Below are 57,671 nucleotides of genomic sequence, written 5' to 3'. Positions count from 1 at the left end.
CGAGCAGAGGTCAACGTTTGACCGAGATACTGGAATGCGCCCGCGATAGGCATCAGAATCTCAAAGCTCGCCATGGTTGCAAACGCAAACAGCGCAATCCAAGGATCAGGAGCACGACCACCTACGCCGTCTGCAGCAAACCAAAGCATCACAACCAGTGTAATGCCGTTCACCAGCATAAGCAGGCCTGAAGCCATGCCCGTTAAATTCGCGTTCACAAATTGGTTAGACAGCAACTGCTTCTGCTTCTCTAGAATGAGATTACGATAACGTTCTTCTGCTCCAAAGATACTCAGTTCACTGTAGCCTTGAAGCCAGTCCAGTGTCGCCACTCGCAATTGCGCTTTATGATGAGTGAGATTCTCGCCATTATTTTTACCCAGTTTATAGAACAGCACTGGCCATACAAACAACATGACGGTAAGAATCGAGCCAAGCAGTAGGGCGAGATGCCAATCAAAGAACGCCAGGACAGCCGTTAAACTCAATATGCCAAAAATACCAATCACGACAGGGCTGATAAGTCGAAGGTATACGTGATCCATCGCATCTACGTCCGCTACTAAGCGGTTGAGCAGATCGGCATCACGCATCGTAGAAACACGACCCGGAATCAGTGGTGCAAGTTTCTTAAAGAAGAAGATACGTAGATCGGTAAGCAGCTTGAACGTTGCATTGTGGCTAACGACACGTTCTCCCCATCGACCTGCGGTTCGAGCCATTGCAGCGCCGCGTACCCCGGCACCTGGTAACATGTAGTTGAAGGTCTCACGAGCAACCGTCAAGCCTGCCACCGCTGCGGCTGAAATAAACCAACCTGATAGCGTTAATAAGCCAATAGACGCCGCTAAGGTCAGAAATGCCAGTAGCATACCTAGCGAAAGACCAAACCAGTGTTTTTTATAGAGTTTTAGATAAGGGAGTAAATCACGCATCTAAGTTCCCCTTGTCTGTTTCACGTTGTGCGAGGTTCGCTTCCAACATGTCTTTAAATAAGCCATCTTCTGTCGACAGTGTGGCGTAATCACCACGTTGAACAATCTGGCCGTCCTGCATAACAAGAATTTGCGATACGTTTTGTAAAGGCGCAAGTTGGTGAGTAATCATCAAATTCGTTGTGGCATGCGCATACTTGTTAATGCCTTCCATCACGAGTTTTTCACTGCGAGCATCTAAGCTTGCGGTTGGTTCATCTAATAACCAAAAACGACCATTTTGTAGCATGGCGCGAGCCAGTGCTAAACGCTGCGCTTGGCCGACAGATAAACCACCAGAACGATCAGATATCGGATAATCCAACCCATGCATTTCAACAAATTCAGCAGCGTGAGAGTCATTCAACACAGAATGTACGTCTGCATCCTGAATATTGTGCTTACCTAGTGTGATGTTATCTCGAATGCTACCGTGTAATAGCATCGGGTTTTGACCAATCCAGCTTACTGCCTCTCGCCATGTGGCTAGATCCAGTTGCGACAATTCACAACCATTAATCTTCAAGCTACCTTGATAAGGCATGAAACCGAGGATGGTGTTTACCAAACTTGTTTTACCTGCACCACTTGGTCCAACCAAAGCGGTACTTTTGTTGGCTTCAAGAGAGAAGGATAGGGGACCTGCGAGCTGCTTACCTTCCGGACTAAAAATGGTTAACTGGTCCGCTTCAATATGGATAGGGCTGTTTTTATCTAACGCTTGGGTACCATCTTTGATTTGATCGACTTCTAAATCCAGAAACTCGACAATGCTTTCTGCTGCGCCAACCGCTTGCTGTTTCGCATGATAGAACGTGCCCAAATCACGTAATGGCTGATAAAACTCTGGAGCAAGAATCAGAATGAACAAACCAGCAAAGAGCGTAACACCTGTGCCGTAGTAGCCGAAGTCCAGCTCCCCGATATAACTAAAGCCAAAGTAGACAGCGGTAATTGCGATAGAAATGGAAGTGAAAAACTCTAACACCGCAGAAGACAGAAACGCGATTTTCAGAACGTCCATGGTACGAGTACGAAAGACTTCTGAAGCACCCTTTAGCGTCTCAGTTTCAGATTTTGTTCTATCGAATAAGCGAATGGTTGTCATTGCTTGCAAGCGGTCATAAAAGTGACCCGACAAACGCTGCATCGCTTTAAAGTTTTTACGGTTTGCTTCTGCGGCTTTCATCCCAACCAGTGCCATGAAAATAGGCACCAGTGGTGCAGTGACCAGGAAGATCAAGCCTGCTGCCCAGTTTACTGGGAATACGACAACCAAAATGATGAAAGGCACTAGTACCGATAATGACATTTGAGGCAAGTAGCGTGAGAAGAAATCTTGCATATCTTCTACCTGCTCTAAGATGAGCGTTGCCCAACTGCCAGCAGGTTTGCCTTTGATGTAAGCTGGCCCAAGTTTATGAACTTTATCTAAAATGAGTTGGCGAATATAAACTCGAATTTGCTCCCCGCAACGGTAACCGGCAAGCTCTCGACCCCAGGTACAAGCAGCTCGACCGATAACCGTGCCACCGAGCCCAACAAAATGCCAAATGAGGTCGGCTTTGTCGACTTGGTCAATGATTAACTGGTGCAGAATGGAGGCGAGCAGGGCTGCTTGAGCCAATAAAAACACGCTTGAAAGTACGCCTAGGCCTATCGCAATCATAAGCCAGCGCTTGGCTAACTTACTTTGTTGCTTCAGCCACTTATTCAAGCTGCTTTGCTTTTTCTTATCCATCGTGAAGGCTTAATGATAATTGTTTTAATGAGGCGGTAGTATACAAAAGAAAACCCAGCGGGAATACCGCTGGGCTTTAAGGATATGACACAAATGTGAAAAGTTATTTGTCACCAAGTGAGTCTAAGAAACGTTCAGCATCTAATGCAGCCATACAACCTGTACCTGCAGAGGTGATCGCTTGACGGTAGTTGTGGTCCATTACGTCGCCAGCTGCAAATACACCTTCGATACTAGTTTGTGTTGCGTTGCCTTCAAGACCTGATTGAACGATGATGTAGCCATCTTTCATGTCTACTTGGCCTTCAAAGATTTGTGTGTTTGGCTGGTGGCCAATTGCGATGAATGCACCCATTACATCGATATCTTCTGTCGCACCGCTGTTCACGTCTTTAATGCGGACGCCCGTTACGCCCATATCGTCTCCCAGTACTTCATCGAGAGTGCGATCGGTATGAAGAACGATATTACCGCTTTCAACTTTATCCATCAGACGTTTCACAAGGATCTTCTCTGCGCGGAATGAATCGCGGCGGTGGATCAGGTGAACTTCTGACGCAATGTTAGATAGGTATAGCGCTTCTTCAACAGCCGTGTTACCACCGCCCACAACTGCAACTTTCTGATTACGGTAGAAGAAACCGTCACAGGTTGCACAAGCAGAAACGCCGCGACCTTTAAATGCTTCTTCAGACTCAAGGCCAAGGTATTTTGCTGATGCGCCGGTAGATATGATTAAGGCATCACAAGTGTACTCACCTGAGTCGCCTTTTAAACGAAATGGGCGTTGTGATAGCTCTACTTCATTGATGTGATCAAATACGATTTCAGTTTCGAAACGCTCGGCGTGTTCTTTCATGCGATCCATCAATGCTGGACCTGTCAGTCCCTCAGCATCGCCTGGCCAGTTTTCAACTTCAGTTGTGGTGGTTAGCTGACCACCTTGTTGCATTCCCGTCACAAGCACAGGGTTTAAGTTTGCACGCGCTGCGTAGACGGCAGCTGTGTATCCTGCAGGACCAGAACCAAGAATTAATAATTTACAGTGTTTTACGTCGCTCATTATGGCTCCAAAAAGGGCGTAACATTTCCCTCGATTGTATGGAAATTCTTAGTGCTTTAAAAGCATAAACAACGATTGTGATCGAATAATTGGTTATAGATTAGAACCCACTAAATATTGATAGAGAACGTTGACTTCTAGCATAAAATTCTATTCGTAGTAGAGAAGTCTAGTTTCAAATATTGTCAAAGCGTAAAACTGAAACATGACTCTGTTTTTGTGTTTTAATTTGGTTTGTTATGTCGTTTTCGTCGTTTTGTTGAAGCTATCAACGTTAAAAGCTGGTAATTGCAGAATATTTGCGTAACCTAGTGTGTAAATTAAATGTTAATTAATGTGCCTCATTAAAGGAGCAAATGATGTTACATTCACGTGAGAATACTCTACATTTAACACAGCTCAGCATGGCAGCAATTGAGCAGCTTTCCCCATCGTTTGAAGAACTGCCTCGTACCGAACATGCAGATGGTCAGTATCGACTACGACGTTATTCTGTGGTTGGTTTTGATAACGGCAAAGTCATCGACTTAAATAAAAATAGCTTTGTTCAATCCTCTGATATCAACCGATTTCAAGGTGATGTTGTAAGACAATTCGAGCCAATTGAGAAGGATATTCTTACCAGCGATGGCTTTCGAGAAATGTGTGAATTGTTTGTCAATGCGAATCATCTGCCAAACGGTCAAGAAATAGAAATTCACCAAATCCGTATCAGGGCACTGGAAGAAGAAACCCAAGTAGCACCTGAAGGTGTGCACCAAGACGGTTTTGATCACATTGCAATGGTTGGTGTGGGACGCCATAACATCATCGGTGGCGACATCATGCTTTACAGCAGCCATAACCAAGCCCCATTTTTCCGTAAAGTGCTAGAAACCGGAGAGGTCGCAATCTTGGCTGATAGCAAGCTGTGGCATAACGCGTGCCCAATCCGCTCTGTTATTGATGACGAAGCGGGCCATATGGATGTATTTGTACTCACTGCTACGGATAAGCGTAATGAACTTCAATCTTAATCAGATCAGAGCGCAATTTCCGGCGTTGGCTCAATACCACAACGACAAGCCTGTGACGTTTTTTGATGGTCCAGGTGGCTCACAAGTGCCTCAATCAGTACTAGACAGCATGGTAGGGTATTTAGGTCGTTTCAACGCTAACTTAGGTGGACATTATTTTTCTAGCCAAGTGACCGTTGACGTAATGCAAAATGCGCGTGAGTCGGCTCAGGCTCTACTTAATGCCCCTTCATCTGGCAATATTGTCTTCGGTGCCAATATGACCTCACTAAGCTTTCAGCTTAGTCGCGCGATTAGTCGAGATTGGCAAGCAGGAGATGAGATCATTGTTTCCGCTTTGGATCACTATTCAAATGTATCCAGCTGGCAGCAAGCGGCAGAAGATAAAGGCGTTACGGTTCATCAAGTTCGTATCAACGAAGAAGATTGTACGCTGGATATGGAGCATTTAAGCCGCCTTCTTTCTGATAAAACGCGCCTTGTCGCTGTGACTTATGCATCGAACACGACGGGCTCTATTGTGGATGTACAGCATGTAGTCAGCATGGCGCACAATGTTGGGGCACAAGTTTATGTGGATGCCGTCCATTATGCGCCTCATCATTTGGTTGATGTTCAAGCGTTAGGTTGTGACTTTTTAGCTTGCTCAGCTTACAAGTTTTTCGGACCGCACGTTGGTATTGCTTACATAGCCGATCAGTGGCTCCACAGTATTCGCCCATACAAAGTCGAGCCTGCCACTAATATAGGTCCAGGTCGATTTGAAACAGGAACGCAAAGTTTTGAAGGTCTTGCTGGTGTCGTTTCTGCGGTTGAGTATCTGGCTCAATTTGGTGAAGTCGGTTTACCTCTTCGCCAACGGTTGGAGCAAAGCTACCAACTGTATGAACAACATGAGCAGCGCTTGAGTGAGCGTTTCTTACAGCGTTTGAATGCATTAGATGGTGTCAATCTATTCGGTATCGCAAAGGAAGATAGCCAACTCCGCACGCCAACTTTTGCGCTAACGTTTGACCGATATTCTCCAGAGTTCATCGCGAAAACACTGGGTGAACATAACATTTGTGTATGGAATGGTCACTTTTATGCGTTGGGCTTAGTTCGTCAACTTGGTTTAGAAGAATCGGGTGGTGTAGTGCGAATTGGTTGTATGCATTACAACACAATAGAAGAAGTCGATATGTTATTCGATGTGCTAGAAAGCATCCTTGACGCATAACTAACGATTTCTTCCTAATAGAAAAACAAAAGCTCGAGTCAAACTCGAGCTTTTTTCATTTTTATTTGAATCAACGCGTTCTGCAAGCGATTACTCACTAACTTCAACTTCATAGGAAGTGAATTTTCTTACATTAATAACGCCAGTATCAAAGATGAGGTATTGACCTTTAATGCCTTGCAAAGTGCCAGTAACAACCGGGTTTTTATCGAAGTTATGCGAAGTGATCTTCGTTGGGTGCTGTTGTACCGGGTAGCTAAGGTCGGTAATGCTTTCGTTTAATACTTCAATGGCATCTTCGCCGAATTGCTGTTTTATCTCGGCAATTTTCTCTTCGACTAAAGGCAATAGCTCAGCAAAACGGTCCTGCAATGCCATAGGTTCACCGTCACCTTTTAGCAGTGTGCGCCAATTGGTCTTGTCTGCGATATGTTTCGCCAGTTCAACTTCAATTAAACCGGAGATATGGCGAGTTTTTACTTTAAAAATTGGCAAGCCCTGAGTCGCGCCTTGGTCAATCCAACGAGTCGGGATTTGAGTATGACGAGTAATACCAACTTTTAAGCTGGATGTGTTGGACAGGTAGACAAAGTGATCCACCATGCAATTCTCTTCACCCCATTGTGGTTCGCGACAAGTCCCTTGATCGTAGTGGCAGGTCTCTGGCTTCATGATACACATGTCGCAGCTTGCTAGCTTTTTCATGCATACAAAACAGTGGCCTTGCGAATAACTCTTTTTCGTTTTCTTTCCACATGAGCAACAAAAAATATTGCCAGTGTGAGTCAGTGTGAGCGTTTTACCCAGAAACGGAGTTAAGTCGATTTCTTCCTCACCGACAGGAAGACGGTAGTTGACGGCACCGTCCAGAGAAGCACGCATTTTGTTTAGCGTGCCAGTTGCAATTAATGACATGACATTACTCATTATTGTGTTTTTGCACAGTATATACTGAAGTGGAGAAGAGATGCAGGGTTGACAGGAGCTTTAAAGTAAATGTCTTGCACTAAATTATTATGCATCGTGTTTTATTTTCTAAAAATTATGGCTGTGAAATGCTTCGCAAATAGAAGTTGAGCTGCACTTTTTAGAAATTTTAAAACGTGATAACGGTTCAAAATCCGTTACTATGTGTCGAAACTAAGAATTGAATGAGAAAGTGATTTTATTTCTTGATAAATCACCTTGATTTCATTTTTTGAAATTATTGAACCTCACGTATTGCATATAATCTCAGCAGGTCACTTGCCCATGAAGTGGATCCATAACTTTATCTTTGCTCTTTCTATTTGCACTATCAGTTTGGTTGCCCTTTATAGTGTGCTTGGCGATACGCGAAAGCTGACCATTACACCTGAGCATTTCAATATCTATGCAACTAAAGATGCCAGTGAAGGAGGTGTGAGTGAGGCTGATATCACATACGATCGGCAAAGCCTAGTTCTTAGCTGTGAACTAAAGCAGAGCTCGTATGCTTGGCCTTACTGCGGAATCTCGGTTTATACCGATTCAGCAACGCCAACACAGGGTATTGACCTTTCCAACTACCATACGATTCGATTGAAGGTGCGATATGAAGAGGCAGGAATAGGGGCTAACACTAGCCACGACCTACGTTTGTATCTTCGCAATTATAATTCTGAGTATTCCAAGCCGGACGACGAGTACACCATTAAATATAATGGTATGCAGTTTTCTCCATCGGGTTCGAGCGATATTGTCGAAATTCCGATTAAAAATCTTCAGGTGATGACCTGGTGGTTAGTAGATAACGGAGTCGCGATTGAACACTCTGCACCTGAATTTTCAAACATCACACGTATTGATATTGCAACTGGGTCTGGTGCGGCACTTGGTAAACATAGAATTGTAATTGATAAAATTGAGTTTGAAGGCGCTTACCTTGCGCAAGAAACATTGTTGTATGCATTATTATTCTCTTGGATGGCGCTTGGACTGGCGTTTTCACTGCATGAGTTACGAAAAAATAGAGTGGCTTATGAAAAAGCGCAAAAGCGTCACCGTCATTTGGAAAAGGTGAATGATACTTTGCGAGCTCAAAACTACGAGTTTGCAGAGTTAGCGCATCGAGATGCTTTGACGGGCGCGATGAACCGATATGCTGTGCAACACTGGCTGGAACAACAATCTCGTCAGGTTCGCTGGGGGCATAACACCTTCAGTATTCTCTATTTGGACTTGGATAAGTTTAAAAAGGTGAACGACAAATTTGGGCACCAAATGGGGGATGACATATTGCGCGAATTTGTCATGGTGGTAGCGACTTCTATTTACTCAGACGATCGACTCGTTCGTTGGGGCGGCGAAGAGTTTGTCGTATTTTGCCCTGATACCAATATTGAACAAGCGTTAGAGAAGGCAGAAATGATTCGCAAAAATGTGGAGGATCATTTGTGGGTGCACGGTGAATCATTAACTTGCAGTATTGGCATTGCCCAAATGCAGAATGAACGCGTCTCAGAAACCATGGCGAGAGCTGACGAAGTGTTGTATCAGGCGAAGCGCAATGGTCGCAACCGAGTGGAAGCTCATTATGGTTTACTTGCTTGCGAAAAGAAGCAAGCCTGATAGCCGTTCACTGAAAGGAAAGAAAAAAGGTGGCCAACTGGCCACCAAGAGGGAAACTGCTGAACACCACTTAGGGGGGAAGTTTGGGTTATCGATACGATTACCGTGAGCAGCAGTGTAGTGCTAATCGAACTTGCTATTTTTACCAGAACAACCAAGCGAAAAGCGTTAGTGCAGCAATACAGGCAATGTTTAATACGAAACCAATTCGCATCATTTCTTTTTGCTTGATATGACCCGTACCGAACACAATCGCGTTTGGAGGTGTTGCAACAGGTAACATAAATGCACAAGATGCAGCGACGGCAATCAGTGCAGAGAGAATAACCGGAGACATGCCTAAGGCTTCTGCAATGGTCGCAAATACAGGGACAAGTAGCGCAGCACTGGCGGTGTTACTCGCAAACTCAGTCAAGAAGACAACAAAAGCAACCACTGCAAGAATCGTTAAGAGAATACCGGCTTGCTCAAGGAAGCCTGACAAGCTATGAGCCAAAAATACGCTTGTTCCGGTTGCTTTTAGGACGTTACTCAGACAGATACCACCACCAAATAGGATTAACACACCCCAGTCGGTTGTTTTCTCAATATCTTTCCACTCGACGGCGCGAGAAGCACCAAGTAGAAGGATGGCGCCAATGGCTACAAGAGTATCGAACTTCGCGAAGCCACCCAGCATAGCGTTAATAGGCTTACTGAATATCCACAAAGTTACGGTCAGTAAGAAAATCGCCAACGTAATCATTTTGCCGTTTGTCCATTCGACTGGTTGATGGTCAAGGTCAAACTTGTGGCTAAGGTCAGGCTTAGTCATCGTGTACAATACGAGGATAGCGATTGGCATTAATACTAGGGAAATAGGTACACCAAACTTCATCCATTCAGTGAAGCTTAGGCCAACTTCAGCGGCTGCAATTGCGTTTGGTGGGCTACCAACCAGTGTTGCAATACCACCAATTGAAGCACTGTAAGCGATGCCGAGTAGAACAAACAAAAAGGTGTTGTGGTTTTTCTTGGCGTCTAGCTTTGTCATCACACCCAGCACAAGCGGTAACATCATCGCAGCGGTGGCGGTGTTTGAAATCCACATTGACAGGCCAGCACTCACACCAAATAGCATGAATACAGCGACAGACATTTTTCCTCTTGCCAGCAATAGTACTTTATCTGCAATAGCTTGATCTAACTTTTGTTTATGCAGAGCCGCAGCTAGTGCAAAACCACCCAAAAATAGAAAAATGATGGAGTTGGAAAAGTTATTCAGTGCGGCTTGAGTGTTGAACACACCCAAAAATACCGCAAGTAGTGGTATGAGCAGCGCGGTAATGCTGACGTGAATCGCTTCGGTTAGCCACAAAATAGCAACAAAAACTAAGATGCTCAGGCCGGTTACTACTTGTGGTTCAAAGGGTAAGGTATTAAACAAGATAATGAACAATAGGATATTCGCGTTCAAAATCATGCTGTTGCGGGTGAAGAACCAATTCTTCAATGTCACAGCGAGTGCGGTCATGGGTAGTGCTCCTTTTGCATTGCCTTTTGTCGGTTTTTTTATGGCAAAGTAACTGACTTGTAGTTATTTATTGATGAAATGTTACTTTGAATGCGAAAAAGAGTTTTGCCTGAATCGTAGAGCAAATTAGAAAGTGTGATGTTGAGAATTGGAAATGGGTAGAAAACTACCCATTTGTTTTGTAGAAATGTTACTAGGCTTGTGAGCCACGTTATTCCTCTATTCGACGGGGACTTGAAGAGGCTCGTTAGCTGTTTTATTTGGCTCTTTTACTGCGACGATAGGTTCTTGAGGGCCAAGGAACTTAGGCTGCGTATTGATAATATACAGGTCTAAAAACGCTTTCACACGGGCTAGCAGTTCTCGAACACGCATCGATGTTTTTTGCTTGTTGGCCGTCGGCCCTGCTACCGCGAGACACTGCGCATCAATGCTGTAAGCATCAGCGATGAACAGTGCGCGTTCACAGTGAAAGCGCTGAGTCACAATCAGAAATCGCTCCGAAGCAAAAATTTTTTTTGCTCGTACAATCGAATCTAAGGTACGAAAGCCAGCATAATCAAGGTGAATCACTTCTTCAGGCACGCCTGCTTTAAGTAAATCGCGTTTCATTGTCCACGGTTCGTTGTATGAACGGTGGGCGTTATCACCACTCAATAAAAACTGTTTTACTTTGCCTTGGTTGTAAAGCTCAATCGCCGCATTAATGCGATGAGTGTAGTAAGTGTTGAGGATCTTTCCGATGTATTTACTGGTACCAAGAACTACGGCAACCTCATGTTGAGGGATTTGCTCGTATTCAGTGAAAATGCTCTCTTTGGCTTGTAAAACCACCCACCGGTCGATGGCAATAACAGAAACAAGCAGACTAAGTGCAGAGATCGACAAAATCAAAGCAAATCGCTTCCAGGAAAATTTCAGCTTCCACTTTGATCTTATGCGAGAAAACAACAAAACGTTTTATATCCTTAACTAAAAATGTAGTTCTCATCATATCTGATAGAAACAAAAAGAGAGAAGCCCATTTATGCCAAAATCTGGTTAGGATGATAAAAAAATAAAAGCCCCTACATGGTAGGGGCTAATTATTAAACGAATTGTCTCAAGCTTAGAACGCAGTGCGTTTGTAGCGGCGGTAAACAGGTTGCCAGAACGACTGTTCAATCGCCACGTTCAATGCTTCATCAGTAATTTCTAATGCGACACCTTGTTCAATTGCCTTTTTACCAACGGCAAATGCGATTTTTTTCGATACTAAGTGGATTTCTTCCAGTGGTGGAAGTAGTGCACCACGACCGTTGATTGCTAGAGGAGAACATGTTGCGAGCGCGCGGCTTGATTCCATTAGCATCTCGTCGGTGACACGTTTTGCATTGACAGCAAGTACACCAAGGCCAATGCCTGGGAAGATGTAGCTGTTGTTACATTGTGCGATAGGGTAAGTGCGACCTTCATGAACCACTGGCTCAAATGGGCTACCTGTTGCAACCAGTGCTTCACCATTTGTCCAACGAATGATGTCGTTCGGTGTCGCTTCCACGCGGCTTGTTGGGTTCGACAGTGGGAAGACAATCGGACGCTTACAGTGTTTATGCATTTCTTCGATGACTTCTTGGCTAAATAGGCCAGGAGCACCAGAAACACCAATTAGTACCGTTGGCTTGGCGTTACGCATAACATCGAGTAGTGAGAAGCCATTTCCTTCATTTTCCCACTCTTTCGTATTGGTATGCTTTTGCACCAAGCGTTGTTGGAAATCAAGAAGGTTAGGCATGCCTTCTTGTAACAGACCCCAACGGTCAACCATGTAAACTTGTGAGCGAGCTTGCTCGTCAGAAATTCCTTCCGATACCATTTGTGCGATGATCGCTTCTGCGATACCACAACCAGCAGACCCTGCGCCTAGGAAGGTAATACGTTGTTTAGAAAGCTGAGTTCCTGCTGCTTTACAAGCTGCAAGTAGAGAGCCAACAGTAACAGCAGCAGTACCCTGAATATCATCATTGAAGCAACACACGCGGTCTTTGTAACGCTCAAGAAGAGGCATCGCATTTTTCTGAGCAAAGTCTTCGAACTGGATCAAAGCATCAGGCCAACGGCGCTGTACCGCTTGGATAAACTCTTCTACAAATGCATCGTATTCTGCACCCGTAATACGAGGATGACGCCAACCCATGTACATCGGATCAGCTAAGCGTTGCGGGTTATTGGTACCCACATCAAGCACGATTGGTAGCGTGTAAGCAGGGCTGATACCACCACACGCAGTATATAGTGACAGTTTACCGATAGGAATACCCATGCCGCCGATACCTTGGTCACCCAAGCCAAGGATACGTTCGCCATCTGTCACAACAATCACTTTAACGTTGTGGTTTGCTGCGTTGTTCAGCAAGTCGTCAATACGGTCACGGTTCGGGTATGAAATGAACAGACCGCGACCACGACGGTAAATGTTAGAGAAGTTTTCACATGCTGCGCCAACAGTCGGCGTGTAGATGATTGGCATCATCTCAGAAATGTGATTTTGCACTAGGCGGTAATACAATGTTTCGTTGGTGTCTTGGATATTACGCAGATAAATGTGTTTATCCATATCGCTTTCGAAACTTTTGTATTGCTGGTAGGCACGTTCCACCTGCTCTTGGATAGTTTCGGTCGACTCTGGAAGCAGACCTTCTAAGTTGAATGAACTACGTTCTTCAGCAGAGAATGCACTGCCTTTGTTCAAAAGAGGGGTTGCTAAAAGAGCCGGACCCGCATATGGAATATATAGTGGGCGTTTATCGTTGTTCATTGGGTGCCTTATGTAGGGTTGAAGGATGCGCACCAAATTTTAACGGGTTCACTATTTAGTTGTAAACATGCGTTGATGCACATCAATGTAATGTCGCAAAAAAATTCAGATACCGACGAAAATATCGGCAATATTGGTTGTTTAGAGATACCTAAAGCAGGATTTTTTTACTTGGGTATAATGTTTTGCATCATCAAATCAAATCCAATTTCTATGTTTCAACTACCTATCGACAGCCTGCAAGCTGAGTTTGACCATCATGTAAGCCTTAACCATCTTGTGGTGGAAGCCGAAACCGGGTCGGGTAAATCTACCCGCTTGCCCATGTGGGCGGCAAAACACGGACGCGTTCTGGTTATTGAACCACGTCGAATTGCTTGTACCTCGCTGGCTGAATTTCTTGCGGAGCAATCTGGAGAGCCAATAGGTCGCAAAGTCGGTTACGCGATCAAGCTTCATGCCTACTTTGATGAAAAAACCGAAGTTGTATTTGTGACTCCGGGGGTTGCACTGCGTTGGTTTTCGGAAAACAAGCTAGCAGACTTTGATGTCGTGATAGTGGACGAATTTCACGAGCGACGCTGGGATATTGATCTATTAACCGCCATTTTGAAGCAAGAAAATCAACATCGATTGATCGTCACTTCCGCTACCTTAGAAGGCGAAAAGCTAGCGCGTTACCTGGATGCTAAGCGTCTGCGTTCGGAAGGACGTTGCTTTCCAGTCACGGTGACACATCGTTCCACAGACAGCCGCTATTTACCGAACAAAAAGGGATGTGAACAGGAAGTTGTCGGAGCGGTAAAAGAAGCACTGGAAGATGAAGATGGCGATATTCTTGTTTTTCTCCCAGGACGTAAAGAGATCGCCCAATGCGCGCAGATGCTACAAAGCAGCAGTGATGTCATGGTGGTTAAACTTCATGCCTCGGTCAGTGATGAAGAACGACATCGTGCGCTGACGGTACAAAAGCAACGGAAAGTCGTATTGGCAACCAACGTCGCGGAAACCTCTCTGACCATTCCTAATATCCGTGTGGTAATCGATAGTGGTTTAGAGCGCAGAACTGTACAACGAAATGGACGTACAGCACTGACATTAACCAACATTTCTAAGGCCAGTGCCGCGCAGCGAATGGGGCGAGCAGGTCGCGTTACCGAAGGGGCTTGTATTCGTCTATATGGTGAGCACGCGCCTTTAGAGTTGGTGACACCTCCAGAATTACACAGAGAAGAGCTCGTCGAGCCCATGCTGGCAGCGGCTTGTTGTGGGTACCGTCTCTCAACACTCGATTTTCTCGACTCAATTCCCCCAAAGTCGCTAGAGGCATCTCATTCGACGTTGTTATCTATGGAAGCGATTGATGAGGATGGCAATGTCACGCAGCATGGGAGAAAAGTATATCCACTACCCATTGATGCACTGTTTGCCGATCTCGTTACCAGAATTCAAGCGAAGCCAGAGAAGGAAGCAATGATTGATTTGGCTGCCGCCTTATCTGTGCCTGCGCAGCTCTATCAGCGACAAAGTGGTGAAGTTGCTGAGCTTCTATCTCAAGAGGAGCCATACGGGTGTGATGCCTCTTTGCTTATCCGTTTGGTTCGGGGGGAGCGACTTCCGGGCATTGTCATTGATGCCAGCGCACTCGAAGAGGCGCAAGGTTTAGCGAAACAAATGCGAGAAGTATTTGAATTACCGGAACTTGACGTTGCCTCTCGATATAAACGTGAAGCGCTCTTTTTCTCCATCGCCTCATTGCACCCTGAGCTTGTGTTTGTCCGACGAGCTCGTCGAAGAGATGCTCTAGGAAATGGCGTAGTCGAGATGCTGGTTGGGCGTAACAGCCGCTTTCCTGATAAAGAAGAAGCGGCCATCGTGCTAGATAGCCATAGCGTGCCAGGACGAGGCGTTAAGCAAACACTAAACCTCGCATCGGTTATGATGCCTATCCCGCTGACGTTATTACGCGAACTTGAATTTGGGGAGTGGCGACAAGGTGAGACGAATTATGAAGAAGAGACGCCAAGAGCAACAATGCATTTGGTCTACGCCGGGCGAACAGTCTGTTCTGAACACCAAGCGTTACAAGGTGATGTTGCTGTTCAGTCTATTGTCGAAATGATAGAAGACGAGACACTGTTACCAGGTTTTGCTTCTCAAAGAAAACAACAAATCCAACACTGGAAACTCTACAACGCATTGGGCCTTAATGTCGAAGGAGAAGAGGTTAACGACTTGGCCTCCTTGACATTTTCTAGCTGGTTAAAGGATCAGTTGGAAACATTAGGCGTTGAAAATGTCGATGATATGGCGTTATTTGAACCGGAAGACTTAACATTTAACGGTGTTCCAGAATGGGAATACGACGATTTCACGGAGCAGTACCCTTTAGAACTTTCGCTGCCAGAACTCCAACTGGATGTTGAGTATTACGCGTCTCGCAAGCTGGTACAGGTCGTTTATCGAGAGGGAAACCGTAAGGGAGACCCGAAGCGTTGGGAGCTGCCACGCTGGGCTGGTTGGAAGATACAGTATAAAAAGGCCAGTCGAGTGATTGATGTGAAGTAGGTCGGCGGATGACGTTGTGACAAGAATTGATATTTTCTTGGTGAATCTATAATTATTTCATATTGATAGCGTTACTTGTGTGTTGTTTTTAGTTTCTTAATTGAAATATTAATCAATTGAATGCTTATATATGGCGAAGCTGTACATCAGTTGTTACAAAGCTGGTTTTAATATTTCCTTTTGTATGTAAATTAGGGCATAAAAGACGAATGTTTTATATCCCATTGCTATATCAAAACAGTTGAACGATATTTGGTATATCTCATTTTCGAGTGTCGGGGGCATAGAATGGATCAACAAGGAAAGACGTGCATTGAATTCGACTACACTAGCTTTTTAGGAGCGACAGGTAGTAAGAAATGGACCTTTTTAGAGGCATTTGCCACCATCGCGCCTATTTTCGGTTTGATGTGGAAACAGAACATTGCGGAATTGAGCAAGCCTGAAGATCGGTTGTGGGATGCCGCATTAAAATCGATGTCTTCTCGTAAAAGTGATGAATCCAATTTGGTCCGCTTAACCCAGCTAGCTAAACATGAAGGGATCAATGAATTGCGAGTCGTTATGCCATATTCGCTCGATGTTCAGCAAATCGAGTACATAGAATCTCGCAGTCAGTTGAAGGTGGATACGTCAGAACAAGATGTCCTTAACATCAAGTTTTAGGCTGAACATTTCCACTTCATCGATGTACCACTTAACAATAGTGCAATGAAAAGCGACCTCAAAGTAGGTCGCTTTTTATTTTGAGGTTTTTGTCGCAGGTCTTAGGAAATGTGATGAATATAGAGTATTTGCACTTAAATTAACAAAAATGTAACGTTTGGAAATGCAATTGTCATAACTAGCTTCTAACTTTGTGTTTTTAGGACAAATTACCGACTAAGTGGTTGGTACTGTAAGTTCGAATTAACGTCCCTTATTGGCATACAAGGATGATCGAGTCACCACGTCATTTGGGCATAAAAACAAACACAATAAGAAAGGAAGTCAATATGTCTTTGTCTCGTCGAGACTTTATGAAAGCTGCCTCTTCAACGGCGATTGTTACCGGGCTGGTGGGCTGTGGTAGCGATGCTAGTGAATCTGCTGCGGTTACCTTTGAGCACGGAGTGGCGAGTGGAGATCCTACTCAAACACAAGTAATCATTTGGACTCGAGTTACGACCTCAGCAAGCTACGCAGATGTAAGCTGGCAAGTTTCTTCTAATGAAAATTTTACTGATATCGTGCAAAGTGGCACTTTCGCTACAGATACGAGCCGAGATTTTACGGTAAAAGTTGATGTTCAAAACCTCAACGCAAATTCTCACTATTACTATCGATTCATGGTTGGAGATGTCACTAGCGAAGTCGGGCAAACTCAAACATTACCAGAGGGTGGTGTAGAAAAGGCATCCATGGCCGTTGTTTCTTGTGCAAACTATCCTGCTGGTTATTTCCATGTGTATCGAGAGATCTTAAATCAACATGAGCAAGAACCGTTTGATGTGGTACTTCATCTCGGTGATTACATTTATGAGTATGGGGCTGGTGGCTACGCTAGTGAAGATGCTGAGGCACTAGGGCGAGAGCCAAGCAAAGGCACTGAATGCATTACCTTAGATGATTACCGAAAACGGTATGCGCAATATCGCCAAGATGCTGATCTGCAAGCGTTACATGCGAGCCTACCAATGATTGCAGTCTGGGATGACCATGAGCTTGCAAATGATAGTTGGAAAAATGGTGCGGAAAACCATCAAGAAGAGGAAGGCAGCTTTAATGATCGTCGTGCAGCTGCGGCTGCCGCGTGGACAGAATGGTTGCCCGTTCGTGAAAACACTTTCTCAAACATGCTGATTTACCGTCAGTTTTCGTTTGGAAGTTTAGTCAATTTGATGATGCTCGACACGCGACTTGTGGGGCGTGATAAACCGTTGGATTATTTCTCGCTCAGCTCACCAACGATGGAAGCGATTGGCGGTTTAGTTGCTCAGTCGCGCAGTCAAGACCGAGAGCTGTTAGGCGGTGACCAACTCGCTTGGCTGATGGATGCGTTCAGTACGCACGACGCAACTTGGAATGTGCTAGGGCAACAAGTGTTAATGTCTCGTATGGAGTTGCCAAGTTCGGTTATGGCCACGATGTTTCAATTGTTTACTGCCACTGAAGAACAAAAAACAGAGGCGTTATTAGCAGTAAACTCTGCGATTACGGGTTACCTCTCTGACCCAAGTTCAGATACCATTTCTCTCCCGTATAACCTAGATGCATGGGATGGTTACTACGTTGAGCGAGAGAAAGTTTATCAACTGGCCAAAGCCAGCAGTGGTAACTTTGTCTGCTTGGCAGGAGATACGCACAACGCATGGGCAAGTGAGCTTAAAGACATATCTAAGCATCCTATCGGGGTAGAGTTTGCGACTAGCTCTGTGAGTTCCCCTGGGTTAGAGGCCTACCTCGCGTTAGACCCTGTCGCGATCGCTCAAATGGAATACACGCTGCCGCACTTAGTGTCAGAATTACAGTGGGCAGACATCAAACAGCGTGGCTTTATGCGCGTTACTTTTACGCCCGGCAAGGCAGAGTCGACCTGGTATTTCGTATCAACGATTAAAGACAAAACATATCAGGTGACGACCAAGTCAGCCTCTACAACAGATGGCACTACGTTAAATATCGGCTAAACTGAGCCTAATACGAAAAAAGTCCGCAAGCTAGTGCGGACTTTTTATTGGAAAGCGTTTAGCAATCTAGCGACAGTGCTAGTCAATCAATCCGTATTCTTTGCTCAGAACTTCGATGATTTCCGCTTTCGGATTCTCACTCAAATGAATCGGCTTGCCTGTAATCTTCTCGGCAATACCAATGTAGGTGCTCGAAATCGCCATCAAAGATTCGACGGGTAAAGCATTATCACGAGCGAGAGCTTCGCGCTCAGGCATACGTTCTTTGTTTAGCAAGATATCTGGGTCAGGGAAGTGGTTAAGTAGGAACTGGCGGAAACCTTCTTTTGAGTTCTCTACGATGTGACCTGCTTGGTACTCTTTAGCATCCCATATACGAGACGAGTCTGGTGTACCCACTTCATCCATGTAAATCAGCTTTTCATTGCCAGCAGCATCATGAACATAACCAAATTCGAATTTGGTATCGACAAAGATTTGGTCTATTTCTTCTAACGCTTGGCTGATAACGTTAAAGCCTTCTTTCAGCAATTTTTCGTAGAGTGCGATATCGTCAGCGCTTGAGAAGTTAAATGCTTCGTAGTTGTCTACGATGTTTTGACGAGTAATATTCACGTCATCCGCTTCTGGCACACCGGGAATGCCTTTTAGAATGCCTTTTGTGGATGGGGTCATTAGCAACTCTGGCAGTGCTTTGTCTTTTTCTAACCCTTCAGGAAGTTGGATTCCACAAAACTCGCGCTCGCCATTTGCGTAAGCGCGCCACATCGAACCCGTGATGTATTTGCGGCAGATGGCTTCGATTTTTACCGGTTTGGCTTTTTGTACAATCCAAACAAAAGGGTGAGGAATGTCTAGAATATGGCTATCTGCTAAGCCATTTTCTTTGAACAGTTTGAACCAGTGATTAGAAATCGCATTAAGCGCAGCCCCTTTACCCGGGACACCATTAAGACCACCTTCAGCATGCCAAATACAATCGAATGCAGAGATTCGGTCGCTAATCACCATGATAGCCAAAGGCGCATCTGGAGCGACATTGTATCCTTTTTCTTTGATCAGTCGGGCGCTGTCTTCTTCAGTTAACCAGTAAACTGAACGAACTTTTCCACTATGAACGGGTTTATGGGTGCGAATTGGCAGGTCGTCATTGACGGCAAGTACTTGATTAGCAAGGCTCATTGCGACATTCCTATCATCTTAATCAAACGTCAGAAAGAGAAGATATTCAGCAAAATGTGGGCGCTGAATAAATCGAATGTGGGCATCATACCAGAACTATTTTAACTCGCCAGAGAAAAAGCAAACGTTTGCCTGTTTTCTTTAATACTAAAAAAGCCCCCTTAAAAAGGAGGCGAGATGCAGGATGGATAACGTCGAACTTATTAGTGGTACTTATTAACTCTGCCTTCGACGAAAAAGACTTCACACTGATAGCGCTGCGCCATGTCGCGCAACATAGATTGATTCATAAGTGCAATTTTATTGGATGCGACAACAGCACTGGCATTGCCTGAGCGGATGGCTTTTATCACGATCTCGACTTCTGAAAGCTGTTGAGAGGGCTTCATTTGAATAACGTTTTTACAGCAAATATTAGAAGCAGTGAGTTGTTCAAAGTCTGGACGAGGGCAGTCTGCTGTAAACAAAATCCATTGTTTCTGCTGCGATAAAACAGCCAGCTTAGATAGAAGCTGATCCGAAACGGCCATGGGCTTAGTTGCTTGTGCCAATACGTTGTAACGAGAGTATGTATGAGATTGACTTTGTAACTGCATCTTACTGTTCCTTTATACATGCTGTATGTGTATACAGTAGTTTGTTTTGGTGACCTGATCAACCAGTTTCTCAAAAGTTATTTGCGGTTTTTTGAGAAGGAAATAAAAGGATTTGATTCTAAGTGATTGAATTTATGTGGTTGTTTTTCATTTTTGATATGTATAACATCAATTTAAAAATGTGAGGTGAGTAGAAAGTTGGACGAGAGACATACAGGGGTTTACTACTGTATATACAGGTGTTTTTCACGGACAGTGGTTTGTATACAGTGGAAGAGGGCTGATAACCGATGCGACATGCTATGTAGGATAGGAGGGAATACGAGATAGAGATTGGAAATAGGCTTGGGCGATCAAAAAAGCGCCTTATAAAAGGCGCTTTTGAAAATCAGTTCCATTGATTCCGTCTTGCTTAGCTCGCTCGTTGCAAACGTTCGCGCATTTGCAATTCGCCTTGGTTAAATAGGCGCACGTCGATTTTCGCCATATCGTAACAAGCTTTACATGAGTAGTGGTGCTTGCCATCTAAATAATCGTGACGAGTTACAAGACTAGGTTTTTTACACCAATCACAGGTGCCTTCTTCAGTGAACATTGATTTTCTCCCCACCTAGATTAATTTGAGTCGTTAGGTGTTATTTTGCGCCGGGCATTATGGCATAAAAGCGCGACTTAAGTTAAATGTCTGTTAATTTGTTTGAGAGGGAGATCGATTGCGGCGCTTGATTATATAGGTCTAAAAGCATGCTAGCCAAAGTATCCTGACCTATTTTTACTGTTTTGTAACATTTTGTGAGACGAGCTTAAAGGCATGATTGAGTCGCTTCATTTCTTCTTCACTGCCTCTTGTGTCAGGATGATAAAGCTTTGATAGCTGTCTATAGCGTAGCTTGATTGCTTGTAAATCAGGGATGTGTTGTGGTGTGTAGCCAAACATAGCACACGCGACGCTTAGCTTATGGTTCTCTGCCTGGGTTTTGGATTTCTTAAATTCTTTGAATACTTTCTCTAGCTGGCGTTTCAGTTGCTTGTTCGTAAACTCTAGCTCTTTTATTTTTTTCGCCATTCGTTGATTTTGGCTTTCCTCTTTGGCTTCAAGCGCTTTTCTATTCTGCTTAAGTTTCTTGATTACGAGAAAACTTAAGCCGCTGATGATGAGTATCGCCGCTAGCCAGATCAGCCATAAAAACGGCGAGTGTTCTACTTTGGGGTTTGCAACTGTGCTTTTCTCTTCCTGTGCTTGCTCAGCCTTTTTATCGAGCGACTTTATTTGCGAGACTTGTTTAGCTCGCAGTTGGTTGAAGCGCAGCTCTAACAGTTGATTATAAGCTTGTTCTGCTGCTGGATTATGCTGAGAAGCCATTTGATACAAGGCTTCAGTCAATTGAGAAGTTGTGACCTTATCTGGATTGCGCTGAATAAAATCGGCGAGAAGAAAGCCACGATCGGTTGGGTCATTGAGTGCGATAGAGGTTAGCCAATATAACGCTTGTGTTTCATTTTTTTCGCCATTTATCCCTTTAGCAAAGTCGTTCGCGAGCTGTTTTTGTGCAGGGAGGTAACCTTGGTTGGCGGATTGCTCTAGCCAGTAGCGCGTTTCTGGTGAGGCTTCAGCTTCGTTTGATGCCAATAATTGTTGTGCGTACTCGTATTGTTCGATGGGGTCATTTGGAGCTTGAGAGGCAAGTGAGTAGCCAGAAAAGCTGAGGCTAAATAAGCAGAGTAGGGCAGACGTTTTGACAGACATTAATATGTCAGGCCTAACGATAATGGTTAGGCCTGCTCCGGTAATTTTTTATTATTACCGTTATGGTGCAACCAAATTACTTCAGTGGCAAGATCTGGATTTCAACACGACGGTTGCACGCACGACCTTCAGAAGTTTGGTTTGAGCAAATTGGGTTACGTTCGCCGTAGCCGCGTGCAATTGCACGACCAGGTGCAACGTTTTGAGATACTAGGAATTGACGTACGGACTCTGCACGGCGCTCTGACAACGTTTGGTTATATGACTCACTACCTGTGCTATCCGTGTAACCGTCAATAACGAGACTGGTATCTGGGTACTCAACTAGGATGCGAGCAACACCGCGTAGAGTATTATGGATACTAGCATCAAGCTGGTAAGAGCTTGAAGAGAAGCCGATACCGTTTTCCATACGCAGTAAAAGCTGATTTTCACCAACACGCTGAACTTGTACGCCAGAGTTTAGCAAAGCGCGACGTAATTCCGCTTCTTGTTGGTCAAAGTAGTAACCAACGCCAGCGCCAGTCGCTCCGCCTGCGGCTGCACCAATGAGTGCATGCTGACGACGTTCTTTAGCATCATCACCCGTTGCTAGGCCGATTGCTGCGCCAGCGATCGCACCAATAAGCGCGCCTTGCGTGGTGGAGTTAGTTTCGTATTCACCCGTTGTTGCATTTTGGCGTTGAGTGGCTTGACAGCCAGTAAGAGCTAGCACTAGAGCTAGTGCAATAGGCATCTTTTTCAAGGGAAAATCTCCGTATAAAACTGAGGCGAAACCATGCCTCATAATGGGATGCGAATTATGAATAAACAAGCATTAATATTTGTTATGAGAAAGTAAGATTGATAAGAGTTTCTGTAAGAAAATTCCTATCAATACTGCCAAAGCTCTCAAAGTAAGCCCCATAGACATCGAAGTCATTGCTGCTTATGTGAATCCTTTACTATCCTGGCTATTTCGATGAATCGCCCAACATTTTGCGTGCTTGTTCGCCGCCCACTCCACGGTTAACTGAAACCTTTCTACCTTTCTTTAAGCCCACTTCGTAGTCTTCAGTTAGGTTTTTCATCGCTTCTTTCAATTGCTTCTTGAACGTTTCGCGGTCAATGTTTTGGAATTCTTTATCAATATAGTCATTAATTTTATTGGCCGACTCTTCATCTGGAGAAATAATTGGCAATTTTTCAATCGCGCCTTCCACCCAGCCAGATACAAATGAGTTCACACGGCGAGTCACTTCCTGAGAAGAGGTGCCGGTGCCAGCAAAGCTGTTTCGGAATTGTCCGGTACTTTCGTTCATCTCGCGATAAACAATATCGAAAGCAAATGCAGCAAAAATAGCGCGATCTGCTTCACCGATAAATTCGACACGTTTGAGCCCTTTGTGATTCAACAATACTGCTTCGACACCGAATTTTGTGTTAATGCCGCGAATCACTCGCAATATGGTAGAACTGATGTTCGCTGGTAGCAAATGAGAAGATTGTGTTTTTCCCATTCTGATGAACTCAATATCGTCTTTATCGAGACCATATTTAAGCATGAGGCGATGTGCCATTTTGATAGCATTGGCAGCCTCATTAACATTAGCGGAATTGCCCAGTTCTAAGCACTTGGCGATTTTTTTCAGAGCTTTTTGTTTATCCATCGACAACCAGTAACGAAAGCAGAAAATTTATGAAGTCAGACATATTACCTTTTTTGACATAAAAACGAAATACAAGGTGGGACTGAAGCTAATTTCAGCACATAAAAAGAAGCCTCGCATTAAGCGAGGCTGGCGTTTTAGTTCGTCGTAATCAGTATGAAGTCGTACTTGTGTCTAAGAAGCCATTCTTCATTAAGATTCGTTAGAATTACAACCCGAGCTGGTTGAGCAAGTCATCGGCATCATCGTTTGATCCCGACGATTTAGATTCTTTCTCAGCCAACTGTTTACGTGTTGCCTCTAAAATGTCGTCTGGGTTTTCGTCTTCAGCAACTTCAAACTCTTCCAGTTGGATGAACTCAGTTTTATCCATTGCTAGTTCGAGATAGAAAATATTGTTGTTTTCGGTGGAGAACGTCACTCTGCGCGCTTGAGGGCGGTCAAGGTTGGTATCAACTTGTAAGATAACTTGCTTATTCAGCGCCAGCATTTTTGGTTGGTTTTGTGTGATGTTCGTTTGCAGGTCTTTACGAATTTTATTGGTGAAATCTCCAACCAGTTGGTTCATTAGCTCACCCAGAACATCTCCCACCTCGTCAGAAGTATGAGATATTGCCAGTTCTTCTTCTGGCATACCCATATTACGCATGTAGTTGGTGTAGATCTCTAATGCGGCTTTTGCCGTAAAGTTAATTACGACCAGCCCGGTAAACCCGCCATCAAACAGAACAAAACAGCCAAAATCTGGCTTGAGGCTAGTCTTGTGGATTTTTTGCACCATTGCTGAATAATTTACTTGAGAAGATGTCGCCGAAGTAAGTACGCCAGAAACAGACTGGCAAAGTTTGAGAAGGATATCTTCAGTGGTCACAATTTTATTTTTTTTCATTCTGAAAACTCATCTAGAAACGCGATTCGTTCCCCAATGTAGGCATCAAGCGTGAAAAAATAAAGCATAAGTTTAATTATTGTATCGAGATTCTGATTTGCTCGTCTTTTTAAATGTTGTAAAGTGACGAAATTCAAAGAGTATTACTTCACTAACTCTTTTGTGGTGTTTTTTCGCTTAGCGCCAATTTGTATGAGAAGTGAGCAAATAATTACACAACCCGCAGCTGATCGGATCAGCGTCGTAGGGGCAGGAAGCAAATGTTACCAAGATTACACTCGCAAACTGATGTCGATCCTCTTGTTCTTAGTTTTCTGAAAGAGCTTGAGCACGCCGGATTCACTGGTGATATCGAAAGCCAATATTCAAGCCGACTAGCGGTTGCCACTGACAACAGTGTTTACCAGCAACTTCCTCAGTCTGTCGTTCATCCCAAAACGACAGAAGATGTTTCTCTCCTCGGGAAACTGAGCAATAAAGAAAAGTACGAACGAATTACCTTTTCACCTCGTGGTGGCGGCACAGGGACCAATGGTCAGTCGCTAACCAAAGGTATTGTGGTGGATATGTCTCGCCACATGAACAAAGTGCTTGAGATTAATGAGAAAGAAGGCTGGGTTCGTGTACAAACTGGTGTAGTGAAAGACCAGTTAAATGACGCTGTTCGCCCTTATGGCTACTTCTTCTCTCCAGACTTATCTACCAGTAACCGTGCAACGATTGGCGGCATGGTCAACACCGATGCTTCTGGTCAAGGTTCTCTGAAATACGGAAAAACATCCGATCATGTTTTGTCGCTACAAGCGGTGTTTGCTGATGGTTCAATTTTAGAGTCGGACTTGTCCCATGGTTACCCAAAAGAAGGCGAGTTTGCTGCCAAGGCGCTACGTGTAACGGAATCCGTATGTCGTGAAAAACGCCAGCAGATCGTAGATAAGTTTCCTCCTCTTAACCGATTTTTAACGGGCTACGATTTAAAAAATGCCTTGAATGAAGACGGTGACCGTTTCGATATCACACGAGTACTTTGCGGCGCGGAAGGTTCATTGGCATTTATTACCGAAGCAAAGCTGAACCTGACGCCAATTCCGAAAGCGCGTACGTTGGTTAACGTTAAATACAACAGCTTTGATTCTGCAATGCGTAATGCACCGTTTATGGTAGAGGCGAAAGCGCTGTCTGTAGAAACCGTTGACTCAAAAGTGCTTAATCTCGCGAAGCAAGATATCGTTTGGCACACCGTGAGCGATTTACTTACCGATGTTCCAAATAAAGAGATGCTTGGCATCAATATGGTGGAATACGCAGGTCAGGACGAAGAGGAAGTTGCTGCTCAGGTTGCAGCGTTGACCGCCAAGCTCGATACCATGTTGGAAACAGAAGAAGCGGGCATTATCGGCTACCAAGTTTGTAACGATGTAGCGAGCATTGGGCGTATTTACAACATGCGTAAAAAAGCGGTGGGTTTGTTAGGCGCAGCAAAAGGTCGTGCTAAACCGGTCGCATTCGCTGAAGATACTTGTGTGCCACCAGAAAACCTGGCGGACTTCATTGTGGAGTTTCGAGAACTGTTAGACAGCAAGTCTCTGAATTACGGCATGTTTGGTCACGTCGATGCTGGGGTGCTTCACGTACGTCCTGCGTTGGATTTGTGTGACCCGCACCAAGAAGCATTGATGCACGAAGTTTCTGATGAAGTGGTCAAGCTGGTGGCGAAATACGGCGGTTTGATGTGGGGTGAACACGGCAAAGGTTTCCGTTCAGAATATGGCCCTGAGTTTTTCGGCGACGAGTTGTTTACTGAACTGAGACGTGTGAAAGCGGCATTCGATCCACACAACAAAATGAACCCGGGCAAAATCTGTACACCGCTGGATAGTGATGCAGAGCTTGTCAAAGTTACCGATACCAAACGTGGTTACTATGACCGTCAGATTGACGTTCAAGTACGTGACAGCTTTAAACAAGCGATGGAATGTAACGGTAACGGTTTGTGTTTTAACTACGATACCAGCTCGCCAATGTGTCCATCGATGAAAGTAACAGCCGATCGTCGTCATTCACCAAAAGGTCGTGCGGGTTTGGTTCGCGAGTGGTTGCGTCAGCTTACTGAGCAAGGCATTGATATTCTTGACTTAGAAAAGCAAACACTAGAAAACAAAACATCAATCAAAACCATGATTGACCGCGTACGTCATTCTATCAATCGTCGTCACGAGTATGACTTCTCTCACGAAGTGTATGAAGCGATGAATGGTTGTTTGGCGTGTAAAGCATGTGCGAGCCAGTGTCCGATTAAAGTCGATGTTCCGAGCTTTCGCTCGCGCTTTTTAAACATCTATCACTCTCGTTACCAACGTCCTGCAAAAGACTATCTGGTTGCAAACATTGAGACTATGCTGCCGATGATGGCGAAAGCGCCAGGTGTCGTAAATGGTGTTTTGAAGCAGTCGTGGGTGAAAAGTTTAACGGCATCTACGGTCGGGTATGTCGATGCGCCGTTGTTATCAGTACCCACCTTGAAACAACGAGTAGAGTCGCTGACAACGCCTTATGATCTGCAAGCGCTCAGTGGTTTGTCTTCGTCTGAAAAGAGCAAGCATGTTTTAATTGTTCAAGACCCATTCACTAGCTACTACGACGCTGATGTCGTTGAAGACTTCGTTAAGTTATTGAAAAAGCTGGGTATGCATCCGGTACTTCTGCCGTTTAAGCCGAATGGTAAAGCACAACACATTAAAGGGTTTTTACGTCAGTTTAAGGACACAGCAGCCGACACAGCGAAGTTCTTGGCGATGGTAGCGGATTTGGATATCCCATTAGTTGGTGTCGACCCTGCATTGGTGCTGTGTTATCGAGATGAATACGCTGAAGTGCTTGGCAGTAAGCGAGGTAATTTCGATGTACTAACAGCCCACGAATGGCTTTACCCAAGACTAGAAGCATTTGAAAGCGGAGAGCATAAGGCGCAGGAACCTTGGTATCTGTTTGCGCACTGTACTGAAAAAACCAAAATGCCGAATGCGGAAAAAGAGTGGGGCGCTATTTTTGCTCACTTTGGTGCAGTTTTGAATACGGTACCTGTTGGTTGTTGTGGTATGGCGGGTACGTTTGGTCATGAGGTTGATAAGTTGTCGATGTCGAAAGATATTTACAATTTAAGCTGGAAGCCAAGCTTAGATAAGTTGGATAACGAGAGATGTTTGATTACAGGCTATTCTTGCCGCAGCCAAGTTAAACGCTTTGAAGGAACGAAGCCCAAGCATCCCGTTCAGGCGCTGTTAACTTTGATATAATCACATCAAATTAAGCCCAGTTTTACTGGGCTTTTTTAGAAGCCACATACAACAATTTCAAAGGATATGAATCTTGAGAAAACTTGAACTCAAAGTCCCACCTGTTGTGGTGTTTTTGTTAGTCATACTTTTGATGTATGGACTTAAAGTTTTGACGCCGAGCATGAACATTCGAGTACCCTTTGTTGAATTTGTAGTAGGTGTATTAACTTTGTTGTCTGGTTACATGGGCATTGCTGGTGTGTATGAATTTCGCAAAGTAAAAACCACAGTAAACCCAGTAAAACCTGAAGCGGCATCTTCTGTTGTAAGAACTGGTGTGTTTGCCTTTTCACGCAACCCTATGTACACGGCATTACTGCTCCTAATCATAGCAACTGGTTTGTGGTGGCAGCACTTGAGTGTGGTGCTTTGTGGCGTGATATTTGTCAGTTATATGAATCGGTTTCAAATCAAGCCTGAGGAACGCGTTCTAGAGCGATTGTTTGGTGAGGAGTATGTGGATTATAAAAATCATGTTCGTCGTTGGCTCTAAGCATTGCGTTTAGTTTTGTTTGGATGAGACATAAAAAGAAAGCCCAACGGTCGACGTTGGGCTTTCTTTTAGTAAACAAGTTTTTTGTGCGCTTCTGATAGGGCAGTCGACTAGGCTGCCTTAACGAACTTTGCTAGGAATGCATCCTTACGTTCATTAAAGCGGCGTACAAGGTCGTCAACCGCTTCTTGGTCATATGGCTTCAAGCCACTTGCAACCATGCGCTTAATACCTTTACCAACGACTTCACCGTCTTCTTTAAACGCAAAGTTTAAGGTGACTACACCTCGTTTTCCTTCTACGTCGAATGTTGCGCCAGTGAAATCCACCTCTGGATGCGTAAGGTCTAAGCGTGAAAATTCGACTTCCATGCTTTCATAAATAACTAATGGACGCTGGCAGTTAATCATCATTTGCTTCTCTTCCATAAGAGGAACCATGATGTGAGGGAAGTTCATACCAGAAAATTGCACGTAATTTGTCACTACATGCTCAATAAATGCCGGATCGTGGTTAGTTTCACCTTCACGGGACATGTGTAAGTATTCTTTACCTGCCTCGTCAACAACAGCGCTTTCTTTGTCACACTTATTTTCAATATGAAGTGCTACACCATCGTTTACCATGCCAGAGAAGTTAAAACGCATCTTTTGGCTAACGCCTTCTTTACTAAGAAGCACAGCGAAAAGTAAATCTCCAGGGACACAAAAGCGTTTGTTGTCTTCATCATGAATTGGGTTGTAGTCACCTGCGACACGTTTTGCAAAGTGGCTTGCTTGTTCGCGAGTGAACTGAAACTGGTGATTAGTGTTTGAAAAATAAGGTGTTAGAAACATAATTTTTACGTAGTAACCAAAACTGTGTGGGATTATATGCGAATATCTGCGTAGCAATGGTCCATCCAGTGAAAACTTCACCGTATCCTAACAATAAGACACTATTTCGGCGGATAAACCGTTAAAAACGCATACTTTAGCAACGCTTTTATTTGTGAAAACAATAAACAACGACCTTTTCGCTCGCCTATCTTTTAAAGTATAGCCATCAAAGTAGACAGGCGTTCATAAATAGTGCCATCAACATGTTTAATCGTATGTAAAAAGGCTCCACGCTGAACGTAGAGCCTTCAAGTCATTATCTGTTTATTCGATGAAATGCCAGTTATGCTTGGTTATTGAACACTTGGTAACAAGCTCTCTGGCATGAGCGTGTTGTGGATAGCCAGCTTAAGCAGAGTATTTGCCTGTTCAATGTCTGGAGCAAAGTAGCGATCTTTATCGTAGAACGATACTTTTTCACGCAACATTTGTTTCGCAATCTCAATACGCTCAGAGGACTTGTTTGGTGCTCTAAAGTCTAGGCCTTGTGCTGCTGAGAGGTATTCTACCGCCAGAATACCGCGAGTGTTTTCGCCCATTTCTTTCAATCTGCGAGCCGCGAATGTTGCCATTGACACGTGATCTTCTTGGTTTGCAGATGTTGGCAAGCTGTCTACTGACGCTGGGTGAGCGAGCGTTTTGTTTTCACTTGCTAACGCAGCAGAGGTCACTTGAGCGATCATGAAACCAGAGTTCACACCACCATTGTCGACTAAGAACGGTGGCAGTTTTGATAGCGCGCTATCGATAAGTAATGCCATACGACGTTCAGACAAGCTGCCGATCTCGGCAATCGCAAGTGCTAGGTTGTCGGCTGCCATTGCAACAGGCTCCGCGTGGAAGTTACCGCCAGAGATGATGTCACCATCTTCAGCAAACACCAACGGATTATCTGATACGGAGTTCGCTTCTACTTGTAATACTTCCGCCGCATTGCGGATTTGCTGTAAACACGCGCCCATCACTTGAGGCTGACAGCGCAAAGAATACGGGTCTTGTACTTTTTCACAGTTAGTGTGCGAATCACCTATTTCACTCGATGTGTCTAACAAATGACGGTATGCGAGTGCTGCGTCCATTTGGCTGCGATGACCACGTACACGGTGAATGCGCGGATCGAATGGACGTCGGCTGCCGAGAGCGGCTTCAACAGACATTGCACCACAAACGGTTGCTGACGCGAAAAGGTCTTCCGCGATAAACAGGCCTTCCAATGCGAACGCTGTGGATGCCTGAGTCCCATTTAGTAGCGCTAAGCCTTCTTTTGGCGCCAGAGTGATAGGCTCTAGACCTGCGATTTTTAATGCTTCTTGCCCGGAAATGATTTTACCGTTGTGGCGAGCTTGTCCTTCTCCCAGTAATACAGTGCTCATATGGGCTAGAGGAGCTAAGTCACCTGATGCGCCAACAGAGCCCTTTTTAGGTACACAAGGGTAAACTTGTGCGTTGACTAGGTCGGTCAGCATATTAATGACTTTTAGGCGAATCCCAGAAAAGCCACGAGACAGACTATTGATTTTTAATACCATCATCAGACGAACCGTTTCATCTGACATAAACTCACCGATACCTGCCGCATGAGAAAGAACGATACTGCGTTGCAGTGTTTCTAAATCTTCTGGTGCTATTCGTGTGTTAGCCAATAGCCCAAAACCAGTGTTAATTCCGTAAACCGTTCTATCTTCCGCGATGACTCGGTCTACGACCTGTGTGCTTTCTTCAATGGCCGGAATGGCTTCAGGATCCAAAGTAAGGTTGACTGGTGAACGGCTCACTTGGCGTAGTTCGTTTAAGCTAATATGACCTGGCTTTAGCGTTAAATTTAACATCTCTTTCATCCTTACTTGAGCTTCTTCAGTTCTTCGTTGAGCATTGGCAAATCTAGCCCTTGCTCTGCTGCACATTGTTTAGCGATATCGTATCCCGCATCAGCATGACGCATGACACCAGTTGCTGGGTCGTTATGCAACACGCGGGCAATACGTTGTGAGGCATCTTCGCTGCCGTCACAGCAGATAACCATACCTGAGTGTTGCGAGAAACCCATTCCTACGCCACCACCGTGGTGCAGTGAAACCCAAGTTGCGCCGCCCGCCGTGTTGAGTAGCGCGTTTAATAATGGCCAGTCTGATACGGCGTCAGAACCGTCCATCATACCTTCGGTTTCACGGTTCGGGCTTGCTACAGAGCCAGAATCTAAGTGATCTCGACCAATGACAACGGGCGCTTTAAGTTCGCCATTTTTCACCATTTCGTTGAATGCTTGACCAAGACGCTCACGATCTTTAAGACCAACCCAGCAAATACGCGCAGGTAAACCTTGGAACTGGATGCGTTCGCGAGCCATATCTAGCCAGTTATGTAAGTGCGGATTATCTGGAATTAGCTCTTTTACTTTTTGGTCGGTTTTATAAATGTCCTCAGGATCGCCAGAGAGAGCAGCCCAACGGAAAGGACCGATACCTTCACAGAATAGAGGACGAATGTAGGCTGGAACGAAGCCAGGAAAATCGAATGCGTTTTCTACGCCTTCTTCCAAGGCCATCTGGCGGATGTTGTTACCGTAGTCGAGTGTTGCGGCGCCGCGATTTTGCAGCTCTAACATCGCTTGAACTTGCACAGCCATGGATTTTTTCGCTGCTTTTACGACCATTGCTTCATCTTGCAAACGCATTTCTGCTGCGTGAGACATGCTCCAGCCTTGTGGTAAATAGCCATTGAGCGGGTCGTGTGCAGACGTTTGGTCTGTTACGACATCAGGCGTGATATTACGTTCTACCAGCTCAGAGAAAACGTCTGCTGCATTACCTAGTAGACCAACCGATACTGGTGTGTCTGACTCTTTAATGATAGCTAGCGCTTCATCTAAAGAAGTCGCTTTCTTATCGACATAGCCTGTACGTAGGCGGTAATCGATACGTGATTCATCACACTCTACTGCAATCATGGAGAAGCCCGCCATTGTACCAGCGAGAGGTTGAGCACCACCCATGCCACCAAGACCACCTGTTAGAATCCAACGGCCATTTGCGTCACCGTCAAAGTGTTTTTTTGCAACAGATACGAACGTTTCGTATGTGCCTTGTACGATACCTTGCGAGCCAATGTATATCCAGCTGCCAGCGGTCATTTGGCCGTACATCATCAAGCCTTGTTTATCGAGATCGTTGAAGTGTTCCCAGTTTGCCCAATGCGGAACAAGGTTTGAGTTTGCGATAAGCACGCGTGGGGCATTTTTATGAGTAGGGAAAACACCAACAGGCTTGCCTGATTGAACTAAAAGCGTTTGGTCATCTTCGAGTCTTTCAAGTACTTCAACAATCTTGTCGTAACATTCCCAGTTTCGCGCTGCTCGGCCAATGCCGCCATATACAACCAGTGAATGTGGATGTTCTGCAACATCAGGATCAAGGTTGTTCATCAGCATACGAAGAGGGGCTTCGGTTAGCCAAGATTTTGCGCGCAGTTTATCTCCGTGAGGTGCACGAATTGTTCTGCTTGTATCAAGTCGTGGATCTTGTCCCTGGCGCTGTGTCATTTCAGACTCCTTTAGTTTCTCGTGATGACCAAGTACTTGCTTGGTCGTAATAATCAGTGGCATCTGGGATGCATTATGGTTTGTGCTGTTTTTCCGCCATTGCGTTGGCGATATCCCAACACAAACGGGCAGCTAATCGTGCTGTTTGACTATCGACGTCATAATTTGGGTTGTATTCGGCGATATCAGCCAGCATTAACTTATTTTTGTAATGAAGAATTCGATCTAAAAAGGGGGCAATTGTGTCGTAACTCACTCCCCGAGCTGCTGGTGCGCTGACTCCAGGTGCGGTTGCAGCAGGGAATACATCCAGATCAATAGTCAAATAGAGGTAGTCACAGTCGTCAATAAAATGCTGAAGCTGAGTTAAGTGATAACTGTGGTTTAAGTAGCAGAGCTGATTGTCCTCTACATACCAAACATTTAACGCATCTGCTTTTTCAAATAGCGCTTTAGTGTTGCTACTGCGGCTTACACCAATACAAGCGTAATGAAAGTCCCAATCGTTACGTTGACAAAAATGGTGAATTTGGTTGAAGGGTGTACCAGAGCTCGGTCTTATGTCGGCGAGGTTACTCTCGAATGCGCGCAAATCGAAATGCGCATCGAAATTGATAATGCCGATTTTAGGCTTCTTCTCTGGATGGTGCGCTTTAAAATATTCCGCTAAGCCGGAAAACGAGGCCCACGCAATCTCATGCCCACCACCCAGCACGATGACTGGCGTATGGGGCAGTGCGCTTGAAATGGTTGCTGCACATAGAGCTTGGCTCTCTTCCAGTAAGTCGTCTTCACACACCACAGTACCTAAGTCATATAGTGGGGCGTCTTGGTGCCATGCTAAATTAGCGAGTGCTCGTCGGATTAAGTCTGGCGCTTTTTTCGCGCCAATGCGTCCTTTGTTTCTCGCAACGCCAGCGTCGGTAGCAAAACCGAGTAATGAGACGCCATGCGCAACGGCACTCAACTCATCTGCTTTTTGGCGTTGAACAACGTGATGAATTCGCTGACCAAGCTTGCCGTCCTCGGCATCATGACGGCCTTGCCAATGAAATAGGGGAGAGTGTAGGTCGAATTGAGACATATTATTGGCCTCCGTGTGAAATGTATTCACCATTTACTATACGACCTACCAGACGTTTTGCTCCGACTTGATAGCTTAAATCCGCAGGGCTTTCGATATCCCATATAGAGAAGTCCGCATCAAACCCTACTTTGATTTCGCCACGTGAGTTTTGATAACCCAGAGCTTTGGCTGCATGTTGCGTTACACCACGCAGTGCTTCTTGCGGTGTAAGGCGAAATAGCGTGCACGCCATATTCAGCATGAGTGTGAGATCAGAAAATGGTGATGTACCTGGGTTGACGTCCGTAGCAATTGCCATCGGCACGTTATGCTCTCTCAACAACTCAATCGGTGGTAACTGAGTTTCTCTTAGAAAATAAAAAGCGCCAGGCAATAGAGTGGCGACGGTGTTTGATCGAGCAAGTGCTTTAACACCTTGCTCATCTAAAAACTCGATGTGATCCGCTGACAGACCGTTGTATTGCGCAGTGAGGGCTGTACCACCGAGATTAGAAAGTTGCTCAGTATGCCCTTTAACCTTTAAGCCGTGGCGTTTTGCAGCTACAAACACTTTTTCTGTTTGTTCAAGATTGAAACCAATCGATTCACAAAAAACATCGACACTCGTAGCTAATTCTTCCTTTGCGACAACAGGGATTATGTCCTGACAAATGTGCTCAATATAATCATCTGCACGACCTTGGAACTCTGGCGGAATGGCGTGAGCGGCGAGAAGTGTAGTCGTGATTTTAACTTTGCGCTCTTGTTCAAGCATTTTGGCTGCACGGAGCATTTTTACTTCATCATTCAGTGTCAATCCGTAGCCTGATTTCACTTCGACAGAAGTGACGCCGCTCGCGAGTAGCCCGTCTAAACGTGGCAACGCTAACTCAACTAACTGCGCTTCGGTTGCTGAACGCGTCGCATGCACCGTTGAAAGTATCCCACCGCCTTGTTTGGAAATTTCTTGATATGGCACGCCGCTTAAGCGCATTTCAAATTCGTTGGCACGATTGCCCGCGTAAATAAGATGAGTGTGGCAGTCGATCAAACCTGGCAGAACTAACTTGCCTTGAAGGTCGATACTCTGAGCGTAATGTTGGGCAGACAGCAGAGACTCGGTTTGCGGTGCGTCTTCACCAATGGCACAAGTACTGATCGCAACGATTTTTCCAGATTTAATACCAATGCGCGCTGGAGGCGTTGGAAGGTATCCGCATTCTCCCGATTGCATGGTAACTAGACGTGCGTTTTCAATCAGCAAATCCATGTTTGTGTCCCTGTGTTTATTTGTATCATTAAATGTATATACAAATAAATAGAGCAAAATAAGAACACTGACAAGATTGATGTTGCTAAAATGTGATCAAAACGTAGATCTAGAGGATAAATCTTGTCCTTAAATGAGCACTTTTGAGCTCAGCTTATATTTGTTACCAGGGTGATAAAGTAGGGCGGTACTGACTAACTTATCTTGGCTCCACGTTCTGCGATTCAAGAGAAGGCAAGGTTCATTGGCTTGCATTTTTAAGTCTTGCTTAATACGGCTTTCAGGCACAATTGCCTCTACAGTATGTTCTATCGCGCTGAGTGGGCAATTATCTGACAGGTATTGATTTGGAGTGATTTGTGTGAAGTCTTGATTTAAATAACTCGGGGCATATTGGCTATTCACCCAGCGGAGCTCCAATTGAATCGGCGTTTGGTCTTCATAGTGAATAATTTCACTGTAAAACACTGTCGTGCCTAGCATAACGCCGAGTTTTGTCGCAATGTTGTCATCTGCTTTTATGGCAACCTGTTTGAGCACTTTACTGCCATACTTTCGCCCTCTATCGCTGACTTCTTCGGCAATGTTTCGAATGTCTAGCAGGGGAGATTCTGACTTTTCACCAGGATCACACACGAACGTGCCTAAGCGTGGGCGACGTTGTAATCGGCCCTCATTTACTAAATCCCGAATTGCTTTGTTCACTGTCATTCTACTGACACCAAATTGCTCGGTAAGCTCAATCTCGGTGGCGATGCGATGACCAACTACCCACTCTCCAGCATCAATTTTATCCAGGATAAATTGTTTAATTTGAATGTAGAGTGGTGCAGACATAATGATCTCCCTTTATTTGACTATACAAATACTGCTTAATTTAGGTACAAATTGCAAACATTTCTCGACGAATGTACCGCTTAGTGACCGAGCAATCCTATTGCAGAGCTGAATGACTCTTGCTGCTGAGCATTATTTGGATTGATGATTGAATTCAAACATTTTCTTGTGGTCTATTGCTTGCACAGCAGAAAACAATTGTGTAAACAAACGATTATTAGAAGAAAAATCGCTAAAAAAGGAAAAGTATGTTTAAAAAATTGAAAGCATCACTGGGGATCGGCTCTGCAAAAGTAGATACCATTTTGGACGAAATGAGCGTGTTTCAAGGAGCGACGCTGAAAGGGCATGTTCATATCAAAGGCGGAGACGTCGAACAACAAATTGATGCTATTACGATTAAATTGAACACGGAAATGAAAGTCGAAGTGGATGATAGCGTAAGTTACCAAACCTTCACTATTGATCAATTGAAAGCAGTTGACCCTTTTGTGATTCGACCTAATGAAGAAAAGCAGGTTCCGTTTGAGCTAAAATTGCATGATGAAACGCCAATTACTGCGGTTAGCGCACTTAAGAATCAATGTCATGTTTGGGTCGAGACGACGTTAGATATTGATTTTGCGATTGACCCGCGTGACCGTGATTATATTGAAGTGAAACCACTACCAGTAGCATCTCGGGTTATTCAAGCGATCGAGCAAGCTGGCTTCACTATGGTTAAAGCCGATGTTGAAAAAGGCTTTTTGCGCGGTGGCTCGTTTGCCTCTCGCTCTGGTATTTATCAAGAGCTAGAGTTCCGTAACAACGGCTTTATCTCATCAAAAGAAATTGAGCTCTCTTTTATTCTGGAAGGGCAGGTCATGCATTGTTTGGCAGAGATTGACCGTTCGCTCAGCTTGGCTGGTGACCAATATCGCTCGTTTACGTTACCGATCGATGCAACCGATGCTCAAGTCGCTGCCGCAGTTGCACCAACGCTAAATCTATAGCTCTCATCAACTTGATGAAAATATGTACCGATATCCTATTGTGAAAGCGATATCGGTACTGTTATCCATGTTTCTTGCGTTCTCTACGGCTAAAAACTCAAGCGCTGAATTTTCCATTAGATATCGATAGCCTAATACCAGTTCATTAGAGGCATCAGCAAACTCTGTGGGCCCTTCTGTTGAGCCTTGATACCAATGATATTCCAACATCAGGTGATGGTTATCTTCTAAGGCATAACGGTACCCACCCGCAATGGCAATCGTATTATGTCGATAGGGCAGATCGAGCAAGGCACGGTCATCCGATCGAAAAGTCATGCCAATCATCGAATAAAATGCATGAGCATCACTTAAGTAGCTGTAGTTTAATTGGAAGCCTTGCTCGAAACTGCTACCTTGAAAAGTGCCGTGAGCCACATCGTTAAAATACAAACTGCCGCCAATCGATAGGCCGTGATGTTCATTTTGGAACACTTGATACTGTAAGTAAGTAGATAGGTTATTGGCCAGTGTTTGTCCTTCGAAATCATCTTCAAGCACATCATATTGCGGCATTGAAATGTAAAAACGATCTCTGTCTACTTTATCCCGCCCATTTTGTCCGATACCGAAAAGTTTATGGAAGCTTTTCGTCAGTCCATCTAAATGGTTGTCAGCGGCAAAGACCCATCGATAGTTGAGCTCCCACTGCCAACGGTTGCTGACTTGCCATTTGCTGCCTAATTCGATTTGATTGTGGTAATAATCCAGTGCGTATTCATCAGTATGAGCCCAAACACTTGCCACGGTTCCCGAACCATAGGCTTCGACAAAACCAGAGGGCAGACTGTGTCCTGAACGTAGTATGTTGGTGTGACTAACCACTTGCATTGGGGATTGTGCGTAAGAACGCAGCGGGCCATATAAGTCATTTGATGCGAAGGCTTGCAAAGAACATATCGAGGTGCTTAGAAGCACCATAAAGCGCGATTTGAAATAGACCATGATGAATACCTACATACAAACTACTCTATAAAACAACTATATACCTAAATCGCACGTTGAGCTCTCGCCCAGCGTGTTAGGCTTTGTATCGGTTCACACGTAATAGGGGATATTGTAATTTGTTGTGTAAGTTCATTGAGGGGCAATTCCATTCATCAGCTATGCGGTCTCTTAAAAAAGCATGATCAGATTGTCGTGACGGGTCTGCGGTTAAGTTCTTATGACAAAACAAAATCGCGCTTTGCATTCTAAATGTGAGCTAGGTACAATCCCATTTTCGATAACGGTCCGGTATTCGTGTTACCGAGAGGCCTTTATTGACTCTCAACTATTTTCAACAAATAGCTTCTAATTTGAATAACATGTGTTGCTTGGTGTGCAACACCACTGTAAAGGACATAGCATGCCTATTATTACTCTTCCTGACGGCAGTCAGCGTCAATTTGACAACCCAGTATCTACTATGGAAGTTGCGCAATCGATCGGTCCCGGTCTTGCAAAAGCAACTATCGCTGGTCGTGTAAACGGTAACCGCGTTGATGCGTGTGACCTAATTGAAGAAGACGCAAGCCTTGAAATCATCACTGTTAAAGATGAAGTAGACGGCCTAGAAATCGTTCGTCACTCTTGTGCTCACCTTCTTGGTCACGCTCTTAAGCAGCTTTACCCTCAAGCTAAAATGGCGATCGGTCCAACCATCGACAATGGCTTCTACTACGATATCGACTTAGACGAATCTCTAACGCAAGAAGATCTTGAAAAGATTGAAAAGCGTATGAAAGAGCTAGCGAAAACCAAGTACGAAGTGGTTAAGAAAAAAGTAAGCTGGCAGGAAGCGCGTGATACGTTTGAATCACGTGGCGAACCATACAAAGTGGAAATCCTAGACGAAAACGTATCGCGTGATGATCGTCCAGGCCTTTACCACCATGAAGAATACATCGACATGTGTCGTGGTCCTCACGTTCCTAACATGAGCTTCTGTCAACACTTCACTTTGCTGAATGTTGCAGGTGCTTACTGGCGTGGTAACAGCGACAACAAAATGCTTCAACGTATCTACGGTACGGCTTTCCACGACAAGAAAGCACTGAAAGCGCACCTAACTCGCCTAGAAGAAGCGGCGAAGCGTGATCACCGTAAGATTGGTAAGCAACTAGACCTATTCCACATGCAGCAAGAAGCACCGGGTATGGTGTTCTGGCATCACAATGGTTGGTCTATCTTCCGTGATCTAGAAGTATTCATCCGCGCTAAGCTAGATGAGTACGGTTACCAAGAAGTGAAAGGTCCACTTATGATGGACCGTGTTCTTTGGGAACGCTCTGGGCACTGGGACAAATACGCTGATGCAATGTTCACAACTTCTTCTGAGAACCGTGAATACGCGATTAAGCCAATGAACTGTCCAGGTCACGTACAGATCTTCAACCAAGGTCTAAAATCGTACCGCGACCTACCGCTACGTATGGCTGAGTTTGGCTCATGTCACCGTAACGAACCATCTGGTGCACTACACGGTATTATGCGTGTACGTGGCTTTACTCAGGATGACGCTCACATTTTCTGTACTGAGAGCCAAATTCAAGAAGAAGTAACAAACTGTATCAAGATGGTGTACGATACGTACCAAACATTTGGTTTCGACAACATCGTAGTGAAACTGTCTACTCGTCCAGAGAAACGTGTAGGTTCAGATGAAATCTGGGATCAATCTGAAGAAGCATTGAAGCAGTCTCTTGAATCGATGGATATCCCATACGAAATTCAAGAAGGCGAGGGTGCGTTCTACGGTCCTAAGATTGAATTCACACTATACGATTGTCTAGACCGTGCGTGGCAGTGTGGTACTGTCCAGCTAGACTTCAACCTACCAGGTCGCTTAGGTGCAACTTATGTAGGTGAAAACAATGAACGTCTTGTACCGGTAATGATTCACCGTGCGATTCTAGGTTCACTAGAGCGCTTCATCGGTATCCTTATCGAAGAATATGCTGGTTTCTTCCCAACTTGGTTGGCGCCAGAACAAGCAGTTCTTATGAACATTACTGATAAACAGTCAGGTTATGTTCAAGAAATAGTACAAAAACTACAAAAAAGTGGAATTAGAGCTAAAGCGGACTTGAGAAATGAGAAGATTGGCTTTAAAATCCGCGAACATACTTTGAAGCGTGTACCGTATATGCTTGTTGTTGGTGACCAAGAAATGGAAGCTGGCGAAATTGCAGTGCGTACTCGTAAAGGTAAAGATCTTGGTAAATTTAAAGTGGATGATTTTATTGCATACATCCAAGACGAGATCTCTAGCCGTAAGCTCAATCTGGAGGAATAAGCTATTAAAGGCGGAAGACGTGGCCAACAGCCGGTAAAACAAAACCCGCACCGTATCAACGGTGAAATTCGTGGTATTCGTGAAGTTCGACTAACAGGCGCTGACGGTGAATCAGTTGGTGTTGTATCGATTCAAGAAGCCATTGCAGCTGCTGAAGAAGCTGGTATGGATCTCGTTGAGATCAGTCCTAACGCCGAGCCACCTGTTTGTCGTGTGATGGACTATGGTAAGTTCCTCTTCGAGAAGAGCAAAACTGCTAAAGAGCAGAAGAAGAAGCAAAAGCAGGTCCAGATCAAGGAAGTAAAATTCCGTCCTGGAACTGATATTGGAGACTATCAGGTAAAACTACGCAACCTGACGCGTTTCCTTGAAGAAGGCAACAAAGTGAAAGTAACAATTCGCTTCCGTGGCCGAGAGATGGCACACCAAGACATCGGTGTTGACGTTCTAAATCGTCTTAAGGAAGATACTGCAGAAATTGCTGTAGTTGAATCTTTCCCTAAGAAGATTGAAGGTCGCCAGATGATCATGGTGCTAGCCCCTAAAAAGAAGTAATTAACGGCTCATCAAGTAATTAAAACCTAGCCGCTTTCCTTTATATAAAGGCATATGGCTGGGTTTTGTTCGCCCTAATTACGTTGTTTATTAAACCTACTCAATGCGGAGTTATTCATCATGCCTAAGATGAAAACCAACAAAGGTGCTGCTAAGCGTTTTAAGAAAACTGCTGGTGGTATTAAGTACAAGCACGCTACAAAACGTCACATCCTGACTAAGCGTACTACTAAGAACAAGCGTCAACTACGTCCGAATGCAATCCTTCCAAAATGTGAAGTGGCTGCAGTAATCCGTATGTTGCCATACGCTTAATTCTTTTTAGTTATCAATCGTTTAGTTTAGGAGAAGCATAATGCCTCGCGTAAAACGTGGTGTACAAGCTCGTGCACGTCATAAGAAAGTTCTAAAACAAGCTAAAGGTTACTACGGTGCGCGTTCACGCGTTTACCGCGTAGCTTTCCAAGCAGTTACTAAAGCTGGTCAATACGCTTACCGTGACCGTCGCGCTAAGAAACGTCAATTCCGTCAACTATGGATTGCACGTATCAATGCGGCATCTCGTCAAAATGGTCTATCTTACAGCCGTTTCATCAACGGTCTGAAGAAAGCATCTATCGAGATCGACCGTAAGATCCTTGCGGACATCGCAGTATTCGACAAAGCTGCATTTGCAGTTCTAGTTGAAAAAGCGAAAGCTGCTCTTTAATTAGCAGTTTAGGATTAAGAGAAGGAGAGCATTAGCTCTCCTTTTTTATTGCTAAAATTTATACCCAAATGACTTTTAGCTTGGCTATTTAGAGTATTGTTTATCAGTCTTCTCAATTTATTGGTTAGCATCTTATGTTAGTTATAAGGTAGCTTGGGTATAAATTTTTACGTTTATAAGGGATTAAAAATGATCTACACAACGACCGAAAGCATTCCTGGCAAGCAGATCTCTGAAATCAGAGGGGTTGTAACTGGTAATGTTGTTCAATCAAAGCATATTGGCCGTGACCTCATGGCGGGTATCAAGAGCATTGTTGGCGGCGAAATTCGTGGTTACACGGAAATGATGACCGACGCGCGTGATATTGCTATACAGCGCATGGTGGCGGACGCTGAGTCTAAAGGTGCCGATGCAATTGTAGGGATTCGATTTACCACAAGCTCAATCGTAGATGGTTCTTCGGAAATTTTGGCATTTGGTACTGCGGTGAAATTAGCGGACTAGTCTACTTGAATAGCATTGCAAAAATGCCAATAGAGAGCGGTGAATTATTATGCATTTACCGTTCTGTTCCTTTTAGGTTAATTATTCTAGATTTTTGTAGAGCGAATAGGTTTATATTCTCAAATTTACGTTACTATTAAAATTAATCACGACAATTTAGAGTGATTGCTTTATTTTTATTTTGCATATTATTTTATATCTATAATGAAATTGAATTCATATTGAATTTTTCATTTGTTGTGTGAATTCTCCTTTCAGTATATTAATTCATGTTTTTCTTATAAAAATATGAACTTATACCTTGCCAAGCGGTTCTAAATTGTTACAAATACTATACAGCTGTAACATTGCCAAAAGGAATTGTAGATGAGAGATCTGACTCCCGAATACTTGCTAGCCGCATTACGCCAAGCGATTAAAACAAAAGGGCTAACATATCGAGAGCTATCTGAGAAAATGGGTATGCCACTATCTACCTTTAAGAGACATCTTACAAGCACGAATCTCGCTTTAGATAAGTTGCTGGAATATTGTAGAGCGGTTGATTGCACGTTAGATGAACTACAAAAGCTCGCAAATCAATTGCAAGGTGAAGACGAGGATTACTTTAGTCGTACGCAGGATGAGGTATTCTTTCAATTCCCTCACCTTTACGACTTTTATCGTGAATTGAGAATGCTTCGAGGTAAAGACGGTTATTCTATTTTAAAGAAAAAGTATGACTTGTCTGAGCAGAGCATGTCTGATTACTTAAAAGCATTAGAGTTGTTGGATCTCGTTTACGTTGATGAAGATAAAAATATAACGCTGCACGGGCCTTTATATTATAGCTATGCAGAGAACTCCAAGCTCAACGACAAATATACCGAAATCATAAAAGAGCAGACGACTACCCACGATAAGTGTGTTCGCGTTGCTTTGGCGCGTATGAAAATTACTGAAGAACAGCTTTTGTTACTGGAAGATCAAGTTGCAAAGACCGTCATTGATTTTCATTCCAAAAATGTTGTAGCAGAGAACTTTAATGTCTCTGATTTTACTAATATTGTTCTACTTGCTGGGCCACATCAGCCAGTCACATTCTCTGACGGCATTATTGAGACAGAGGGGCGATTTATTGATGATATTCGTTATGCCATCGCAGCTGCAGGTGATAAGCCAAGCCTATCTATATAGATTTTGAGCCTTTTTTGAAGAGAGTTTCTGAAAGGGCGTTGCAAAAGAAAAAGCCTAAGACAGCAAATACTTTGTAAGTAGGGCATTCAGCGGTGTTTGCTCCTAATTCAGACTTAAAGTGTGTTGGGCTTATTTCGAATAATACCTGTTCAGCATCTACTTTCGTTATTTTTAACATGCTGATTTCCTTCGTTGTTCTTCCCAAAGCCTCTCTCGCTTCCTCTACAAAGAAACCATTCTCGTTGAACCAAGCATCCTGTAGCTACTTGGGTATGCATAATTGGTGGCTATTTATCTTCTAATTATAAATTCACACTTGAAATGTTTGTTTTTTGATCTATTATGACGAAGTGTCATTTATGACGGTTCGTCAACTTTAGTTGCGTTCCTGTATTAAAGAATCGTGTTACAATTATTGGGAGTGTGTTGGTATACGGATCAAAGGATTATGTTTAACTTTCGCTGTAAAAAATATAGCAAGCAAGACGGATGTCGTGTGTCTTCAGGGCTAACAAAAAAGCAACAGGCGATTGCTGATCGTGAGATAGAGCTTATTCAATTGGCTAAGTCTTTAGTTCAAGAGCAAGGCTTTGCCAACTTAACGATGGACAAGCTTACAGCGTCAAGCCCTTATTCTAAAGGGACGATCTACAATCATTTTTGCAGCAAAGAAGATGTGATTCTTGCGCTTTGTATTCATTCGCTGAAAAGCGAAGCAATATTTTTCGAACGTACCGCCAAATTTAATGGCAATACCAGAGAAAAAATCATTGCGATGCATGTAGGTTATCGTATTTACGCTCGTATGGAGCCAGTACTATCAACCTGTGCGATTGTTGCAAAGACGCCCTGGGTTCTAGAGAAGGCTTCACCTAAACGTGTGAATGAACTGAATAACTTGGAAGAACAAGTAATAGATGGTGCTGATGCGCTGGTGAACAATGCGGTAGAATGTGGTGATCTTAAGTTTTCTCCCGCAATTGGTTCTGATGCTATTGTATTCGCCAACTGGTCTATTGCCTTCGGTTCAAACGCTTTGGCGCAAAATGCATCGAACAGTCGATGTATTCAGCGAATTCAAGACCCATTCTCAGTGCTGCACAACGCGAATATGTTACTTGATGGTTTAGGTTGGTCGCCTTTATCTACAGAATGGGACTACCGTAAAACCTGGCGTCGAGTGGAGCAGGAGTTATTTAGTGAAGAGCTTGCTTATTTAGAGTCAGTGAATCGCTGATAAACAGGAAAGGCCAATCTGACGTTATGGTTGGCTTTTTTATCGCACCATTGTGACGAATCGTCATTAAATCTCGAAGGTTGGCGTTCAGCCAATGATCACGAGAAGCATAGGAAGTTACTAAAAACTAACTTATGTAGCCAAATTCATTCGATCTAAAGTTTGCATGTCGAGTTTGTCTGGTTATTTACAGCATTTGCTGTTTTTTTTAGTTTTTAAATTTGACGAAACGTCACAAAAGGAGAGTGTGATGCCACATCACAACGTTCAACAATACGCCCGTTCAGGGTGGGGTAAGCTACCAACGAATTACAGTGTATTGGTGATGCTTGCTACCGTTTTATTAATTGTCATAGCAACTATTGGAGGAAAAAATCTTTACTTTAGAGGAGATTACGACATCTTCTTTGATGGAACAAATGAGCAGTTACTTGCGTTTGATGAAATTCAAACCACCTTTGCAAAATCTGACAGTCTTGCTTTGGTTATAGCGCCAAAGAGCGGCACTGTTTTTACTCCTAGCACATTATCTCTTATTCAGCAGATCACTGACGAGGCGTGGCAAGTTCCATACTCGACCCGCGTTGATTCCCTCGCCAACTACCAGCATACCGAAGCGTTTGAAGATGATCTTCTTGTCGAAGATTTACTGTATAGCGAATATGAATTGACACCTCAACGAATAGAGAAAGTCAAAAGTATTGCGTTGAGTGAGCCGGTTTTGAAAAGTTCACTGATTTCTGAAAAAGGAGATGTCACGGTCGTAAACATTACGGTCCAACTCCCTGAAATAGATAAAACTGCTGAAGTACAAGAGGTGGTTGCTTACATAAACGGAATGATTGAACGTTATCAGCAAGTGTACCCAGACACGGAATTCCACAAGGCTGGTATTATTGCAATGAACTACGCGTTTATGACCGCAGCCCAAGATGATAGCGCAACATTAGTGCCTACTATGTTACTAGTGATATTGGTGTTTCTGACCATCATGTTGCGCTCATTGCTTAGCGTCATCGCGACGCTCATCGTTATTATCGGCTCGGTTATGGTGACAATGGGCTTGTCAGGATGGGCTGGTATGTTCTTAAGCACGGCGACCGTTAATGTGCCTACCTTGGTGATGACGCTTGCCGTCGCAGACTGTGTACACATTATCGCGACAATGCGTCAGTCTATGCAAAACGGCTTTAGTAAAGCCCACTCTATTGAGCGAAGTATTGCGCTCAATTTCATTCCTATCTTGATTACCTCCATTACCACCGCGATCGGCTTTTTAATGATGAATATGTCGGATTCTCCAATCCTGAGAGATTTCGGCAACCTATCAGCCCTTGGCGTCATGGTTGCTTGTTTCCTTTCCATCACGTTACTTCCCGCCTTGCTTAATATCCTTCCGGTTACGGTGAAGTCGGATACTTCTGATGAAAGAAAGCACTTTATGGATCATTTAGGAGATTTCGTGGTGTCAAAGCGACATGCTTTATTGCCGTTGTCGGTGCTTGTTATTGTCGCGAGTGCGAGCTTGATTCCACTGAACAAAGTCAATGATGAATCCGTCGAGTACTTTGGCCATAGCAATGAATTTCGCCGAGCGGCTGATTTTATGGAAGAGCGAATCAGTGGCATGGCGAACATCAGTATCGCGATAAAAACCAACGAATCGCAGGGTATTGCGGATCCTAATTTTCTCAATACCGTGGGTAAATTTACTGACTGGCTAAGGTTGCAGCCAGAAACGGACCATGTTGCGACCTTGAGCGATGTTTATAAGCGCCTAAACAAGAACATGCATGGAGATGATCAGGCTTATTACTCGCTCCCTCAAGACAGAGAATTAGCGGCTCAATATCTGCTGCTTTATGAAATGTCACTACCGTATGGTTTAGATTTGAACAACCAAATCAATGTAGATAAGTCGTCGATCAAGATGGTTCTCACCGTGGAGAACTTGGGCAGCGTCGAGCTTGTTGATTTGGAAAATCGCATTTACCAATGGTTTAACGAAAACGCGCCTCAATATGATGTTGTTGCGTCTAGTCCTTCACTGATGTTTGCGCATATTGGTGAAACGAATATGGCCAGCATGCTGTCAACCTTGCCCATTACTCTTGTCTTAATCTCTGCATTACTGATCTTTGCCTTGCGTTCGTTCAAGCTTGGCTTAATTAGTCTTGTCCCGAATATTGCTCCTGCGCTTATTGGTTTTGGTATTTGGGCGCTGGTTTCTGGCGAGATTAACTTGGGATTGTCTGTCGTTGTGACATTAACGCTTGGTGTTGTTGTCGATGACGCCGTTCACTTTCTTTCTAAATATCAACACGCTCGTAAAGATGGCCACAGTGCGGAGCAAGCGGTTCGCTACGCCTTTCGTACCGTGGGGCGCGCACTCTGGATTACGACGGTCGTGCTTGTTGCTGGTTTCTCTGTTCTGGCGATGTCGAGCTTCCGTTTAAATGCCGATATGGGACAGCTGAGTGCCATTGTCATCTTTATTGCCCTTGTTGTGGATTTCATCTTCCTACCGACTCTACTGATGTTGTTTGACAAAGGCGTTTACGACGAGGTGGAGCGCCGAAATAAGCTTAAATCAACTGACTCTCAAACCAAGACTGTTACTCAGTCATAACGAATTAAAGGATCGAACATGAATTTAGTAAAAAATGCCTTAAAAGTATCAGTACTTTCTGTCTCGCTTATTATGAGTCATGCGGTGTTGGCGGATGAAGCCAAAGGACTAGAAATTGCCCAAGAGCGCAAAGCCCGTGATGAAGGGTGGGAGGATTCTGTTGCTACGATGCAAATGATTCTGCGAAACGCGCAAGGAGAAAGCAGCACACGTTTAATGCGCTTACAATCACTCGAAGTTGATGGCGATGGTGACAAAGGGCTCACGATATTTGATGAACCGAGAGATGTAAAAGGCACGGCGTTTCTTAACCATTCTCATACGGTGGGTGCCGATGACCAATGGCTTTACCTTCCTGCACTGAAACGTGTGAAACGTATTTCCTCGCGTAACAAATCAGGTCCTTTTATGGGCAGTGAATTCGCGTATGAGGATCTCAGTTCCTTTGAGATTGAAAAATACCGTTTCAACTACCTAAAAGATGACAGCATAAACGGGCAAGATGTTTTCGTCGTAGAGCAAATTCCGACCGATAAGAACTCAGGTTATACCAAGCAAACGGTATGGTTAGATAAAGCGCATTATCGTCCACTTAAAGTTGAGTTTTACGACCGCAAAGGCTCTTTGTTAAAAACGCTTTCTTTTTCCGATTACAAGCAATATCTCAACCAATATTGGCGAGCGCACACTATGGCGATGACAAACCATCAAACAGGAAAAAGTACTGAGCTAACGACTAGCGAAATGCGTTTTAACACTGGATTACAAGACAATGACTTTCATAAGAATGTGTTGAAGCGAGTGAGATAGTGGAGGAAAAATGAAGCGATTAAATGCTGGGTTGTTGCTTAGTGCAGCAGCCTTTTTTTACTCGATGCCTCTGACTGCCGTCGAGCTTGCAGGACAAGTCAATATTGAGCATCGTCAGTTTTTTAAAACGGGCTCTCAGGGTCAGAGCAAAGCGCAAACGTCATTGGTTTTGCAGCCAGAATTTTACTGGGAGATGCAAAATGGTGATGCAAACTTTACTTTCACACCTTTCTATCGTCTGGATGGTCTAGACGATGAGCGAAGTCATGGTGACATACGAGAGGCACTTTATCTGACTTATTGGGATGATTATGAGCTTCGAGTTGGGATTAGTAAGGTCTTTTGGGGAGTGACTGAATCAGCCCATTTAGTTGATGTAGTAAACCAAACAGATACCATTGAAGCCGTCGATGGTGAAGATAAACTCGGTCAGCCGATGTTACATTTTACCTCTTTCAAAGACTGGGGCACCGTCCACGCAATGTTGTTACCTTACTTTAGGGAACGAACGTTTGCGGGTACAGATGGCCGCTTGCGAACCGACCCCGTTGTCTCTGATGATGCTATCTATGAATCAAGCAGAGAAGAGAAGCACGTAGATGTGGCTTTTCGATATTCGAAAATGCTTGGCGATTGGGACGTAGGCCTGAGCTATTTATATGGAACAAACCGGGATCCTTACTTTCGTTTTGAGTACGGAGAATTAAAGCCTTACTACGCTCTGATGAGTCATGTCGGTCTGGATGTGCAAGGAATCGTTGGCGATTGGTTATGGAAACTAGAAAGTGTTTATCGAGATAGCGCTGATAATCATGTCGGTCTTGTGACGGGTTTTGAGTATACCTTCGTCGGTGCATTTGACACGGTTTGGGATGTGGGAGTTATTGGTGAGTACCTCTATGACAGTCGTGGGAACAACGCACAAACTATCGGTCAAAATGATGTGTTTGCAGGTATTCGTTGGGCGCTCAATGATGAGGACGGAACGGAAGTATTGACGGGAATTACGAAGGATTTAGATAACGATGATGTTTACAATGCTAAGTTAGAAGCATCGAGCCGAATATCGAATCACGTTAAGTGGCAAATTGATGCTTGGTTGTTTAAAAATGAAACACCAAATGATTTGCTCTACTTCGCTAGAGATGACGATTTTATCGAGCTATCTATTCAATACTATTTCTAAAACAAAAGGGCACAACTAAACGGCAGATTAACTAAAGATGACATTTTTGACGTTTTTGTGCTCTTTTTATTCAATAACCTCTTCTTTTCGTAATTCAATTTGGCATTGGTGCCCGGTTTGGCTACTATGTACAGCTATCAAAAAACCAATCACTCCCTTATGGACACTACCTACAGGTAGATGAGGAAACGATGCAACATCTAGAAGAGATCATTGCTAGCGCGAGCACTGCAATTGAAGCTGCCGAATCGCTAGTCGCACTTGATGAAGTGCGTGTTCAGTATCTGGGTAAAAAAGGTGAGCTAACTGCTCAACTTCAAAGCCTAGGCAAACTACCACCAGAAGAACGCCGTGAAGCTGGTCAAGAGATCAACAAAGCGAAAGGCGTCGTTCAGCAAGCTATCGCAGCTCGTAAAGATGCACTACAACGTGCTGAGCTTGAAGCGAAACTAGCAGCAGAAACAATCGACGTAACACTACCAGGTCGTCGTATTGAAAACGGTGGTTTACACCCAGTAACTCGTACTGTAGAGCGTATTGAGAAGTTCTTTGGCGAACTTGGTTTTAACACCGAGGCTGGCCCAGAGATCGAAGATGCATTCCACAACTTCGATGCGCTAAACATCGCAGCTGATCACCCAGCGCGTACTGACCACGATACTTTCTTCTTCAACCCAGACTTGATGCTTCGTACTCATACGTCAGGCGTACAGATCCGTACGATGGAAAATGGTAAACCACCATTCCGTTTCATCGCACCAGGCCGTGTATACCGTAACGACTACGACCAAACGCACACGCCAATGTTCCACCAAGTGGAAGGCATGCTGGTTGATGAGAACGTAAACTTTGCTCAGCTGAAAGGCATCCTGCACGATTTCCTATGTAACTTCTTCGAAGAAGAAGTAGAAGTACGTTTCCGTCCATCTTACTTCCCATTCACTGAGCCTTCAGCTGAAGTAGACGTGAAAGGCAAAAACGGTAAATGGTTAGAAGTACTAGGCTGCGGTATGGTTCACCCGAACGTGCTACGTAGCGTAGGTATCGATCCTGAAAAATACTCTGGTTTCGCATTTGGTATGGGTGTTGAGCGTCTAACAATGCTTCGTTACGGCGTGAACGACCTACGTGCGTTCTTCGAGAACGATCTTCGTTTCCTAAAACAGTTCAAGTAATCCAGAGGGTTCATCAACATGAAATTCAGCGAATCATGGCTTCGTGAGTGGGTAAACCCTGCGGTTACTACTGACGAGCTAACTCACCAAATTACAATGGCCGGTCTAGAGGTAGACGACGTTCTACCTGTTGCAGGGTCTTTTACTGGCGTTAAAGTCGGTCACGTTGTTGAATGTGGTCAACACCCAGATGCAGACAAACTGCGCGTAACTAAAGTTGACGTGGGTGAAGAAGAGCTTCTAGACATTGTTTGTGGCGCACCTAACTGTCGCCAAGGTCTGAAAGTAGCAGTAGCAACAGTTGGTGCTGTTCTTCCAGGTGATTTCAAAATCAAAAAAGCGAAACTACGTGGCCAGCCATCTCACGGCATGCTTTGTTCATTCGCTGAACTAGGTATCGACGTTGAGTCAGACGGTATCATGGAACTAGCAGAAGACGCAGTAGTCGGTACTGATTTCCGTGAATTCCTAGGTCTAGACGACGTAACAGTAGACGTAGACTTAACAGCAAACCGCGCTGACTGTTTCAGCATTCGTGGTCTAGCTCGTGAAGTTGGCGTACTAAACCGTGCTGACGTGACTGAGCCATCAGTAGAAGCAGTTGCCCCTTCAATCGACGATAAAGTGTCTATCGAAGTGAAAGCTCCTGCTGCGTGTCCTCGTTACCTAGGTCGTGTTATTAAGAACGTAAACGTTCAAGCTGAAACACCACTATGGATGCAAGAGAAACTGCGTCGTTGTGGTATTCGCTCTATCGACCCTGTAGTAGACATCACTAACTACGTTCTTCTAGAGCAAGGCCAACCAATGCACGCATTCGATCTAGCGAAGATCGAAGGTGGCATCGTAGTTCGTATGGCTGAGCAAGGTGAGACGCTAACACTTCTTGACGGCAGCGAAGCAGAGCTAAACGCAGATACACTAGTTGTTGCTGATCACAACAAAGCACTTGCAATCGCAGGTATCTTTGGTGGTGAAGAGTCTGGTGTAACAACTGAGACTAAAGACGTTCTACTAGAGTGTGCATTCTTTGCACCTGACCACATCCGTGGTCGCGCACGCAGCTACGGTCTGCACACTGATTCTTCAATGCGTTTCGAGCGTGGTGTGGATTACGCACTACAAGTGAGCGCAATGGAGCGTGCCACTCAGCTTCTTGTTGAGATCTGTGGCGGTGAAGTAGCACCTGTTGTTGCAGTAGAGTCTGAAGCAGACCTACCTAAGCCAAACAAAGTTGCTCTACGTCGTACTAAGCTAGACAACCTGCTAGGTCACCACATTGCAGATAGCGACGTAGTAGAAATCCTAGAGCGTCTAGGTTTGACGGTTGAAGCTTCAGAAGAAGGTTGGATGGCAGTAGCGCCAACATGGCGTTTCGATATCGCTATCGAGCAAGACCTGATTGAAGAAGTTGGCCGTATCTACGGTTATGACAACATTCCTAACCAACACCCAGCAGCAGCACTTAAGATGCACAACCACGTTGAAGCGGATCTTCCACTGAAACGCGTTCGTGATCTTCTTGTTGACCGTGGTTACCACGAAGCAATTACATACAGCTTCGTTGAGCCTGAGCAACAAAAGCTAGTTGTACCTGGTGTTGAGCCTCTAGTGCTTCCAAACCCAATTTCTGCAGACATGTCGGCAATGCGTCTTGGTCTTATCCAAGGTCTGCTGAACACAGTTGTTCACAACCAGAAGCGTCAACAGCCACGCGTTCGTCTATTCGAATATGGCTTACGTTTCATCCCATGTGAATCTGCAGAAAACGGCATGCGTCAAGAGCCTATGCTTGCAGGTGTTATTGCTGGTACTCGTGGTGAAGAGCACTGGGATATCGAAACCAACACTGTTGATTTCTTCGACCTTAAGGGCGATCTAGAAGCGATTCTAGAGCTATCTGCGAACGAAAAAGCGTACTCTTTCGCTGCACTGTCACCTGAAAGCAAAAAAGCTAACCCAGCACTTCACCCAGGTCAATCTGCGGCAATCATCGTAGACGGCAAAGAAGTGGGCGTGATCGGTACCGTTCACCCTGAGCTTGAGCGTAAGTTCGGTCTAAACGGTCGTACTATCGTATTCGAAATCGAATGGTCTGCAATCAACAGCAAAGTGATCCCAGAAGCGGTAGCGCTTTCTAAGTTCCCTTCAAACCGTCGTGATATCGCGGTAGTAGTGGATGAAGCTGTTGCATCTGGTGACATCGTTAACGCTTGTCTAGAGCAAGGTGGCGAGTTCCTTAAAGATGCAAAACTGTTCGACGTTTACGTAGGTAAAGGCGTTGAAGAAGGTAAGAAGAGCCTAGCAATCGCTCTGACTCTACAGTCACTTGAGCGTACGCTTGAAGATGCAGATATCGCTGGTGCGGTTGACGCTATCGTTGCTCACGTTTCTGAGAAGTTTGGTGCGTCTCTACGTGACTAATCTCGCGTAACGTATCTTCTTAAGAAATGAAAACCCTGCCAGTTTGGCAGGGTTTTTTTATTTTTAGGATTACCTTATCGTTGTTCAAGTTCCTTACTGCTCGCACCACCCCTCATTATTTTAAAATACTAGACCAAACTAGGGATGGCCCTTACCCGAGATTAGGAACGTATTGTTTTTCAGCTAATACACGCTAACGATAGCTTATTGGCGGTTAGGCAGCGAGTGAGAGGGTATAGCTAAGCAGAAGAGGCAGCGTAAGAATGCTGAAAAAGTTGCCAAATAGTACCATTGACGCCACCTTCATGGGTTCTATATTCAGTCTTTCCGCAAATAGGTAATTCATGACGGCTGGCGGCAGCATTGTGAAGAGCACCATCATTTGCAATTGCATCGTTGGAAGGGGAATTAACCAATAAATAAGTGCAAAAGCGACAGCACCAGTTGCCAGTGACTGCACGGTACACAACACACCAATCTTTAAACCGTCCAACCTTAAATGACACATTTGTGCCCCCAGAGATAAAAGCATCACGGGTACGGCCGCTTGCCCAAGTAGAGCAGTGGCTTCGTATAAAGGCGCCCATGCACCCACATTTGACACGTTGAGAAACAGAGCCAGAGACGCTGCTAAAAAGATTGGCATCTTGACTATTTGCTTAAAAGGGTTGCCATGACTAAGCAGCATTACGCCTAAGCTGATATGCAAGCATGCTGACACGACAAACAAAAGCACTGCTGACGACAGCGCAATTTCTCCAAACGTATAGGTAAACAAAGGAATAGCTAGATTTCCGCTATTGCGAAACATATGTGGTGGCGCCCAGGTTTTAAACGAGAGTGACGTCCATCGACATACCGGGAGCATGAGTAGTGCGGGAATTAAAACCGCGACAATTGCCGCCAAAAGAAGCGGCCCCTGATTTGAATCGAGCGGCATGCTAACGAGTGACGAAAATACCAGTGCTGGCGTGAATACCTCAATATTAATGCGGTTTATTGGGCGAAAGTCAGGCTTGATGTAACGACCGACCAAATAGCCAACTCCGACAAGAGCAAAAACAGGGAAAAGAATATTTATGATTTGATTAATCATGGTCGCCTAGAAGCAGTGTAAGAAGCTAATGAGGAAATACACGAACTTCCACATTATCAATCTTTATATATGGCGTCATCGTTAAACAGCGAGAAGCGTGGGTTTAATCAAGCTTTCTAAGCACAGTTACAAAGTACAGGTGGTCATACCTTTTAATCTAATTGTTACGTATCGAGTTACATACAAATCACTGAATTTACGACAAGTTCTATGTCAAGTGTCTGTTAAATAACCAATATCTGATATTTTTATTAAATAGTGTTTAATGTTGATATTTAAACTACTTTTAGTTTTATAATCTGGATGTTTTTCCTGATAAAGATGAAACAAAAACAAAAATATCAAATTCCTGGCGTTTAACAATAATTTACGTAGTGCTATTCCTTTTGTTCGCCAAGAAAAAAGTTGGCGAAAATCATAAGCTTGTCATACACTTCCTGATGTAACCCCGATATGTTGTTGAATTGGTAGGGTAAAACTGCTCTGGCGCTACACTAACGTAGCATTGTTTAACATAGCTTTGAGGAAAGTTTTATGGCGCTCACAAAAGCCGAACTGGCAGAAAACCTGTTTGATAAATTAGGATTTAGTAAGCGGGACGCCAAGGAAACGGTGGAAGTGTTCTTTGAAGAGATTCGTAAGGCACTGGAAAGTGGCGAACAGGTAAAACTGTCAGGTTTTGGTAACTTTGATCTTCGTGACAAGAATGAACGACCTGGTCGTAACCCGAAAACTGGTGAAGATATTCCAATTACTGCTCGACGTGTAGTGACTTTTCGCCCGGGTCAGAAGTTAAAAGCTCGTGTAGAAAACCTGAAGAAAGTACAGTAAGCCGAATAAATGGATCACGCTAAGGCGTGGTCTTTTTTTTGCGTAAAATTCGTGTGCATACAAATGAAAACCACCGCAATGCGGTGGTTTTTCTGTTTATGAGAGACGCCTAATGATATCGGTTACGCCGCTTCTAGATGCGTTGTTAAGTATGGTTGCCATGCTTGTTGGTACAAGTTCTTAGACTGTGTACGCATGTTGCGAATAGAGGCAAGCTCTATTTCGCTTAGCTCACGTTTTTCCAACATCGCTTGACGTTCTAGTTTCTGGATTTTTTCGTATAGGTCGTGTTCGGGACCGCTTTTTACATCTGCGATTGCTTTCAAGTGCAGTTGAACTTCGGCTACTAGGTTTGTTTTTGGTAAACGAACGAGCAAGTTCAAGTCTCTATATCCTGAAGGGCCAGGTTTTTTGAATCGATTTTTTACTTTCACAATCGTTGTTTCACGCTCTAACGTTTCATAAATGGAGACTAAGCTGGCCACGTCTTCAGCTACAATCGTTGCACGTGCTAGGTCAGTAATACGTTCAACTTTCCCACCTAATTCTAAAGCTATCTTTTCTTCTGCTCGTTGTTTGGATTTTACACCTGCGAAGTATGGCTGAGCGTCATTAAGAAGTGCGGTACTTTTACAGATAGTTTCAAGTTCAAATTGTGCTTGGTGTGCTTTGCTGTAAAGAATGTCGAAGTCAGAATATGGCTGAGTTGGCGTGGTGTCGATTGACTGAATGCCGTATAAACCGCTAAGGCTGTGTTTAAAAAGTTTCGAACAAACTTCGTTTTGGCTGGTTGAACGATTTTGTTCGCCACTAGGTGCAGGGGTAATTGGAAGTGCGGCAAATGCCGGTGCACGGCTAAGTACCAAAAGCATCAATGCTGTAGTACGAAGAAATAAGCTCATTCACTCTCCTTAACTTGCTTGTACTTAGAAAATAGGGAACATAAAAGTCGCTAAGTTCGGCAAATCAGGTACTAACTTATAAATGGGGCCATTACGAAAGATTCCAAGGTTTCAGTTTTATCTTGAAGTAGAATCGTGCGTTAGATCACCATTTCTCTTTTCTTTATTCTGATTATCAGATAAAGGCGCGTCTCCTATGAGACCGATTACATCCTATCACCGCAGTATTAACCAAAGATGAACGGCATAGACAAATTGAAAAAAAACGTTAGTCTTACCTCTCAAAATGAAAACAGCCGACAAGTAGAAAGTAAAATGAGAGACCAAGAATTTTGGCATAACAAATGGGCCAGCAATCAAATCGGATTTCACTTGGAAGATGTAAACCCGCTATTACCAGTATATTGGAAACACACTAATCCAAAGCGTGAAGATAAAGTGTTAGTTCCTTTATGTGGAAAGTCAGAAGACTTGATTTGGCTAGCGATGAAGCATGATTCGGTTGAAGGTGTTGAGCTAAGCCATATTGCTGTGCGTGCCTTTTTTGCTGAACATTTTTACACGCCAACGGTAACGCCTCTTAATGGCATGCACGAGCTTTATCAATTTGATGAGCTCTCTATTTATACTGGGGACTTTTTCACTGCACCAGTATCTCAAGCCGATATCATTTATGATCGCGCCGCGTTGGTTGCTTTACCGCAAGATATGCGAGAGGAGTATGTAGAGCGTCTCAAGCAACTTTTGAACCCAGGCGGTCGTATTTTGCTTGTTACACTCAACTATCCTCAAGAAGAGATGGCGGGGCCTCCATTTAGCGTGCCGGTCGAAGAGATTGAGCAGTTATTTTCAGGTTACAAAGTTACTTGTTTGAACGTAGATGAAGCTGACGAGAATCATCCTAAAATTGCGAAAAAAGGCTTAAGTCGCTTCTCTGAAGAAGTGTACTTAATCGAGAGTGAATAGGCTCTCTTCGGTTTGGAACACGAAATAGCGCAGCAATTTGAGCTGCGCTATTTTTGTATGAGTGGTTCGTATTTAATAAATGATATTCACTTTTGAAGCACTTTCAACAGCATCTTGAACGGCTTCTTCGGTGGTTTTTCGTCGCGTAAGGACAACACCTAAACGGCGGCGACCATCGATTTCTGGCTTACCGAATAGACGAACTTGTGTTTGAGGTTGAGCTAAAGCTTTGCTTAGGTTTTCAAAGCGAATGTTTGTGGAAGTCCCTTGTCCAAGAATAACAGCAGACGCAGATGGGCCATATTGTACAATATTATTAATTGGCATTCCGGTAAACGCGCGCACGTGGAGAGCAAACTCAGACATTTCCTGCGAAATCATTGTAACCATACCCGTATCGTGAGGGCGAGGAGAGACCTCATTGAAAATGACTTTATCGCCTTTGACAAACAGCTCTACACCAAAGATGCCGTAGCCACCGAGCGCGTTTACCACTTTCTCAGCCGTGTATTCAGCTGCTTTTACTGCGTTTTCTGACATAGTTTGCGGTTGCCATGATTCGCGGTAGTCGCCATCTTCCTGACGATGACCAATTGGAGCACAGAAATGCACACCGTCAACGGCTCTGATGGTCAATAAAGTGATTTCGTAATCGAAGTCGATAAAACCTTCCACGATAACGCGACCTGCACCCGTACGCCCGCCTTCCTGAGCGTAATCCCATGCTTGTGTAACGTCGTCTTCGGTCTTGATAACACTTTGCCCTTTACCTGAAGAGCTCATCACAGGCTTCACCACGCACGGAATACCCACATGCTCAACCGCGGCTTTGAAGTCTTCAAAGTTATCTGCAAAACGATAAGGTGAAGTCGTCAATTCCAGTTCTTCTGCTGCCAAACGTCGGATACCTTCACGATTCATTGTTAGCCTGGTTGCCTTAGCGGTTGGAACAACATTCAGTCCTTTTTCTTCAAGCTCTACCAGTTTGCCGGTTGCGATGGCTTCAATTTCTGGTACGACGTAAGTAGGTTGTTCCTTCGTAATAACTTCTTCTAAGGCGTTCCCATCTAACATGTCGATAACATAACTACGGTGAGCGACTTGCATCGCTGGAGCATTGGCATAGCGATCACAAGCAATCACTTCTAAACCAAGTCTCTGGCATTCAATGGCGACTTCTTTACCGAGTTCGCCAGAGCCTAAAAGTAATACACGGGTAGCATTTGCGCTAGTTGCAGTGCCAAACATAGTGTTCCCTTACAAAATAGAGTGATGAGACAGAAATTGCAGGAGATCATACTGAAGTTTTATGACAAAGCAAACGTTTGCTTTTGGTTTTTAGGTAATAAAAAAGCTCTACATGTTGTAGAGCTTTTTGTTGAATTTGTGTGCCGTCCTAAATAAGGTTGACACTTTCCACCCCCAAAATTGGAGAGTGTTATGAAATCAAAAACTAAAAGAACTCAGCGCGATTACTCCCTCGCTTTTAAACTCACTGTAGTTGATGAGGTTGAAAAAGGAAGCCTCA

At 44.3% G+C, this 57,671-nt stretch carries 48 protein-coding genes (1 of these 48 running past the window's edge); 23 read left to right on the top strand and 25 right to left on the bottom strand.

The genetic code is table 11. The features are described from left to right. From cydC to trxB, 3 genes are all read right to left on the bottom strand, one after another. On the bottom strand, nucleotides 1–935 hold the 5' portion of the coding sequence (gene cydC / locus R8O11_RS18405; protein WP_085569571.1) for a heme ABC transporter ATP-binding protein/permease CydC. Its footprint begins 787 nt before the window's first position; 935 of the gene's 1,722 nt are visible here — the first part of the coding sequence; the start codon lies at nucleotides 933–935; its stop codon lies beyond the left edge, outside the window. Then, a complete protein-coding gene (gene cydD / locus R8O11_RS18400; RefSeq protein ID WP_005377993.1) occupies nucleotides 928–2,715 on the bottom strand; it encodes a heme ABC transporter permease/ATP-binding protein CydD in 1,788 nt (595 codons plus the stop codon). The genes cydC and cydD overlap by 8 nt, the downstream gene beginning before the upstream one ends. 103 nt (nucleotides 2,716–2,818) lie before the next feature. After that, nucleotides 2,819–3,778 carry a thioredoxin-disulfide reductase gene (trxB, locus tag R8O11_RS18395; RefSeq protein WP_005377991.1) on the bottom strand — a complete coding sequence of 320 codons (960 nt, stop codon included), beginning with the start codon at nucleotides 3,776–3,778 and terminating at the stop codon, nucleotides 2,819–2,821. Between the two features lie 359 nt (nucleotides 3,779–4,137). Here trxB and R8O11_RS18390 point away from each other — a divergent pair, with 359 nt between their 5' ends. Together R8O11_RS18390 and R8O11_RS18385 are read left to right on the top strand one after the other, a co-directional pair. Continuing rightward, on the top strand, nucleotides 4,138–4,794 hold the full coding sequence (locus R8O11_RS18390; RefSeq protein ID WP_005377989.1) for a 2OG-Fe dioxygenase family protein: 657 nt from the start codon (nucleotides 4,138–4,140) through the stop codon (nucleotides 4,792–4,794). Further along, a complete protein-coding gene (locus R8O11_RS18385; protein ID WP_318194338.1) occupies nucleotides 4,778–6,013 on the top strand; it encodes a cysteine desulfurase-like protein in 1,236 nt (411 codons plus the stop codon). Before R8O11_RS18390 ends, R8O11_RS18385 begins: the two co-directional genes overlap by 17 nt. A 90-nt stretch (nucleotides 6,014–6,103) precedes the next feature. On the opposite strand, the gene R8O11_RS18380 is transcribed toward R8O11_RS18385, so the two are convergent. Continuing rightward, on the bottom strand, nucleotides 6,104–6,928 hold the full coding sequence (locus R8O11_RS18380; RefSeq protein ID WP_005377984.1) for a DUF2797 domain-containing protein: 825 nt from the start codon (nucleotides 6,926–6,928) through the stop codon (nucleotides 6,104–6,106). A 336-nt stretch (nucleotides 6,929–7,264) separates the two neighbouring features. Here R8O11_RS18380 and R8O11_RS18375 point away from each other — a divergent pair, with 336 nt between their 5' ends. Further along, a complete protein-coding gene (locus R8O11_RS18375; protein WP_318194337.1) occupies nucleotides 7,265–8,602 on the top strand; it encodes a GGDEF domain-containing protein in 1,338 nt (445 codons plus the stop codon). 142 nt (nucleotides 8,603–8,744) lie between these two features. On the opposite strand, the gene R8O11_RS18370 is transcribed toward R8O11_RS18375, so the two are convergent. From R8O11_RS18370 to R8O11_RS18360, 3 genes are all read right to left on the bottom strand, one after another. After that, on the bottom strand, nucleotides 8,745–10,115 hold the full coding sequence (locus R8O11_RS18370; RefSeq protein ID WP_017634863.1) for an SLC13 family permease: 1,371 nt from the start codon (nucleotides 10,113–10,115) through the stop codon (nucleotides 8,745–8,747). 219 nt (nucleotides 10,116–10,334) lie between these two features. After that, nucleotides 10,335–11,069, bottom strand: coding sequence for a vancomycin high temperature exclusion protein (locus tag R8O11_RS18365; protein ID WP_151514699.1), 735 nt, complete (start codon nucleotides 11,067–11,069; stop codon nucleotides 10,335–10,337). A 154-nt stretch (nucleotides 11,070–11,223) separates the two neighbouring features. Next, nucleotides 11,224–12,912, bottom strand: coding sequence for an NAD-dependent malic enzyme (locus R8O11_RS18360; RefSeq protein ID WP_005377977.1), 1,689 nt, complete (start codon nucleotides 12,910–12,912; stop codon nucleotides 11,224–11,226). Nucleotides 12,913–13,125: 213 nt separating this feature from the next. On the opposite strand from R8O11_RS18360, the gene R8O11_RS18355 reads away from it, so the two are divergent. The 3 genes from R8O11_RS18355 to R8O11_RS18345 all read left to right on the top strand — a co-directional run bounded on the left by R8O11_RS18355 (nucleotide 13,126) and on the right by R8O11_RS18345 (nucleotide 18,149). Then, entirely contained in the window at nucleotides 13,126–15,480 is a 2,355-nt protein-coding gene (locus R8O11_RS18355; RefSeq protein WP_206949103.1) for a helicase-related protein, read from the top strand. A 288-nt stretch (nucleotides 15,481–15,768) separates the two neighbouring features. Beyond that, nucleotides 15,769–16,146 (top strand): hypothetical protein, encoded by a 378-nt coding sequence (locus R8O11_RS18350; protein WP_005377965.1) that lies wholly within the window; start codon nucleotides 15,769–15,771, stop codon nucleotides 16,144–16,146. 329 nt (nucleotides 16,147–16,475) lie between these two features. After that, entirely contained in the window at nucleotides 16,476–18,149 is a 1,674-nt protein-coding gene (locus R8O11_RS18345; RefSeq protein ID WP_318194336.1) for an alkaline phosphatase D family protein, read from the top strand. A 78-nt stretch (nucleotides 18,150–18,227) separates the two neighbouring features. Here the strand turns inward: R8O11_RS18345 and R8O11_RS18340 are convergent, their stop codons facing one another. The 7 genes from R8O11_RS18340 to R8O11_RS18310 form a co-directional block, all read right to left on the bottom strand. Beyond that, nucleotides 18,228–19,331: a phosphoribosylaminoimidazolesuccinocarboxamide synthase gene (locus tag R8O11_RS18340; protein ID WP_033905133.1), complete on the bottom strand. Its 1,104-nt coding sequence runs from the start codon at nucleotides 19,329–19,331 to the stop codon at nucleotides 18,228–18,230. 203 nt (nucleotides 19,332–19,534) lie between these two features. Continuing rightward, nucleotides 19,535–19,927 carry a SulA-like leucine-rich domain-containing protein gene (locus R8O11_RS18335; RefSeq protein ID WP_005377962.1) on the bottom strand — a complete coding sequence of 131 codons (393 nt, stop codon included), beginning with the start codon at nucleotides 19,925–19,927 and terminating at the stop codon, nucleotides 19,535–19,537. 412 nt (nucleotides 19,928–20,339) lie between these two features. After that, nucleotides 20,340–20,522 carry a hypothetical protein gene (locus R8O11_RS18330; RefSeq protein ID WP_005377960.1) on the bottom strand — a complete coding sequence of 61 codons (183 nt, stop codon included), beginning with the start codon at nucleotides 20,520–20,522 and terminating at the stop codon, nucleotides 20,340–20,342. Nucleotides 20,523–20,699: 177 nt separating this feature from the next. Next, complete coding sequence (locus R8O11_RS18325; protein ID WP_262584464.1) at nucleotides 20,700–21,674, bottom strand: J domain-containing protein; 975 nt, start codon at nucleotides 21,672–21,674, stop codon at nucleotides 20,700–20,702. A gap of 76 nt (nucleotides 21,675–21,750) precedes the next feature. After that, nucleotides 21,751–22,410, bottom strand: a complete 660-nt coding sequence (locus tag R8O11_RS18320) for an OmpA family protein (protein ID WP_005377956.1) — start codon at nucleotides 22,408–22,410, stop codon at nucleotides 21,751–21,753. Between the two features lie 217 nt (nucleotides 22,411–22,627). Further along, complete coding sequence (locus R8O11_RS18315; RefSeq protein ID WP_005377954.1) at nucleotides 22,628–23,323, bottom strand: DUF2786 domain-containing protein; 696 nt, start codon at nucleotides 23,321–23,323, stop codon at nucleotides 22,628–22,630. A 208-nt stretch (nucleotides 23,324–23,531) separates the two neighbouring features. Beyond that, entirely contained in the window at nucleotides 23,532–24,212 is a 681-nt protein-coding gene (locus tag R8O11_RS18310) for a DUF3334 family protein (protein WP_005388843.1), read from the bottom strand. Nucleotides 24,213–24,472: 260 nt separating this feature from the next. Between R8O11_RS18310 and R8O11_RS18305 the strand changes: the two genes are divergently transcribed. Continuing rightward, the gene (locus tag R8O11_RS18305; protein ID WP_318194335.1) at nucleotides 24,473–27,508 is read left to right on the top strand and encodes an FAD-binding and (Fe-S)-binding domain-containing protein; all 3,036 of its coding nucleotides are present in this window, start codon (nucleotides 24,473–24,475) and stop codon (nucleotides 27,506–27,508) included. A gap of 73 nt (nucleotides 27,509–27,581) precedes the next feature. Further along, nucleotides 27,582–28,043, top strand: coding sequence for a methyltransferase family protein (locus R8O11_RS18300; RefSeq protein WP_005377951.1), 462 nt, complete (start codon nucleotides 27,582–27,584; stop codon nucleotides 28,041–28,043). Nucleotides 28,044–28,153: 110 nt separating this feature from the next. Here the strand turns inward: R8O11_RS18300 and R8O11_RS18295 are convergent, their stop codons facing one another. The 6 genes from R8O11_RS18295 to hutC form a co-directional block, all read right to left on the bottom strand. After that, nucleotides 28,154–28,879, bottom strand: coding sequence for a DUF3581 domain-containing protein (locus R8O11_RS18295; protein ID WP_017821813.1), 726 nt, complete (start codon nucleotides 28,877–28,879; stop codon nucleotides 28,154–28,156). Nucleotides 28,880–29,214: 335 nt separating this feature from the next. Continuing rightward, nucleotides 29,215–30,750, bottom strand: a complete 1,536-nt coding sequence (hutH, locus tag R8O11_RS18290; RefSeq protein WP_017821814.1) for a histidine ammonia-lyase — start codon at nucleotides 30,748–30,750, stop codon at nucleotides 29,215–29,217. 11 nt (nucleotides 30,751–30,761) lie between these two features. After that, nucleotides 30,762–32,459 (bottom strand): urocanate hydratase, encoded by a 1,698-nt coding sequence (hutU, locus tag R8O11_RS18285; protein WP_318194334.1) that lies wholly within the window; start codon nucleotides 32,457–32,459, stop codon nucleotides 30,762–30,764. A gap of 73 nt (nucleotides 32,460–32,532) precedes the next feature. Beyond that, on the bottom strand, nucleotides 32,533–33,543 hold the full coding sequence (gene hutG, locus R8O11_RS18280) for a formimidoylglutamase (RefSeq protein ID WP_033905138.1): 1,011 nt from the start codon (nucleotides 33,541–33,543) through the stop codon (nucleotides 32,533–32,535). A gap of 1 nt (nucleotide 33,544) precedes the next feature. Further along, nucleotides 33,545–34,795 (bottom strand): imidazolonepropionase, encoded by a 1,251-nt coding sequence (gene hutI, locus R8O11_RS18275; protein WP_318194333.1) that lies wholly within the window; start codon nucleotides 34,793–34,795, stop codon nucleotides 33,545–33,547. A gap of 129 nt (nucleotides 34,796–34,924) precedes the next feature. Continuing rightward, nucleotides 34,925–35,632 (bottom strand): histidine utilization repressor, encoded by a 708-nt coding sequence (gene hutC / locus R8O11_RS18270; protein ID WP_258478736.1) that lies wholly within the window; start codon nucleotides 35,630–35,632, stop codon nucleotides 34,925–34,927. A gap of 248 nt (nucleotides 35,633–35,880) precedes the next feature. Here hutC and R8O11_RS18265 point away from each other — a divergent pair, with 248 nt between their 5' ends. Continuing rightward, nucleotides 35,881–36,624, top strand: coding sequence for a sporulation protein (locus R8O11_RS18265; RefSeq protein WP_258478734.1), 744 nt, complete (start codon nucleotides 35,881–35,883; stop codon nucleotides 36,622–36,624). A 6-nt stretch (nucleotides 36,625–36,630) separates the two neighbouring features. On the opposite strand, the gene R8O11_RS18260 is transcribed toward R8O11_RS18265, so the two are convergent. Further along, nucleotides 36,631–37,608: a DUF3187 family protein gene (locus R8O11_RS18260; protein WP_005377942.1), complete on the bottom strand. Its 978-nt coding sequence runs from the start codon at nucleotides 37,606–37,608 to the stop codon at nucleotides 36,631–36,633. Nucleotides 37,609–38,011: 403 nt separating this feature from the next. On the opposite strand from R8O11_RS18260, the gene thrS reads away from it, so the two are divergent. From thrS to R8O11_RS18230, 6 genes are all read left to right on the top strand, one after another. Beyond that, nucleotides 38,012–39,940, top strand: a complete 1,929-nt coding sequence (gene thrS / locus R8O11_RS18255) for a threonine--tRNA ligase (protein WP_005395892.1) — start codon at nucleotides 38,012–38,014, stop codon at nucleotides 39,938–39,940. A 3-nt stretch (nucleotides 39,941–39,943) separates the two neighbouring features. Then, on the top strand, nucleotides 39,944–40,495 hold the full coding sequence (gene infC, locus R8O11_RS18250) for a translation initiation factor IF-3 (RefSeq protein WP_080276913.1): 552 nt from the start codon (nucleotides 39,944–39,946) through the stop codon (nucleotides 40,493–40,495). A gap of 120 nt (nucleotides 40,496–40,615) precedes the next feature. Beyond that, entirely contained in the window at nucleotides 40,616–40,810 is a 195-nt protein-coding gene (rpmI, locus tag R8O11_RS18245) for a 50S ribosomal protein L35 (protein WP_005377932.1), read from the top strand. A 40-nt stretch (nucleotides 40,811–40,850) separates the two neighbouring features. Beyond that, nucleotides 40,851–41,204, top strand: coding sequence for a 50S ribosomal protein L20 (rplT, locus tag R8O11_RS18240; RefSeq protein ID WP_004727974.1), 354 nt, complete (start codon nucleotides 40,851–40,853; stop codon nucleotides 41,202–41,204). A gap of 189 nt (nucleotides 41,205–41,393) precedes the next feature. Beyond that, the gene (locus R8O11_RS18235) at nucleotides 41,394–41,711 is read left to right on the top strand and encodes a heavy metal-binding domain-containing protein (protein ID WP_005377919.1); all 318 of its coding nucleotides are present in this window, start codon (nucleotides 41,394–41,396) and stop codon (nucleotides 41,709–41,711) included. A 366-nt stretch (nucleotides 41,712–42,077) separates the two neighbouring features. Next, nucleotides 42,078–42,887: a helix-turn-helix domain-containing protein gene (locus R8O11_RS18230; RefSeq protein ID WP_005385480.1), complete on the top strand. Its 810-nt coding sequence runs from the start codon at nucleotides 42,078–42,080 to the stop codon at nucleotides 42,885–42,887. On the opposite strand, the gene R8O11_RS18225 is transcribed toward R8O11_RS18230, so the two are convergent. Beyond that, nucleotides 42,880–43,065, bottom strand: coding sequence for a hypothetical protein (locus R8O11_RS18225; protein ID WP_318194332.1), 186 nt, complete (start codon nucleotides 43,063–43,065; stop codon nucleotides 42,880–42,882). The two genes, R8O11_RS18230 and R8O11_RS18225, sit on opposite strands and share 8 nt — an antisense overlap. 270 nt (nucleotides 43,066–43,335) lie before the next feature. On the opposite strand from R8O11_RS18225, the gene R8O11_RS18220 reads away from it, so the two are divergent. The 6 genes from R8O11_RS18220 (at nucleotide 43,336) to pheT (ending at nucleotide 52,348) form a co-directional block, all read left to right on the top strand. After that, complete coding sequence (locus R8O11_RS18220) at nucleotides 43,336–44,124, top strand: TetR/AcrR family transcriptional regulator (RefSeq protein ID WP_005377913.1); 789 nt, start codon at nucleotides 43,336–43,338, stop codon at nucleotides 44,122–44,124. Nucleotides 44,125–44,374: 250 nt separating this feature from the next. Further along, the gene (locus tag R8O11_RS18215; RefSeq protein WP_165401693.1) at nucleotides 44,375–46,753 is read left to right on the top strand and encodes an efflux RND transporter permease subunit; all 2,379 of its coding nucleotides are present in this window, start codon (nucleotides 44,375–44,377) and stop codon (nucleotides 46,751–46,753) included. An 18-nt stretch (nucleotides 46,754–46,771) separates the two neighbouring features. Then, nucleotides 46,772–47,563: an outer membrane lipoprotein-sorting protein gene (locus tag R8O11_RS18210; RefSeq protein ID WP_318194331.1), complete on the top strand. Its 792-nt coding sequence runs from the start codon at nucleotides 46,772–46,774 to the stop codon at nucleotides 47,561–47,563. Between the two features lie 10 nt (nucleotides 47,564–47,573). Next, nucleotides 47,574–48,749, top strand: a complete 1,176-nt coding sequence (locus R8O11_RS18205; RefSeq protein ID WP_054577913.1) for a hypothetical protein — start codon at nucleotides 47,574–47,576, stop codon at nucleotides 48,747–48,749. 191 nt (nucleotides 48,750–48,940) lie between these two features. Beyond that, complete coding sequence (gene pheS / locus R8O11_RS18200) at nucleotides 48,941–49,924, top strand: phenylalanine--tRNA ligase subunit alpha (RefSeq protein ID WP_005385470.1); 984 nt, start codon at nucleotides 48,941–48,943, stop codon at nucleotides 49,922–49,924. 18 nt (nucleotides 49,925–49,942) lie between these two features. After that, complete coding sequence (pheT, locus tag R8O11_RS18195; protein ID WP_318194330.1) at nucleotides 49,943–52,348, top strand: phenylalanine--tRNA ligase subunit beta; 2,406 nt, start codon at nucleotides 49,943–49,945, stop codon at nucleotides 52,346–52,348. A 214-nt stretch (nucleotides 52,349–52,562) separates the two neighbouring features. Here the strand turns inward: pheT and R8O11_RS18190 are convergent, their stop codons facing one another. Continuing rightward, the gene (locus R8O11_RS18190; protein WP_213886315.1) at nucleotides 52,563–53,444 is read right to left on the bottom strand and encodes an AEC family transporter; all 882 of its coding nucleotides are present in this window, start codon (nucleotides 53,442–53,444) and stop codon (nucleotides 52,563–52,565) included. A 534-nt stretch (nucleotides 53,445–53,978) separates the two neighbouring features. On the opposite strand from R8O11_RS18190, the gene ihfA reads away from it, so the two are divergent. Next, on the top strand, nucleotides 53,979–54,275 hold the full coding sequence (ihfA, locus tag R8O11_RS18185; protein ID WP_005377899.1) for an integration host factor subunit alpha: 297 nt from the start codon (nucleotides 53,979–53,981) through the stop codon (nucleotides 54,273–54,275). 122 nt (nucleotides 54,276–54,397) lie between these two features. Here the strand turns inward: ihfA and R8O11_RS18180 are convergent, their stop codons facing one another. Next, a complete protein-coding gene (locus R8O11_RS18180; protein WP_017821825.1) occupies nucleotides 54,398–55,177 on the bottom strand; it encodes a phosphoribosylglycinamide formyltransferase in 780 nt (259 codons plus the stop codon). Between the two features lie 315 nt (nucleotides 55,178–55,492). Between R8O11_RS18180 and R8O11_RS18175 the strand changes: the two genes are divergently transcribed. Beyond that, the gene (locus R8O11_RS18175) at nucleotides 55,493–56,143 is read left to right on the top strand and encodes a thiopurine S-methyltransferase (protein ID WP_021707633.1); all 651 of its coding nucleotides are present in this window, start codon (nucleotides 55,493–55,495) and stop codon (nucleotides 56,141–56,143) included. Between the two features lie 72 nt (nucleotides 56,144–56,215). On the opposite strand, the gene purT is transcribed toward R8O11_RS18175, so the two are convergent. Further along, the gene (purT, locus tag R8O11_RS18170; RefSeq protein WP_033905149.1) at nucleotides 56,216–57,391 is read right to left on the bottom strand and encodes a formate-dependent phosphoribosylglycinamide formyltransferase; all 1,176 of its coding nucleotides are present in this window, start codon (nucleotides 57,389–57,391) and stop codon (nucleotides 56,216–56,218) included. Between the last annotated feature and the right edge of the window lie 280 nt (nucleotides 57,392–57,671).

The sequence above is a fragment of the Vibrio sp. 1288 genome (assembly GCF_033344475.1).
The sequence above is the reverse complement of the archived record's forward strand: the minus strand, read 5'-3'. Positions and strand labels throughout refer to the sequence as shown.

What these genes read in the sequence shown, in the direction of transcription:
- pheT (WP_318194330.1), top strand. Translation starts at nt 49,943, where the DNA reads ATGAAATTCAGCGAATCATGGCTTCGTGAGTGGGTAAACCCTGCGGTT.
- rpmI (WP_005377932.1), top strand. Translation starts at nt 40,616, where the DNA reads ATGCCTAAGATGAAAACCAACAAAGGTGCTGCTAAGCGTTTTAAGAAA.
- purT (WP_033905149.1), bottom strand. Translation starts at nt 57,391, where the DNA reads ATGTTTGGCACTGCAACTAGCGCAAATGCTACCCGTGTATTACTTTTA.
- hutG (WP_033905138.1), bottom strand. Translation starts at nt 33,543, where the DNA reads ATGTCTCAATTCGACCTACACTCTCCCCTATTTCATTGGCAAGGCCGT.
- R8O11_RS18305 (WP_318194335.1), top strand. Translation starts at nt 24,473, where the DNA reads ATGTTACCAAGATTACACTCGCAAACTGATGTCGATCCTCTTGTTCTT.
- pheS (WP_005385470.1), top strand. Translation starts at nt 48,941, where the DNA reads ATGCAACATCTAGAAGAGATCATTGCTAGCGCGAGCACTGCAATTGAA.
- R8O11_RS18350 (WP_005377965.1), top strand. Translation starts at nt 15,769, where the DNA reads ATGGATCAACAAGGAAAGACGTGCATTGAATTCGACTACACTAGCTTT.
- cydD (WP_005377993.1), bottom strand. Translation starts at nt 2,715, where the DNA reads ATGGATAAGAAAAAGCAAAGCAGCTTGAATAAGTGGCTGAAGCAACAA.
- ihfA (WP_005377899.1), top strand. Translation starts at nt 53,979, where the DNA reads ATGGCGCTCACAAAAGCCGAACTGGCAGAAAACCTGTTTGATAAATTA.
- R8O11_RS18190 (WP_213886315.1), bottom strand. Translation starts at nt 53,444, where the DNA reads ATGATTAATCAAATCATAAATATTCTTTTCCCTGTTTTTGCTCTTGTC.
- R8O11_RS18345 (WP_318194336.1), top strand. Translation starts at nt 16,476, where the DNA reads ATGTCTTTGTCTCGTCGAGACTTTATGAAAGCTGCCTCTTCAACGGCG.
- R8O11_RS18390 (WP_005377989.1), top strand. Translation starts at nt 4,138, where the DNA reads ATGTTACATTCACGTGAGAATACTCTACATTTAACACAGCTCAGCATG.
- R8O11_RS18225 (WP_318194332.1), bottom strand. Translation starts at nt 43,065, where the DNA reads ATGTTAAAAATAACGAAAGTAGATGCTGAACAGGTATTATTCGAAATA.
- R8O11_RS18205 (WP_054577913.1), top strand. Translation starts at nt 47,574, where the DNA reads ATGAAGCGATTAAATGCTGGGTTGTTGCTTAGTGCAGCAGCCTTTTTT.
- R8O11_RS18265 (WP_258478734.1), top strand. Translation starts at nt 35,881, where the DNA reads ATGTTTAAAAAATTGAAAGCATCACTGGGGATCGGCTCTGCAAAAGTA.
- thrS (WP_005395892.1), top strand. Translation starts at nt 38,012, where the DNA reads ATGCCTATTATTACTCTTCCTGACGGCAGTCAGCGTCAATTTGACAAC.
- trxB (WP_005377991.1), bottom strand. Translation starts at nt 3,778, where the DNA reads ATGAGCGACGTAAAACACTGTAAATTATTAATTCTTGGTTCTGGTCCT.
- R8O11_RS18320 (WP_005377956.1), bottom strand. Translation starts at nt 22,410, where the DNA reads ATGCCTATTGCACTAGCTCTAGTGCTAGCTCTTACTGGCTGTCAAGCC.
- hutU (WP_318194334.1), bottom strand. Translation starts at nt 32,459, where the DNA reads ATGACACAGCGCCAGGGACAAGATCCACGACTTGATACAAGCAGAACA.
- R8O11_RS18315 (WP_005377954.1), bottom strand. Translation starts at nt 23,323, where the DNA reads ATGGATAAACAAAAAGCTCTGAAAAAAATCGCCAAGTGCTTAGAACTG.
- hutH (WP_017821814.1), bottom strand. Translation starts at nt 30,750, where the DNA reads ATGTTAAATTTAACGCTAAAGCCAGGTCATATTAGCTTAAACGAACTA.
- R8O11_RS18385 (WP_318194338.1), top strand. Translation starts at nt 4,778, where the DNA reads ATGAACTTCAATCTTAATCAGATCAGAGCGCAATTTCCGGCGTTGGCT.
- R8O11_RS18325 (WP_262584464.1), bottom strand. Translation starts at nt 21,674, where the DNA reads ATGTCTGTCAAAACGTCTGCCCTACTCTGCTTATTTAGCCTCAGCTTT.
- R8O11_RS18215 (WP_165401693.1), top strand. Translation starts at nt 44,375, where the DNA reads ATGCCACATCACAACGTTCAACAATACGCCCGTTCAGGGTGGGGTAAG.
- R8O11_RS18360 (WP_005377977.1), bottom strand. Translation starts at nt 12,912, where the DNA reads ATGAACAACGATAAACGCCCACTATATATTCCATATGCGGGTCCGGCT.
- R8O11_RS18175 (WP_021707633.1), top strand. Translation starts at nt 55,493, where the DNA reads ATGAGAGACCAAGAATTTTGGCATAACAAATGGGCCAGCAATCAAATC.
- R8O11_RS18180 (WP_017821825.1), bottom strand. Translation starts at nt 55,177, where the DNA reads ATGAGCTTATTTCTTCGTACTACAGCATTGATGCTTTTGGTACTTAGC.
- R8O11_RS18340 (WP_033905133.1), bottom strand. Translation starts at nt 19,331, where the DNA reads ATGAGCCTTGCTAATCAAGTACTTGCCGTCAATGACGACCTGCCAATT.
- R8O11_RS18310 (WP_005388843.1), bottom strand. Translation starts at nt 24,212, where the DNA reads ATGAAAAAAAATAAAATTGTGACCACTGAAGATATCCTTCTCAAACTT.
- R8O11_RS18330 (WP_005377960.1), bottom strand. Translation starts at nt 20,522, where the DNA reads ATGTTCACTGAAGAAGGCACCTGTGATTGGTGTAAAAAACCTAGTCTT.
- R8O11_RS18220 (WP_005377913.1), top strand. Translation starts at nt 43,336, where the DNA reads ATGTTTAACTTTCGCTGTAAAAAATATAGCAAGCAAGACGGATGTCGT.
- rplT (WP_004727974.1), top strand. Translation starts at nt 40,851, where the DNA reads ATGCCTCGCGTAAAACGTGGTGTACAAGCTCGTGCACGTCATAAGAAA.
- hutC (WP_258478736.1), bottom strand. Translation starts at nt 35,632, where the DNA reads ATGTCTGCACCACTCTACATTCAAATTAAACAATTTATCCTGGATAAA.
- R8O11_RS18235 (WP_005377919.1), top strand. Translation starts at nt 41,394, where the DNA reads ATGATCTACACAACGACCGAAAGCATTCCTGGCAAGCAGATCTCTGAA.
- R8O11_RS18375 (WP_318194337.1), top strand. Translation starts at nt 7,265, where the DNA reads ATGAAGTGGATCCATAACTTTATCTTTGCTCTTTCTATTTGCACTATC.
- R8O11_RS18335 (WP_005377962.1), bottom strand. Translation starts at nt 19,927, where the DNA reads ATGCAGTTACAAAGTCAATCTCATACATACTCTCGTTACAACGTATTG.
- R8O11_RS18295 (WP_017821813.1), bottom strand. Translation starts at nt 28,879, where the DNA reads ATGTTTCTAACACCTTATTTTTCAAACACTAATCACCAGTTTCAGTTC.
- R8O11_RS18260 (WP_005377942.1), bottom strand. Translation starts at nt 37,608, where the DNA reads ATGGTCTATTTCAAATCGCGCTTTATGGTGCTTCTAAGCACCTCGATA.
- R8O11_RS18210 (WP_318194331.1), top strand. Translation starts at nt 46,772, where the DNA reads ATGAATTTAGTAAAAAATGCCTTAAAAGTATCAGTACTTTCTGTCTCG.
- R8O11_RS18355 (WP_206949103.1), top strand. Translation starts at nt 13,126, where the DNA reads ATGTTTCAACTACCTATCGACAGCCTGCAAGCTGAGTTTGACCATCAT.
- R8O11_RS18230 (WP_005385480.1), top strand. Translation starts at nt 42,078, where the DNA reads ATGAGAGATCTGACTCCCGAATACTTGCTAGCCGCATTACGCCAAGCG.
- hutI (WP_318194333.1), bottom strand. Translation starts at nt 34,795, where the DNA reads ATGGATTTGCTGATTGAAAACGCACGTCTAGTTACCATGCAATCGGGA.
- R8O11_RS18370 (WP_017634863.1), bottom strand. Translation starts at nt 10,115, where the DNA reads ATGACCGCACTCGCTGTGACATTGAAGAATTGGTTCTTCACCCGCAAC.
- R8O11_RS18380 (WP_005377984.1), bottom strand. Translation starts at nt 6,928, where the DNA reads ATGTCATTAATTGCAACTGGCACGCTAAACAAAATGCGTGCTTCTCTG.